The following is a 56,739-nucleotide window of genomic DNA, read 5'->3' as shown; positions in this document are numbered from 1 at the left end:
AATACCTGCTTTATAGTAAGCTTTTAGCATTAGAATATACACTTCATACAACGTTCTTTTATCTCTTTTCTTATACCAGCGATCTATCGCTTTTTGGAAATGATCTCGTTTGATTTCTTTTGTAATTTTAATACCGACAAGTTCAGGATTTAATATTGAATCTTGGTTTCTTTTGCCTACTTTTTCTCCAGGTGTATCACGCGCTATTCCCTTACCGCCACATTTATAGAAATCAGGAAGCAGGGAATTGACCCTCATTCCCCTTTGCCAATACTTCCTTAAATTTATTCGGACTAACGTTTTTGACACTTTGTATTTTTCACTAATTTCATCAATAATAATTCCGCGCAGTCTCTTTTTTAAGATATCAAAAGCATGTTTTCCGGTAACTGCTTCCTCAAGATAGCCCCAAACTTTATCACGTATGAACGTATCTTTTTCATTTAATTTAGAATCGGGAAGCATCATTCTTGGTATTACATATTCAGTGAATTGAATTTTCCCTTCGATGATTTCATTCTCAATTATTTCTCGGTCATTGAACTCCGGTTGAGCTGTCTTATCGAAGATATCGATCGTAACAACAACCTTTTGATTCACCCAAAGTACTCTTAACAGAGTGGGGGATATCTCCTCAATATCATCCTCTTCATCTATTTCCGGCCAAAATTCTAGAATACTATTGGGATAAATTTCAGTTTGCATGTTTTCTACCCACTTCCCTTTTGGACTCAACTAAGTCAAGAATCAACAAAGGTTTATTGGGGTCGAGGGGTTGCTCCATATCAACAATCCATTCTTTAGTAATAATAAGATGCCGAGCTATAGTAAGGCTGTTGCCCGGTAAGAGGCCTAATCTATCATCTGTCTCATTTGTAATATCTGTTAAGATACGCGTTCTCTTAAGTACATTAGGTTCCATAAGCTTTTTTACTCTAGCAACAGTATTATCAGATATTTGATATTTAGAGAGATCGTAAACGCTGTGGACATAATCTATATTTTTTGCATATGCTACAGGAATGTCTTTATCAGTAACCAGTTCCCATTTAACTCCTCTACGTTCCCAGTAAATCCGCTCGATCTCCATTTTCTCTATTTCTCTCACGGTGATTAATTTAAAGGGTTTTATAGAAACCGCGACTACAGATCCATCAAGAAAATAGATCAGGTAATCACTAGTCATTACTTTCAGCTCTTTTGTGTTCGGATTGATCGGATGCTCAACATTCAGCTCTTTCGCAATTTCTATTGTTTCCTCAATATTATCAAGTTGGTTATCAAGCAGTGGATACTGTTCCTTGAAATCGGAAATTAGATTGGACCAGTCTAATAATAAGAAGTAGAAGTACTCCCAGTCAGATAAGAATAAATGTTCACGCCCATTTTTTATTCCCTTGGGCCTATGAGTATTACCCCTAGATGATACTTGCTTGGCTGTATACCAAGGTGTGTAATTTACTCCTTCACCTTGGCCCTTACCTTGTTTAACCCATCGCTTTATCTGATCTTGAACGGTTGAGATTACCATTATGAATCACTCCCTTCAGTTTTACAGATTTCGCTAAATTCTAGTTATTATACGAGATATAATAATACATAATATTTTAATTTCAAACATTTTTTTATATTTTTATTTTATATTTTTAAATTTCTTTTATTATTACCACCTTTCCATTACTTTGCATTACCTTCCACTACTTGCATATTTCATGACAGCGTATAAACATAGATTATTTCCAGCTTAGCATCCATTTTCTTAAATCGATTGAATATATCTCTCCAACTCCTCTTAATAATTCACATATTTACTTCTCAGTTCAATTGACTCACTTGGAATAACACAATTCTTTTTTCTATCCACGACATAAACTGTGTTCATATTATTTGGGTTGTACATTATTACGACTGTCCAATTTGACAGCCATCTAACTTTCTCAAACCAGCCTTCTTTTATTGCTACTCTGTTTGAATAATAGATTCCCCTAAATGAGATACCTAAAGACGTTACTTTTGCGACTCCAATTGAATATTCACCCTGTCTCATCTCTTCAGCTCCTTTAATATTTTTTATTAGTAGTATTATTATTATCCGTTTTCGGATATTTATTCTTATTTATTTGACTTTTCTATTAAAATCAATTCGTTTTTCAACCTTGTATTTCAAGGTACTACACGCCCCTTTATAACTCGAACGCTTCGGACACCCTTATAAAAATCTTAGCCTTACAACAAATAAAGAGCCTGCGCTTAGCGCAAACTCTTTATTCGCCCGTCTATTCTTATTTAGATCCAATCTTCTGTAAGATCCAGCGTTCTATTACAGATATCGCATTGAACTTGAATAACCATACCCAGACCAGATGGGATGAATGTATAGGCAAACTTAGCTCCCCCGACGTCAATCGGTTTACATGAATCCCATTCCTGGATCTTCTTTTCCATTTTATCAGTAATCTCAAATATCATGATCGTTCTCCTTTACGATATATTTGTTCATTATGTTACACCTTTACTTATTTAAATCTCTAATTTCCACAAAGGATTCAATCAGTCCTAGTAAATACCGACTTAACGCAAATCCTATATCACTACAGCATCCCATTATCATGCGTTACATCTTAGATTCAGTATCCGCTGGAGCATCTCTTAAAAAGTATCGATCTGCACAATTAGAGACCAGGATTCCACGTGTTTTCTCATGAATTTTTAAAAGCTGGTTAAGGACAAAAATACGTTGAACATTATCTTCTGCAAACATGAATAGTTGATTCTTATAATAATTTAATTGCTGCTGGCTCTCCCCTGAATATCGTGCATTTTTTTCATAAACACTGAGCAGTTGCAAGTGCAACTTATACACTTCTTCATAATTCATTTAGTATCGGCCCCCTCTCTAAGATACAGTATCTTGGTATACTATTGTCTCCAGCATTATACAAATCATACTATAGAGGATCTAGATTAAGGATAAGGCTTTATCAGCTGCTCGTGCTTGTCCCCTGCCCAGCGGTCATCATTCTTGACAAAAAGACGGTGCTTTTTGCACCGTCTCCTAACGATTATGCTATTTCCAAACTTAAGATAATCTCAGATCTTCTTCAACTTTTACGATTCTCCAACCATGCCTTATTGCATCTTGAATATTTTGATCCGAAATATTTCCCTCATGCATTGCAACACCTGCGAAATAACGCGGCCGGCTTAGCGCAACATACGCCAGTTTTAAAGTGTCTTTCACTAACGATTCTTCAATCAATTCAGGCTGGTGAGTACCGGCAAGAAAGCTGAAAATTTTAGACATGTCTGACTCTCCATCTCGAGTTGATTCCAGGAGTAAAGTAGCAAAATGTGTCTCTCCCTTAACACCATGTATATTGTTCAATTCGAGGTCCATTTCTACAGTAGGTACATTCTCTGCATATTCATGTTGCTGATCCTTGGCTAGAATCTTCACTATACGTGTTCTCAGATCTGTAGTATCTATAAGTTCAATCTCAGTAATATCTGTATTTGAAACAGCACCAAATAGCGCGCCTTGATAGCTTTGAAGAGTTGATATGCTTTTGAGTACCCCTCCAGTGAATCATGATGAGGGCAAACAGCTGTTATTTTTCCTTTGATATCAGCCGTTTATACCGAAGCAGCTTTAAATTCATATCCATTTGATAATAAACGCTTAACAGTCGTTCTCTATTCTCATTATTAAATATAAAAAGATGTGGGTTGGCGGAGCTGATTGCTCCATTCGCTCGTTGGCTGCTATATTCCTCTATACACTTTTGCTACCCTTACCTAATTCCTCTGAGCTTTTTATTGCAGATTCAACTCTGCTTATAATCCATTGTTTAGTTTTGTTTTGTTTTGTTCAAATCCTTCATCAATAGCCGCCTATGTTGTTCCATTTGGTGAGGTTACATGTTTTTTATTTAGTTATGTCTATTGATCGGCACAGTTAAAAACAGCTGTTTCCTTTAATTCCGCTGCCTATATACGCACGCAATGCTTCATCAGGCTGGGGATGATAAATACCACGATTACGATAAGGTCGAGACAATTAATCATGTCTTGTTACATACTTCAACAATAGCCCGCCATCATCCAACTTTTCGACTTCTTTCAAGTTGAAATTTACGGGGTGTTGATTTGTTATAAAAGAGCTCGTTTCAAATAGTGTCACTGAGTTTGATGAGGCTTCTGCAATGGGGGCTACGATCAGGCTCAATTCATCAACTAGTCCTTCATTCAAAAAGGCGCCATTTAAATAGCCCCCACCTTCAAGCATTAATTTATCAATTGAGAATAAGTTTTTTAGCTTTTCCACTACGACAATAAAGTCCAAATTTTCTTTTCCGCCGAAAATATAAGAAATACCGAGATCTTTTAAATAGGTTAGGTAAGAATCAGGGACTTGCTCAGTTAGGATTTCTATTATATGGTCCTCTTTTCTATATTCATTCCACGATGCAATAAAATTCTCCTTCCATCCTAGTTTTCCAGAAGGGTCTACAGCTATGGCATAACTTTGAGCATCCTCGTTTCCGATATAATCCGTTCTAGGGATAGGCGGTATGCCCTCGTATTGTAAATCTAATTGATGTCCAAGAGTAAAATGTTCCTCCATTGTAATCCGGCCGCACATCCATGCATTACATCCGTAACTCTCATGAATTTTTTCGTATTCTTCTGCAAAATATATTGCTCGTTTCATCTTGAGATAATCCCCATTGATTTTACCATCCAAAGAAGTAAGCATGTGGCAGATAACATATGGTCTTTTCAAACTAGCTCCCCCTTTGTTTCAATAGAATAACGTAATGAAGAAGTAACCCATGAGGATTACTTCTTCAAATGTGTAAGTTTATTTAGTTGCATTTCCATAAACTTCGTCCGAAACAGGTTCCAACCATTCCGGCTTACCTGCTGTGATTGCAATATGCTCAAACCAGCTATCTTTTGCGGCTCCATGCCAATGCTTTACTCCATCGTGTGTAACGATCACATCACCGGCTTTCAGGGATTGAGCAGGTTTTCCTTCTTCCTGGTACCAGCCTTCACCTCCAGTGACCAGCAACAACTGAAATCCATCGCGATGAATATGCCAGTTATTTCGGCATCCCGGTTCAAAAGTCACATTGCCTACACCAACATTTACTTTTGGGTCAGCGATTAAGGTTTTGAGATAGCTTTGTCCTACAAAAAATTGTGCATATGCTTCATTTTTCTCTCCCACAGGGAAAATAACGCCATTTTTCACTTCTTCATGTTTTATCATTTTAAGTCCTCCAATAAACCTATTTTTTATTAACCAACTTGAACAGTTGGACGGATAATCATTTCATTAATAGCTACGTCTGCTGGTTGTTCGATTGCAAATGCAATAGCACTGGCAATTCTGTCAGCGCCAATGGCTACTTGGTAAAAGTCCTCCAATCCCGCTTTCATAACGGGGTCAGATATAGTTTCCAAGAGCTCACTAGTAACAGCACCCGGAGAAATATTAGTCACTCGGATATTGTTTCCATTCATTGCCTCTTCTTGCCGCAAGCCTTCGGAAATTGCTTTTACCGCAAACTTTGTACCGCAATAAACAGTGCCACCTGGATAAATATTATGTCCGGCTACCGAAGAAAGGTTAATAACGTGACCAGACTTACGTTCTCTCATAGAAGGAACGATAGCAGCGATTGCATAAAGGACACCTTTGATATTGACGTCAATCATCTTGTCCCATTCATCTACTTTATTCTCAGCAAGAAAAGCTTGCGGCATGATTCCCGCATTGTTTACTAATACATCAATTTGTCCAAACTCGCTAATAGCAAAGGCGGCAAGTTGTTCCATTTGTTCACGGGAAGTCACATCAGTTACCTTATATACTGCTTGTCCGCCACTAGCCTGAATCTCATACTGTAATTGTTTTAATCGGTCTTCACGACGAGCTGATAAGACCACCTTCGCACCCTTTGATGCAAGTTCTTTTGCAGCTGCTTCTCCAATTCCGGAAGAGGCTCCTGTAATAATGACAACTTTATCTTGAATATTCGACATCGTTAAACACCCTTTCTTAATTTTCAGGAATAATTTCATTTATGCATGCTAAAGTATTTAACGTTCTCGGAAACCCCATATACGGAAGGCAGTGGGTGATCGCAGTGATCAGAGTTTCCTTGTCGTTGCCAACATTTTTATTTGCTTGTACGTGAGCTTTAACTTGACCTTCAGCTCCACCCATAGTACTTATGATACAGAGTGTTAACAACTCCCGTGTTTTCAAATCAAGTCCGCCACGGGTGTAGAAATCTCCGAAGCAAAAAGCTGAGAGGTATTCCTGAATATGCTTTTGATTGGAAGGAGTACTCTTCTGCATTTTTTCAATGACATCCCCAAAGATCTCTTTCTGCACTGCAAGACCTTTATCAAAACGAGTATTTTCTGAAACCTGACGTTGGCTTTCAAGGGGCAATGCAATATTATTAGATTTGAAAACCTCATTGACCTCATTGATGGCATTGAGTGTTTTGGGAAATCCAATGTACGGAGCGCACTGATAAACAGCCTCTTTAATTTCGATTGGTGTTAGTCCAATGTTAAGTGCTGCACTGACGTGTGCTTTGAGCTGAGGCAATGTCTGGTTAGTCGTAAAAACAACCAGGGTAATCAACTCACGCTGCTTGTCATCCAGGTTCCCTTGATAGAATACTTCCCCAAATATAAAATGACTTAGAATGTCCTGGAAGTCAGGATCAGTAGAATATGTGGCTGGAATGCCAACGCTAAAAAGCTGCTCAAATTTCTCCTTGCTCTTTTCAATACGATCCATGAGTATATCACCTTTCTGAATTTATTAACCTTTCTATTTTTCCAAAGAACATTGAATTGATGTGTTAAAAAATTACACGTTAATGCGATACCGTACACATGTGTATAATATAAAATGAAATAAGGATATCATCAATAATCAGGTTGTTACTATTTGTGTGTTACTGCACAGAATAATTAAAATTGTACGATAATTTTCAGGAAAGTTCGGTGAATGATACAATGCCACAAGTGGATCGGAGAGTTCGAAAATCTCAAGATGCAATAAAAAATGCTTTGATCGAATTGATGTCAGAGAAAAGTTTCGATCACATTACGGTTCAAGATATTTCCGATAGGGCAAATGTCGGTCGAAGAACTATTTATGATCACTACGTAGACAAATTTGATCTACTAGATAAGCTTATAGGGGAACATATAAATGAGCTCAGGAAGTTGTGTAAATCAGCATCTGAACTGAGCTTTTCCGAGGCAAATCTGATTTGGTTTGAATACTTTGAACAGAATTCTTCATTCTTTTCAACCATGTTAGCTAGTAAAGGAGCCCTTACGTTTCGTAACCATTTCTTGAATTTTGTTATTGAGGAGCTTGAAGGTGAAGTAGAAGTAACCAAAGGAATAAATCAAGGATTAAATAAGGAGTTAGTTCTTAAATTTTTTGGTGCAGCAATAGTAGAAATAGTAGAAGCGTGGTTCACCAAAGGATTATCTGAGCAAACTCAGGTAGTGGCAGAACAAGTGGGAATTTTGTTGGACAGGAACTTTTAGTTATAGGATATTATTTAGATTCAACCAAGAAAAGCCTCGATTAATAGGCGTCGAGGCTCTCCTTATTGGACATGTTTAAAACTCAATTTGGCAGCGGTGTTTGCAGTTAAATGAAATAATTTTAGCTGTACACAATTTCGTGCTCTTCACGTTTTTCGTACAGTTCCCAATATTTATCTGCAATTAAGTCAGGTGCAAAATGAGTACCCTGAGCGACTGTTCCTGCAATTGTAACCGTACCTACAAAAATACCTTGAGGTTTTAGTTCTTCAGCTAAGCTAAATGCTAGGTTGCGCATCGCAGCTTTACCTATACCCAAAGCAGCGTAGTCTGCAGAAGGATACATCGCCAATCCGCCTCCTGTAAAGAGAATTGTTCCTTCTTGTTGTTTTACTTGATCCGGGATAACTTGTAGTGCAGAGTGCAAGGCACCGGCTACGTCCACCTGATAATGAGATACAAGAGATTCAGCCGTCAAAGAAGTTGGTTTTCCGCCTTTCAGAATAGCAGCGTTGTACACCAGCACATCCGTTAAACCGTAAGTTTTCTTGATTTGGTCAAAGGCTTCTGTTAGTGACGCCAGACTTGCTGCATCCGCCGCAACGGCGTACGCCTCGATTCCTTCCGAGCTCAACTCCTTCACATATTGATTAAGTGTATCCTGGTTACGTGATACGAGAACAACTCGGAAATTATTGACACCGAATTTTTTAGCGACATGATTTCCGACACCAGGGCCGGCTCCAACAACAACAATTAGTTTTTTACTCATTTATATCCCCCTAGAAGTATAATTTGAATAATGCAAACAGAGTATAAAGCAGCATTATTTTAAAAACAGAAATTGTTACACGTTGTTCTAATTTCACCACCTTTCAGGTTTCCATATTGGGTTTCTTTATTTGTTATACCGGTTCTCTATTTTTAATGAAAAAGGAGGCGATCAATCCGATTCCTAACACAAGTGCTAACATTTCAAAAGCTAGGAGATAGCTGCTTCCTTTCAATATGCTTGTAGCTACGATTGGGCCAAGAGTTGCACCAAGAAAGAGAATAAAGGAGGACATTGAAATTGCAGCCCCTCTTGCAGCTCCCCCTAATTGTCCAATAAGTGAGATGATATTAGAAACGGTTATGGAGATTCCAGCCACGAAAACAATACTCATCACTACAAGGAAAGCTAAATTAGAGCTAACTCCCATAACAGCAAGACCCACAACGGCCAAGGCTAAGCCAACTCTAATAATAGCGTTCAGACCAAATTTTGCGACCAATTGTCCAGAAAAAGGAGAGACTAACATCCCTAATATTCCGACACATCGGACATACAGAATACCTTGACTATCTAGCCCGAATGATTCACTTAAATAACTCCCTAAAGTTGTATACATCCCGACAAAAGCAAAGAATAACGTGATGGCGATGATGTAACTCAAAAGCAGGGGTTTTTGTGTAAATACTTTTCGAAATTGTTTAAATGAGTCAAGCACGCTTCCATGAGTTGAATTAGCTTTACCCACAGGGACATAATTCATTACTAAAATTGTAGTGATTAGATAAACCGCCCCTAAGAGATAGAACACATAGCTCCAGCCCCAATACTGACTTATTAAGCTGCTCAATACCTGACCTACAATTCCAGACACCAAAAAGCTTGTACTGATATATGCAGTTGTAGTGATCCGCTTTTCTGCAGGAAATGTTTCAACCACATACGAAATTGCAGCTGGTGCAAAGGTTGCCGCTACCAGCCCTTGAATCGCTCGGAGAGCGATCAACCAAGACAGATTAGTAGCTAGTCCGACTAAAGGAGTAACTATGGTTAACACGATTAACCCAAAAATAATAATTTGTTTTCGTCCATAGCGGTCTGACAGCGGACCAAACAACAAAAAACCTAACGCATAACAAAATGAAAAGGCACTGCCAGCCCAGGCTGCTTGCGATATTGATACATTAAAAGCTCCTGTAAACACTGAAATCAAGGGGATCGTAATATATACACCAGATACAATAACTAAACCACACCAGAAAAAAATGGCTGTTATAAGTGAAAATCTTTTTCCTGAATTCTCATGCATCACATTCACATCTGCTTCTTTCACAATAAGGACCTCCTGTACATCTTTTATTAATTCTAATGGTTAGTACCATGAAAACAGACTTTTGCCTTTATCCAGCAGAGCTATTTTCGCCATATCGTCCGCAGATAGCGTAAAATCAAATACATCCATATTCTCAATCATGCGTTCCTTTTGAGTGGATTTCGGAATTACAACAATTTCACGCTGGATTAAATATCGCAGCCCCACCTGTGCGTTCGACTTACCATATTTTTGCCCAATCTCTCTTAATGTTTCATTAGAAAAGAAATGATTCTCTCCCGCTGCAAGCGGTGACCAAGATTCAATTTGAGTGCCATATTGTTTCATCATTTCCTGTGACTGTGTTTGCTGCCGAAACACGTGTGTCTCCACCTGATTAATCATAGGAATGACATTGCAAGACTCCAATAGATCCGCGAACACACCCGGATTAAAATTAGAAACTCCAATGGCTCTGACTTTTCCGCTCTGATAGGCTTCCTCCATAGCACGATAAATCTCATGATAGCCATGAAAGGGCTCGTGCATCAAAAGCAGGTCAAGGTAATCGAGATGCATAGAACGTAAGGAATCCTCAATCGCATTGACAGCTCTACGGTAACCCCCACTTGGTATATATAATTTGGTTGTAATAAACAGTTCATCGCGTTGCACGCCGGATTTTCGGATTGCATATCCGACAGCTTTTTCATTGCCATATACCTGAGCTGTATCAATCGAACGGTACCCGACATTGATTGCATCCAAAACGCAGCGCTCACATTCTCTTGCAGGGATTTGATAAACACCATAACCGAGAATTGGCATTTTAATACCATTATTCAAAGTAACCTTTTGCATTTATAATCCTGTCCTTTTTTATAGATTAGCTGTAACAGTAACTACTTAAGATAAGCATATCAAGAAGAGACACAGGAGTCTTTGTCGTCAAGCTCAATAGTACTTGTTCATTTAGCTCATTCGTTCTATTTTGCTCATTCGTTCTATGCATCTCTTTTGCCAATGTCCCAAAATATAAAGACGCCCCTAAAGGCGTCTTCCAGATTAATTTTATGGCCATTATTAAAAATAATTAATGCATCGACTTTTCCCAGTCTCCACTGATTACAATCCCTGTCTCTTTTGCTGCTGCTTCGAGATCTTGGATTTCCTGTACTGTCAGCGTAATTCCAGCAGCACTTACTGCATCATCAATATGGGAGGTTTTTGTAACACCAATAATTGGAACAGTTCCTTTCGCAATGGCCCAAGCCGTTGCAATTTGTGCAGTAGTCGCGTCGTGCGTATGACCAATTTCCTTCATTACATGGACTAAGCCTTCTAGCTTCGCAAGCACATCTTCATTAAATGCCTCTCCTCTTCTCGTGCCGCTAGGGAGAGGATTTTTCACATTGTACTTGTCGGTTAATGCACCTTGTTCCAAGATCATATAGGAGAAGAAAACAATATTATTTTCATTGCAATAATTAATAATTCCGGCCTCTTCTGATGAACGGTAGAGTAAACTGTAATGATTTTGTACAGCAGAGATTTTCAGGCCTTCTTCAGCCAGAATACTTTGCGCTAGTTTGATCTCCTCTAGATTGTGGTTGGAGACGCCTGCATACTTTACTTTTCCGCTTTTCATCAAAGGAATCAGCTCCGGCGTCCATTTTTTCACATCCATAGGATTATGGATCCAGTAAATATCCGCATGGTCCGAACCGAGCCGGTTAAGGCTACTATTCAAGAGGTCTTCAACTGACCCGCCAAGTTGCGGCGTGAATTTCGTCGAGATTAGCACATCGTCGCGCCCTTTAGTAAACTCACCCAAGATGGTTTCGGAGGCTCCCTGTCCGTATACAGCCGCAGTGTCCCATAAATTGAGTCCAGCTTTCATCGCCGCATCAAAAACCGGTTCTAGGTCTGCCGCTGTAAGATGGTTTCCAAAAACGACATCACCGCCGGCAAACCCCGTACCCCATGACCAGGTGCCAAGTGCGATTGGTGGAATCACTTCATTTTGTAGTTTAACCATTTTCATTTAAACACCCCATTAAAATTTTGATATACCTTTAGACAGCTCTACCTGAATGAGATAAGCATATCAAAGAGAAACATGATATTCTTTGCCGTGAGGCTCATTTGTTATTGTTCATTTAGCTCAGCCTACTGGGATGAATGAGCTGTCCCGAAGCCTGCACCTTCAGTTGCTGCCTAAACTCCGACGGAGGGAGTCCGAACTTTTCTTTAAACACTTTGGAGAAGTGTGCGATATTCTCGAATCCGCTTGAGAAACAGATATCAGTGACAGATAGGTCTGTTTCAGCTAGTAGTTCCTTAGCTTTGATCAGCCTTCTATTGCGAAGCCACTTGAGCGGGGACGTGTTGTATATCGCTTGAAAGTCCCTCTTGAATGTCGCCAGGCTTCTTCCAGACAAATAAGCCAGGTCAGTAAGCGAGACGGGATTCGTGATATTTTCCTCCATGACCTCTGTGATGCTGCCTTTATCCTTGCTGATGGGTTGCATCAGTTGATATATAAAACGTTCGTGCGAATCTGCTACGTGAAATAACAGCTCCATCAACTTCACCCGAATAAGCCCTTCTTTTATTTCATCAGACTTGTTAAAATACGGTTTTAGAGATTCGATATAGCTCCCAATGTAATCGTTAATCGGAAATATTGTTATCGGAGCCACATCAATCACAGGATAAATCGGATTTACCCGGGCAAATTTGAGAAATTCGTTCACAATTTCATCATTAAGAAAGAACATCAAATAATTGAGGATGTAATCTGAATCGGGATCACCTGATTTCTCGAAATCTATACCAATGGATTTATGAAAAAATATCATTTCGTTGCTCCGGACCGTATACTTCTGTTCACCAAACCGGGCGGTATAGACACCGGACTGAACCATCAGTAAAAGATGATCCTTTAGAAAAAAAGACCCCACTCTGCCTTGAGTGAAATAACAGAATTCGACAACGGACATTCCATCTAATTTTAAGCTACCTACTTTTTCCTGATTGTTTATCAATTCTTGAGGTGCCTTAATCATTTTGCCTAATCTCATAGCCATTCCCGCCTTAATTCTTCTTGTAGTTGATTACGGTTGACTCCGAACACACGTATTTGGACTAGAGCAAGAATAGTATCTGTATAAGTTTTCATTTCATCCACCTTTTCTGTTGTGGAGTTTGTGTCCAACTTTAGTTTAACTGAAAACTGGTTAGAACGCTTTGCTGTGAAGCTCAATTTAGTTGTTAATTTAGCTCATATGGAAGAATAAATTGTGTATGTATAATTAGGGAGCTTCTAATTCAGCTTTCATTACCGATTCGGTTGTCGTTTCTAAGAGCTCACTGCTAACAACCTCAGGAGAAATGTTGGCAACTCGAATATTCGTACCACTCATCGCTTGTTCTTGCCACAGTTCTACAGAGATTGCTTTTACTGCAAAATTAGTTTCACAATAAAATGTCCTTTCCAAAAAAAACCAGCCTCTATGAATAGAGACCGGCAAGTGTAGTTGAAAAAGTGAACTTTCATAAACGAAAGAATAATTAATTAATAGTTTGCAATAAAACGTGTTGCACCAGATCTGCGACTTCCTCGGCCGTGCCGAGCTGCAGCGCTTTAGCAGCCATTTCCTTCATTTCTGCAGCGGACAGCTTGGAAATCTGGCTGCGTGCAGGCAGGATGGAAGTGGCGCTCATGCTGAATTCATCAAGACCCAGGCCGAGCAGAAGCGGAATCGCAGTAGAATCGCCGGCCATTTCGCCGCACATGCCGGTCCATTTGCCTTCAGCATGTGCTGCGTCGATCACGATTTTGACCAGACGCAGGATTGCCGGATTATACGGCTGATACAGGTAGGAGACCTGCTCATTCATACGGTCGGCAGCCATTGTATATTGAATAAGGTCATTTGTGCCAATACTAAAGAAATCAACTTCCTTCGCGAACTGGTCAGCCAGCACCGCAGTAGAAGGAATCTCGACCATGATTCCGAGCTGGATGTTGTCCGATACTTCCTTGCCTTCTTCACGCAGCTTCGCTTTCTCCTCAAGCAGAAGATCACGGGCTGCACGGAATTCGCCAAGGGTAGCGATCATGGGGAACATGATCCGTAGGTCTCCGTGTGCACTTGCCCTAAGCAGGGCGCGCAGCTGGGTACGGAAAATATCCTGACGGTCTAGACAGAGACGGATTGCCCGGAAGCCGAGGAACGGATTCATTTCCTTAGGCAGATCCAGATAAGGAAGCTCTTTATCGCCGCCGATATCCAACGTGCGGACAACAACCGGCTTGCCTTTCATATTCTCAAGCACGGTGCGGTAAGCGTTGTACTGTACTTCCTCGGAAGGCAGCCTGTCGCGGCCCATGTAAAGGAATTCGGTACGGTACAGGCCTACGCCCTCGCCGCCGTTCTCAATAACACCGGCAACATCGTTAGGCGTACCAATGTTCGCAGCCAGCTCGACATGCTTGCCGTCAGCAGATACGGTCGCTTCATCGCGGAGCTTTTTCCACTCGGCGATTTGCAGATCGTATGCTTCCTGCTTGGTTTTATACTCAGCTACTTCAGCCTCGCTAGGATTGATCAGCACATCACCGCTCAAACCGTCAACGATGACCAGATCGCCCGCTTTAACCAGGGACAGCACATTTTTGGTGCCGACAACCGCCGGAATTTCCAGGGAACGGGCCATAATCGCCGAGTGCGAAGTACGTCCGCCGATATTGGTGGTGAAGCCCTTAACAAAGTTACGGTTCAGTTGGGCAGTATCCGATGGTGTCAGATCTTGTGCGATTATGATAACTTCTTCGTTGATTTCAGCAGGGCTGATGTAGTGAATGCCAAGCAGGTGCCTTATCACACGCTTCGTTACGTCTAGCATATCAGCCGCTCGCTCTTGTAAGTACTTGCTCTCCATTTTCTCAAACATCTCGACAAAATAGCATGCCACTTCATTCAGTGCATATTCCGCATTTACTGATTCTTCGTTGATTTTCTCTATTATTGGACTGATCAATTCCGGGTCTTCAAGAATCAGCAGATGAGATTCAAAAATCTCTGCTTTCTTCTCCCCAAGTTCAGCAAGCGTACGTTCCTTGATGGCCTGCAGCTCGCCCTTCGATTTCTCCAAGGCGCCCTGCAGTTTAGCCAGTTCGGCTTCCACATCGCTTACCGCAGTCTTCGTAATCGTATAATCTGGATGCTCCAGGATAAATGCACGGGCTACAGCAATTCCTGCTGAGGCGGCAATTCCTGAAATCTTACTCATGAACCTCTCCCAGCCCTTCTTTAACCATAACCTCTTGCAGTACATTCAGCGCTTCGGATTCTTCGCTACCCTCTGCAATTAGCGTTAAGGTATCACCAAAATCAAGCCCCAGTGACAACACACCAAGGATTGACTTAAGTGTTACTTTTTTACCCTTAGCTTCAGCAAAAATCTCAGTATTTTTAAACTTAGTGGCTGTGTTTACTAAAGCTGTCGCAGGGCGTGCATGAATTCCGTCTTCATCAACGATTTTAAATGTTTTTTGCATGTCAGGCTGTTCTCCTATCCATTTCACTCCATACTAGTTCGAATGGAGGCTTTTATTTGTTTATTTTTGCACTCTTTCATACAATGCAATAAATTCTTCCGCGATAATTTTAAAACCCTCTGCACTCATCAACTGGTCTTCTGCGTGCATTAACAGTAATGTAATATTAACAGGTTCATTATTTGCCTCTTGGGTAACTAATTTTTTGTGAGCACGGTGACCTTCCACAAAAACCTTAGCACCTTCAGCAATTAATTCACGAGCCTGTTCGATATTACCAGCTTTAGCTTCTTGAATTGCCTCGATGTACATAGAACGTGCTGTTCCAACGGCTGAGATTATTTGAAAACTAACTAATTCGACTTCTTGCATTGTTATTCCCCCATCATTTTTTACCTGATCTCAAACTTTTTTAATTTAATTTTTCTCCATTAGAAGCTATTACTCTTTTATACCAAAAAAATGACTCCTTCTTACGGCGTGCAAGCGAACCAGTTCCATCGTCATATTTCTCCACATAGATAAAGCCATATCGTTTTGCCATTTCTCCTGACGTAGCACTTACTAAATCAATACACCCCCAAGGGGTATAACCCATTAAATCCACGCCATCCTGAACTGCCTCATACATTTCTTTAATGTGCGTTCTCAAGTAATCAATTCGATAGTAATCCTGAATCATACCATCTTCATCTATTTCGTCGTATGCTCCGAGTCCATTTTCTACAACCATTACCGGAATCTGATATCGTCCATAAATTTCATTTAATGTATAGCGAAGTCCTTTGGGATCAATTTGCCACCCCCAATCTGAAGCCTCTAAATAAGGATTCTTTATTCCTCCAACAATATTTCCTGATGAAGTTGGAAGATTTTTATCTACTGATACACAATTCGTCATATAATAGCTGAAGGTATAAAAATCCACAGTTCCTTTCTTTAAAACCTCCTCATCCCCCGCTTCCATCTTAATATTAATATTATTCTCTTCGAAAAAACGGTCCATGTAAGAAGGATATTCTCCCCTTACCTGAACGTCAGAACAAAACCAATTCTGAATTTGCATCTTCTGCTGAGTTGAAATGATGTCATCCGGATTACAAGTAAATGGATACATTGTAATAAAGACAATCATATTTCCCATCTTAAAATGCGGATAACTGTCGTGTGCGATTTTAATTACCTTTGCACTTGCGATGAATTGATGATGCAACGCCTGAAAACGCGCTTGCAAATTGTCCGGAATTTCTGAAATTGGTCCATTATATCCTTTTACAGTTCCAAGAGATAATAAACTTCCCACTCTAGCTGTACCTGAATTAATTTCATTAAAAGTCAACCAATACTTCACTTTATTTTTATACCGTTCAAAAATCACCTTGCAATAATTCACAAAATAATCAATACACTCTCGACCTTCCCAACCATTGCATTTTTCCACCAACGCGTATGGCATTTCATAATGCGAGATTGTTACTAGTGGTTCAATTCCGTATTTTATACATTCATCAAAAACTTTATCATAGAAGTCAAGTCCTTTTTCATTTGGCTCTGCCTCCATGCCTGTTGGAAAAATCCTTGTCCATGCAATAGACAGGCGGAGCGTTTTAAAGCCCATCTCTGCCATTAATGCAATGTCCTTTTTATAATGATGATAAAAACCAACTGCTTCATGGCTAGGATACAAAGTTCCCGGCTCAAAACTTGTTGTGATCCGCTTTGGCGCTTCATGAGAACCATTCGTACACATATCAGGCACAGAAACTCCTTTTCCATCTAAGTTCCACGCACCCTCGGTTTGGTTCGCTGATATCGCTCCGCCCCAAAGAAAGTCTTCTCTGAATTTCTTCATCTTATTTATACCTCCAAATTAACTCCTAATCCCTCTATATAAATCAAATGAAGATCACACATTTACATACTCATTAAAGTAGAGCATATCCATGTTTGACCAAATGCTTTTCATTTACTGCCCTCCATATTTTGAAACATAGTGATGGTATGCTCCTAGCAAATTGGCATTATTCTGATACTTACACGGAACTACATCCGGTTTTACATTTGTCAGAGCGAAGGGTTCTTCTCTGCGGAATATATCATTCAGGTATTCATCCAATAATTCAAACAAAAGAGGTTGTGCTGAAATCCCTCCACCGATAGCAATACGCTCTGTATCAAAAATGGTTTGCAAATTGTATATTTGTACTGCCAAGTGCCTGCAAAATTCATCAACTGCATCTATAACATCTGTATCACCTTGATTGGCCATGTTGAAAATTTCAATTCCTGAATACCTTTTATCTGTTCCTTTATATTTCTGCACCAAACGCATCAAACCATTACTACCATTTTTCTTTGCCCAAATATAATCTAAGCCATCATCATTACCATTTGTTTTCAACAAGGAAAACTCAGCAGCCGAAAAATGTTTACCTTGATATATTTCTCCATTGTGAATAATTGTCCCACCAATTGCTGAACCCAATATAATTACAATGGCATGAGAAACACCTTGTAAACATCCATAATTCATTTCCGCCATTGCTGCACTATTAGAGTCATTTGCCAGTGTGATTGGTATTGGGCATTTTTCGTTCAATATCTCAACTAAATTTATTTCCTTCATAAAAGTATAGGTACTACTTTGAAAGACATATCCACTTTTAGAATCCAATGTTCCTGCAAGAGCAATTGCTATGCCTGAAATACGGTGTTTAAATTTCTCATACAAGCTTGTGACACAGTTCGTAAATTCTTCCATACCGCTTTTTGGTGCATCCATTACTCCGGATTCAGAGAACTCTTGCCTCACGTTGAGAAGCGCATATTTCAATGCGCTTCCCCCAAAATCTAGTGTTAATATTTCATTCATTAATAAATCCTTTCTCCACATAGCGGTAAACTCTTATATCAGTTTTCCTCGGAATTCTGGAACCTCTTTATTCAGATAGTTACCTAAGGCGTCTATGATTACTTGATGATCCATTCCTTCACGCAACCCTGAGACACAGATAGTAGCAACCAACTCGCTATTAACGTAAATAGGAAATGCTCCTCCAACCGGAATACATTGACTATTTTCGTTAAAAACTTCGTCCAGGCCTCCTATTGACAGTTCCTGGGCTAATGCCCATAAACTACAATGACCAGTCTTTAAAACTGTATTTCGTTTACCTTGTGCAAAATCAATATTCCTCTGGGATCTACTGTCACCCAAATATTGAAAAATCACAATCTGATCCTTTTCTCTTGTGATTTGAACAACAACATCTTCTCCATATTTCTGAGCCATATTCACTATCATTGAACCAAGCTCTAAAGCAATTTCACTACCGAATATATCGAATTCCAGTTCTGCTTCAGTATCTTCTAACTCTTGGGCACAACCCATTGGATACTGACCCGCTAACTGATTTTTCAGTTTTTCCAGCATAGCCTTCCTCCCGATTCTTACTCCCCCTACAAGTAGCAAATAAAATTAGTCATATTCTGAAAATATTGAAACTAGTTTACTTGCTCATCCACTGGGAAAAGGATTCCTGCTTTTAGTCTGGCATTAGTCTGTACTTCACTAACAGCTAGACTACGTTCCAATTTTTCATAACAGAAATCATAATCTTGTTCATTGATTGCCTTAACAAATGCAGTAAACTCTGGAATTAATCGTTCACGGGCAGAGCCATCGTCAAACTTTTCTACTGTGCCATCATTCAATTCTAGGGATACCTCTCCAATCAAGTTCGGTGGATATACATTCTTTATGCAGCCTTTAGTTCCCTGGATGATTCCCCCATAGATTCCTTTGCAATCTTTTGCCGCCGTACATATAGCATAGAAAGAAGGATATCGGAGAATCATCGTTCCACTGGTATCGATATCACGCTCTACATTTGCAAAGTATTCTGCACCTTCCGGTTTTCCGAACATTCCCATTACAAAATGTAAATTATAAAGATTTAAATCCATTAAAGCTCCTCCAGCTTTTTTAGGATCAAATGCCGGAAGAACCTCACCTTTTTGGAAGGCATCATAACGTCGGGAATATTGACTATATTGACTTTGTACGATTTTAATTTCACCAATCTGTGGCAGCCATTCCTGAATTTTTTTGTAATTTCCAAGATAGAGTGTCGTAATCGCTTCAAACAGGAAAAGCCTCTTTTCTTGCGCTAATTTTTTTAGTTCGAGCGCTTCTCTATAATTGCTTGTCATAGGCTTTTCCACAATGACATTAATACCCTTGTCGAGCGCTTTCTTACAATAATCAAAATGAAGAAAATTTGGCACTGCGACATACACAGTATCGATGCCCGTTTCATATAATTCTTCGAATGAAGAAGTAGCGTGAGGAATGTTATGTTCACTAGCCATTTTTTTAACAGCATCAATTTCTGAAGGAATCCCTTGAAGCCCAATGATTTCGATCCCTTTTAATTCTACCAATTTAGGCAGAAACTCCTGCACAATAACTCCTGTTCCAATAATCCCAAGTTTCATATTAGTAATTTCCTTTCAATTGCATTGAATTTTCTGTATACTGCATGATCTCAATCTTATTTCCGTCCGGATCATGAACCCACATTTGATAAGTTTCAGAAGGTCCCTTAGAGATATCATTATCTAGTGAAATCCCAGCTGCCAAAAGCTCTTCTTTCGTTTTAAAAATATCATCTACCAGAAGGCCAAAGTGTGTGTACCCAAGGTTTTGATTCCATTTCCCATGAGGACCCTGATCACCCATTTTAGGGAAAAATTCAATAAACTGACCAGGAGCAATTTCAAAATAAATAATACAGATATCATCCGGATGCGTTTCTGCCTTCTTGCTGAACATAGGGTTATTTGATCCTTTATATGCTCCAAAACGCACGATCATTTTTGGTTTTAACCCTAGCTTATTTTCATAGAAATCACGTACAACCTCCATCTGATCTGTAAAGAATGATACATGCATAATACTTTTAAATTCCATCTGTACGTTCTCCTAATCTGACTAGTATTTTTAAGCTGTTTCTTCTTTCAAAGCCACTTTATCCATCATTTTCACAAACGGATAATAACAAATGATACTAAATATGCTCGCTGCAATCATAAAGAATCCAGCGCCTAATCCACTACCAAATAAGAATCCTCCTATAGGTCCAGGGATGTAATCTGTTAACATTACGACTGGCGTAGTAAACAATCCCGCCTTCAGACAAAAGTAAAGTGCGACCTCAATAATTTGCGGAACAAGAACAAAAGGAATTAACAAAGTAGGATTTAAGACAATTGGTATACCGAAATTTGCCGGTTCTGTGATATTAAATAGTCCGGGAATGAATTGCAATTTGGACTGCACTTTATATCGCTCACTTTTTGTGAAAAGAAGCATACAGATAAATAGGCCGATCAAACATCCTGGCCCTCCTAGATATTGACCAGTTATTTTGAATGTTTCCCAACTAAGCATATGAATGGGTGCCTGACCACTCATAGCTGCATTAATATTCTCTGTCATCGCTGGTAACGTTAGAATATATGCAGATACCATAATCGGCATATTGTGTACTCCAAACCACCATAAGATACTGGATGCCGCAAGAAATACCATGTGGCCAATCAGATTGTTACCAAGCGCTTGTAATGGCAAGGTAATTATTGAGTTTACTAGTCCTGGGAACGTTCCAAAACTAGTATGTTCAAGGATCCCTCTCAAGATGATAAAAGGAATTACTGTTAAAAATGCCGGTGGAACAATATTAAAGGTATTACGCACATATTCCGGTACACTTTCAGGCATACGAAATACAATTTTTTTGTGAATGATGAATGCGAAAATCGTTGTTGCAAGTAGCCCTGTAATCATGGCTGTAAATACACCCTGTGCATTTAGGAACGTTAGTTCAAATGCTTCTGCTCCGCTCCCGGTTGTAGAAATCGGAATCGTTATTAATAAGCACATTATACTAATTATTCCAGATTGAAGCCGGTCAACTCCTTTGAATTTTGCAAGGGCGTATGCAACGTTAAAACACATAATCACTGCGGTAAGCTGAAATATTTTTACCACAGCGGTCAATACCTCATATATTCCGATTGACGTAAGAAGGTCCGACCACCCTGGAATCGGTAAATTAACCAATAAATTTAATACGCTACCTCCAATGAGTATAGATAATGAACCTACCATACCATGTGTAACTGCAGTCACATAGTTATTGGACTGTATTTTCCCTGTTACCTTCATTAAATTTTCTTGCACACGATCTAAGAAGCTTACTTGTTCCCCCATAGTGACACTTCCCTCTACAGATTATATTTTTCAATTACATTCGAAAGGATTTTCTCACCATTCATGCTTCCATAATCCCTCATATCAATAACATCCACCGGTATACCTGGGAATTTTTTTCGCATACTCTCAGCCATATATTTAACTTGCGGACCTAGCAGGAGTACATCAGTGCCTTCAATAAAATCATCAATTGCTGCAGCAGAATACGCATCACACTCTATATCGTATTCACGTTTTTTCGCAGCCTCAATGATTTTACCGGTGAGGATTTTTGTGGATACTCCTCCATTACAAGCCAATGTAATTTTCAACTTTTTCATTCAAACCCCTCCATAATTATGTGTTGATGACTCCAGCATTTCTTGCCTGGTTCTTATTTTTCAAACTTTCTGGAAGCCCTCAGTCCCCCTACACTGCAACTTGAATCGCTTTCATTATTTTGACTTTTAAATTTTCAGTGCCCACCCCCCACAATGTTTATTTCATATTACTAAAGCACATAATGCTAAAACAACGAGTTCGGAAGTAATGGAAAACAAAGTACAGAAATAAAATAACGATTACCCGAACCCATGTACTTTATGTACAGAAACTATATGTTCATTGATCCATTCGTTGCTCCATTTTATTAATGAGTAGTATACTTAAAAAGGACAGTAAGGGGTTTCAAGATTTCGTATATTCGAGTTATCTTTGAAATGGAGTTATCTATGAGTGTGGATTATTGATTGTATTTACAGTTTTGTGATAACTTCTCGCTGTCCAGTAATCTAAAACTAATGGCAGGTGAAAAATGGGCCTAATAAACTCTCTTGAAAACAAACGAGATTTTACTGAAGTGGAGACCCGTTTGGCAGATTATATTCTAGAACATGCTGAGGAAATTTCACATCTGAGTATTACGGAACTGGCAAAACGAACTTATACTTCAAATCCAACTATCATTCGCTTATGTCGAAAAGTTGGAATTGCAGGCTATCGGGAATTTCGTATTGAATTTTCTGCTGAATTAGAGAAACAACGTTATGATAAGAGCACTATAGATTTCAACTATCCATTTGCTGCTCGTGAAAGTACGTCTTCCATTATGAAGAGTGTTGCTACAATTACCAAAGAAAGCATTGATACTTGTTATGCATCACTTTCTATGCAAGCTATGGGGCAAGCTGCCCGATGGCTCTGTGGCGCTTCTCATATTTATATCTTTGCACTGGGTGATACGTACATCAATGCCATTGCTTTTTCCAATATGTTGGTTAAGCTTGGCTTTCACCCTATACTAGTCGATCAATATCACGAAAGTATGACTCTTTCCTTTAATGCTACTCAAAACGATGTTGCATTACTTGTATCCTATAGCGGCTGTGTGTTGGACTCTTATAAAAAAGAATTAAAAGTATTAAAAAAGAATTCCTGCCGCACTATTTTAATTACTTCATTGCAAGAAACTAACCAAGTTGATTTACTCATTAAATTCCCACAAAAAGAACACGAAATGGGTAAAGCTGCTGGATATTATTCGCAGTCGTCTATTCGATATATTTTGAATTGCCTGTACAGCATAATTTATTCTTTTGATTTCACTAAAAACAAAGAACGTAAAGATATAGTTGAGGAAATGGCTCGAAAAAACAGTAAATTGCTCCATTAATGTATATATTTTTATGTATAAGCTAAAAAGCAATATTTATTTTAATCATTCAGGCAAACAGGAGTGAATGTGGGCATTTTCAGCCGTCCACATTCGCTTTTTTTCTACTCTTAATTATTTGTCAAACTACTATGAAATCGGATAATAAAAGGTAAGACCTATTTTGGAGGAATCGTTTTGGAACCACATAAGAGCTTATCCTAAAATCGAATTTTTCACTGAACAATACTCGGATGTCATCAAGGATTATAAAGGACATTTTCTCTTCATGAACGTCGTCTATAATTTCCATATAGCGGATACTAACAGAATTAACAGTTCTTCTAGGACCAATCACAAACCAAACCTTCCTGTTATTGTCTTAGTCTGCAGTGACGCAACAATCCATTCGATTCACGATGAGTGAACCCTGGCCCGATAAGATGTAGCAATACTGCAAATCTGTCGTTCATATGGATTGCAAACTAAAACTGGGCCAAAAAAGCATAAGTAGTCTGAGGAAGATTGAAAATAAAGTGGAGGATGACGATTTGATTGAAAACGAAGGAAATTGGGGTTACTTAACCGCAACTCGCTTCCTTCTTCTGAAGGTCGGAATTCAGATTTATAAGAAAGTGTTTGTTGAAAATAAAGTTTTAGACTGGAGTCTTTGATTTAACGCGATTTTCGAAATAGGGAATCGACAGCTTTTGAATAATAATTTTTAAACTGATCAATTAAAAGAAGCAGTGGCAGACCAAGACTTGTTAATTAAAGTCTTAGACTGCCGCTGTTGTCGTTCAACTAACGTTTCCCGTGAGTTGAATACAAATTCCATCATCAGTGCGAGAAATGGCATGTTTTTACATATAGATAGCGCCCTAAGGGAACATTAGAATGTGACCACCTACGGTAACAACGAAAGGACGACCCGCAACGGTACAGATATTTAATAAAAAAGGTATTGCCTTAAAGTTACTTCAATGTTGTACCATTATATTATTCAACAAAGATAAGGAGGACTAGACATTAAGATTAAAGAAGTTGCCGAATACTTCAAGTTACCGCCAGAAACCATTCGTTACTGGGAAAGTATGAAAATCTTATCGTCTATACAGCGAAATGATTCCGGATATCGCGAATATACTCAACAAGATATTGATTGGATTCGTTATGTAAAATGTATGCGAGAAATGGGAGTGCCTATCGAACGTATCCAAGAATATACGTCACTCTCTGCAGAAGGCGACCATACGTTGGAAAAGAGAAAAAAGATTCTGGAGGAACAAAGAGCGCAATTGATTGAAAAAGCAAAAGAACTCAATCAAGCCTTGGAACTTGCCAATCATAAAATTGAAAACTATGATGCCTTACTATCACCATACAAAAATAAAATTTAGAGAAATATGTAGGAGGAAAAATGATGAGAAAGTTCACTTTCGAACTTCATGAAAAAGTTACAAGAACAGAAATCCGTTTTATGAACCGTTTTGGCATAGAATTAGCCGGTGACTTATATTTACCGAAAGATTTAGATGACAAAAAACTTCCTGCACTTGTAATCGGTGGACCGTTCGGAGCTGTCAAGGAACAAGCATCTGGCCGGTATGCTAATGAAATGGCTTCCCTTGGATTCGCTGCACTAGCTTTTGACGGATCATACACTGGTGAAAGTGGTGGAACACCCCGTAATGTTGCAGCACCTGATATCAACACAGAAGATTTCATGGCAGCTGTTGACGGAATAGGCCTTCAATCCATTATTGATCGTGAACGTATTGGAATGATTGGGATTTGTGGCTGGGGCGGATTTGCATTAAATGCGGCCTCAATTGATAAACGAGTTAAAGCTGTAGCCACTGTTTCAATGTATAACATTTCAGCGATGGGCGACATACCAACGGAGGATAGAACGACTACCTTAACTCAACTAGCAAACCAACGTTGGATCGACGCAGAAAACCAAACCAGTACCTTAGGTCCCGATAGATTCCCTAATGGATACCCAGAAAATGAACCAGATGAAGGTAAAGACGTGTATGATTACTATCGCACAGAACGAGGATTCCACGAGAATTCCATTTTATCAAATGGAGCATGGAATGCTACAATGCCCTTATCTTTTATGACAACAAAAATCATGCAATATATTGACGAAATTTCACCTAGACCAATATTAATAATTGCAGGAGACAAGGCACTCACAAAACCACATAGCGATTGGGCATATGAACAAGCTAAAGAGCCTAAAGAATTATATATCGTTAAAGAAGCAGGACACTGTACTCTGTATGACCAAATGGAGAAAATACCGTTTTCTAAATTAAAGGACTTTTTTGTGGAGAACTTTAAAGGGATATCATCACTATGACGAATGTATTGATATTAGGAGCGGCCGGCGAAATATCCCAATATCTCACTGACATGCTACTCAAACAGACAAGCGCTCACCTAACCCTGTACGCTCGTCAAGCTACCCAGCGCTTGCGAGGCAAAGAATCTAACCGGGTGATTCTGGTCGACGGTGATTTTCAAGATACGGATCGCCTTGTACAGGCCATGAAGGGGATCGATATCGTCTACGTGAACGACATGTATGAAGAAACAGCAACGAACTCTATTGTGGAGGCTATGGAACGTGCTGGAGTGAAACGCATTATCGCCGCTTCGTCTCTGGGCATCTACGATGAGGTTGGTGGCGAGTTTGGGAAGTGGCTCATTCCTATGTCTCAGGGTGCACTTCCTAAATTCGCTGCGTCGGCCGCTGTGCTTGAACAGTCTACTCTTGATTACACTTTGCTACGGATCACTTGGATGTATAACGAGGATGGCAACACGAACTACATGCTCACTAACAAAGGCGAACCCTTTATAGGTGCGCAGGTAACTCGGCAAGCAGTAGCTCAACTGGTTGTTGACATTATCCAAGACAACAGCCGTTTTATCCGCTCAAGCCTTGGAGTCAGTGAACCTGGGACTGACTGGGCAAAACCTTCTTTTTATTAGGAATGATCACAATCCTCAATATATAATGAAATGAGTAAGTGATTAAAGAAAACTCAGAACACCTACGCCAAGCGAAGAAGCAGGACATTGTACTCTGTATGATCAAATGGAGAAAATACCGTTTTCTAAATTAAGCGATTTTTTAGTGGGAAATTTATAATATTGTTGAGCAAAACCGGCTTAACAGCAGCCGGTCTTTTTTTTCTTACATCCGGTTAGTTGAACAAAGCAGGGCATTCTTTAAAGAATTCGCTGAAAAACTCCCTACTTAGCTTTTCAACTATCCTGCCCATTAGCTTAATGAAGTGTCCATCAGTCTGATATTTTTATTATTAAATATTAGTATTCATTATTCTTCTTATTCGTCGAATAACCAATTCAAATCGACATTGAATTCTTTTCTCAATCCTCTTAAGGTCTCAGCTGAAGGCTTCGTCTTTCCTTGCTCAATCTCACTTAATCTCCCCTGAGATATTCCTAATTTCTCAGCAAAAGTAACCTGATTAAATTCATTTTGTAAGCGAATAGCCTTTACTTTATCTCCTAGTTTATTCATTTTCATCTCCCCAACAAAAAATAATAAAGCCGCCCTAAATTCTTAGGACGGCTCATGTTGATTTATAAAGATTTTAGAATTCTTTTTCAGAACAACACACTAATGCAAATAATTCTTACAGAACAACACTTTAATGGTTAGAACAATACACTAATGTAATTAATCAGTATTATATTAACCGAATCATTTCTACTCTACCGTTACACTCTTCGCCAGATTCCGTGGCTTATCAACATCATGACCCAGGGCCAGCGAAGCATAGTATGCCAGCAGTTGAGTTACAACTACAGACAGTGCGGAAGTCAGCAGCGGCAGGGTCTTAGGAATAACGAACGCCTGGTCAACGGATTTCAGCAGGTCTGTTACATGCTCCTGGTGAGTGATGGCCAGTACGTCTGCGCCGCGGGCTTTCACTTCTTTGATGTTGCTGACGGTCTTTTCGAGTACGGATTCCTGGGTTGCCAGGGCAATTACCGGAACGCCTTCCTCGATCAGAGCCAGTGTACCGTGCTTCAGCTCACCTGCAGCATATGCTTCAGAGTGAATGTAGGAGATTTCTTTCAGCTTCAGCGAGCCTTCTTGAGCTACAGCGTAGTCTACGCCGCGGCCGATGAAGAACAGGTGCTTGTGGCTGGAGATTTGCTCTGCATAGGTCTTGATGGCATCCTTCTGAGCCAGGATTTCTTCTACCTGCTCAGGCAGGGTGTTCATAGCTGCCAGAATTTCAGCAACCTGTGCATCCGTTTGAGTTCCGCGTACTTCAGCCATGTACAGGCCGAGCAATGTGAACGCAATGATCTGCGAAGTGTAAGCTTTAGTCGATGCTACCGCGATTTCCGGTCCAGCCAGAGTAACCAGTACATCGTTAGCTTCACGGGCAATGGAGCTGCCTACAACGTTAGTGATTGCCAGAACGTGTGCACCGTTAGCCTGACCTTCACGCAGGGCAGCCAGGGTATCAGCCGTTTCACCGGATTGGCTGACTACAATGACCAGTGTTTCCGGGGTTACGATTGGCGCACGGTAACGGTATTCGGAAGCAATATCGTTCTCAACCGGAATACGAACCAGGGATTCGATCAGGTTACGTCCAACCAGACCGGCATTGTATGCAGTACCGCAGGCAACGATCTGGATGTTGCGGATGTTCTTGATCTGCTCAGGAGTCAGGTTGAGCTCTGGCAGAATTACTTTAGTGCCTTCAGCATTAATGCGTCCGCGCATAGTGTCACGGTAAGCCTTAGGCTGTTCGTGGATTTCTTTCAGCATGAAGTGCTCGTATCCGCCTTTTTCTGCGGTAACAGCATCCCAATCGACAGTAATCATTTCCCGAGAAATAAAATTGCCTTCAATCGTCATCAGTTCGACAGCATCTCTTGTCAGTACAGCCATTTCGCCGTCGTTCAAAATATATACGTTGCGGGTGTATTCCAGCAGTGCAGGAATGTCTGACCCGATAAAGTTTTCGCCTTCGCCAAGACCGATAATCAGCGGGCTCGCCTGACGCACAGCAACCAGTTTATCCGGTTCGTGTTCAGTCAGAACGCCCAGGGCAAACGCACCGCGCATATGGGTGATTGCCTTTTGAACAGCCTTAACGATATCTCCTTCATATTCACGGGCGATCAGGTGGGAAATAACCTCTGTATCCGTCTCGGAAGTAAAGTGGCATCCGCCGGCGATCAGTTCTTCTTTGAGTTCCAGGTAGTTTTCGACGATCCCGTTGTGTACAACCGAGAATTTCTGGCTGTCATCTGTATGCGGGTGAGAGTTCTCGTCGGATGGTTTACCGTGGGTTGCCCAACGGGTATGCCCGATTCCGGCACTTCCGGTCAGCGGAGTAGCTTCAAGTCTGGACTCCAGGTTAGCCATACGGCCCTGTGCCTTAACAACCTGCAGACCTTCCTTCGTGAAAACAGCAATCCCTGCTGAATCATAACCGCGATACTCCAGCTTCTTCAAGCCCTCTACCAGGATCCCCTGCGAATTCTGATTACCAATATATCCTACAATACCACACATTATAAATTCCTCCGTCCAATGATTGTAATGTGGGCGGCATAAGGAAAGAAACGTGCCGTGCGGCATGTGTAGAGAAAAAGCCTTATTCTGTTGTATGGTCTGTCACCTGTAAACAGGTTATTCATGACATGCACAGTCTTCTTCTCTGCCGCAGCAGGACTTGCGTATCTTGCTTAAGCGCATACCCATGAATGGTTTAATTCCTCGTACACCCATAAAAGCGTTGTGTGAAAGGTCGCCCTGACATTTTCCGCTTCCATTTACGGCTCTGGTGCATCACCGGGAGGTCCCCGCCGAACATTTCGAACACCTCCACCTCGTCAGCTTACATCTGCCGTGATCCGTTCCAGCCTAAACTTAAGCTGTCCCTTCTCCCCCGCGCAAGATCAAGCTCTGGCGCTTGTTATTGCTGATACCTCACTATCCCCGCTTTCCTTCTTGAATGACACTTCATCATTATATGCACCTTACATCACTTTTGGCAATGAAATAATGGTTGAAACGACTGGAATTTGTTGAAAAAACTTTCAAAACAGCCGCAGTGCCGGCAGTTGAAGCACAAAAAATCTTCATCCGCCGGCTCTGCCTGCCAGTGGTATTACACGTATATTAAACCAATTCGCGTTCTACAACTTCAACAATCTGTCCAACAAACAGATCGAGTTCTGCTTTATCCGGGCCTTCGGCCATTACACGGATCAGCGGCTCAGTCCCGGAAGGACGTACAAGCACACGGCCGTTATCCCCAAGCTTGCCTTCTACCTCTTTAATCGCTGCCTCAATCGACGGATTGTTCGGATAATTCGTCTTATCCTGCACCCGCACATTAACAAGCACCTGAGGATATTTGGTCATCATCGACTTCAGTACACTCAGTTTCTTACCATCAGCCTTCATGGTATCAACGAGCTGGATTGCAGTAAGGATGCCGTCGCCCGTTGTGTTGTAATCCAGAAAAATAACATGACCGGACTGTTCCCCGCCCAGATTATAGCCGCCGCGGCGCATTTCTTCCATCACATAACGGTCGCCTACAGCCGTTTTGGCTGTATTCAGCGCCAATTTTTCAGTTGCCTTGTAGAAGCCGATGTTACTCATGACAGTCGAAACAATGGTTGCATCCTTAAGCTTGCCGGAGCGGTTCATTGCATCTCCGCAAATGCAGAGAATGAAATCGCCGTCCACCTCTTCACCTGTCTCATCAATGGCAATCAGGCGGTCTGCATCGCCGTCAAAAGCCAGTCCCAGATCAGCACCGTGACGAAGCACCTCTTCCCGCAGCTTCTCCGGATGTGTCGAGCCATATCCGTCGTTGATGTTAAGGCCGTCAGGCTCGGCTCCAATAGCGATTACTTCGGCACCCAGCTCTCTGAACAAACGCGGAGCCAGCTCATAAGCCGCACCATGCGCGCAGTCCAGTACAACCTTAATCCCGTCAAAACGGTTGGAAATCGTTGTCTTCAGGTATTCCAGATATAGATATTTGGCATCGTTGTCTACGGTTAGCTTGCCAAGACCTGCGCCAACCGGACGCGGAAGCTCATCCTTCTCAGCATCCATCAGCTCTTCAATGCGCAGCTCAGTCTCGTCGGTAAGCTTAAAGCCGTCTCCGCCGAAAAACTTAATTCCGTTGTCTTCAACCGGATTGTGGGATGCGGAGATCATTACACCGGCATCCGCTTTGAGCAATCTGGTTATATATGCTACGGCTGGAGTGCTGACAACTCCAATACGGATTACTTCAGCCCCGATGGACAACAGTCCGGCTACAAGTGCTGATTCCAGCAGCGGTCCAGAGATCCGTGTATCCATGCCGATAACCACTTTTGGCTTTTCTACGTTTCCAGCCAGTACATATCCGCCGCAGCGGCCAATGCTATAGGCCATTTCTGCTGTTAACTCCTGGTTAGCGACTCCGCGCACACCGTCTGTACCAAAATACTTACCCATCTCTTTTCTCCTTTTAATACGCTACATGTACAATGTAAACTTTAGAAGTGAGGTATAAAGCCCATTCGTAAGTCCATCTTACATAGCTTAATGAATTATTGTATGAATGAATTCTGATTCTTGTAACTAAAGGGCTCTACACATAGACGCTTTCCTGCACAAAAAGTTACGTACCGCCATTGCCCCCGGTATTCGTCGTATTCCCGCTTCCTGCGGGAGTACTGCTGCTCTCCGGCACATCCTCCGCCGGCTCCGGTGTGGCGGTGCCTGATGGCTCTGGGCTATGGGTCGGCTCCACACTGGTTTCCCCGCCGGAAACAGCTTCCGAGCTCGGCTCAGGGGTCGGCGCAATACCGGTGTCCGGACTTACTGTTGCCGCAGGTGTTGCAGGCGCCTGCAGATCAATGGTAACTATCTTCGGCTGTGAGGAATTGACCATTGAAATGAACCTCGGCATTGAGATCTGCAGTGAGACCTGATGAACCCCTGCTGACAGTCCGCCGACATCGGCAACAACACTGATATTATCCTGATCTAGCTGATCCAGCAGTGTAGGAGCGCCCGCCAGAGTCAGAGAAATCGCTTTGGCAGCCGGATCCGTAACCACGGCTGTAAGCCCGCTGGCCACACCTTCAAGCTTGATCGGGATATTATCCATCGTCCGTTCAGCAATTTCAGCTGCAGAAACGGAAACATTCATTGCGGTAGGCTCAATCTTTGCTATTCCTTCAGGCGGAGCAAGCTCCAGCTTCACCTGCTGTGTTCCTGCAGACTGAACCGTGCTCAGATCAAGAACTGCATCATAGGAGGATAACCCGGCCAGCGCTTCCTCGCTGCCGTATACCGTAACTGTATCCATCTCCGGAGTGACTCTGGACAGTACCAGTGAGCCTGGAAGCTGCCCTGTGAAGCTCACATCCAGCGGTAGCGTTTTGTACGGTAGCGTAATCGGCAGCTCAACAGCAACTGTAGCGGGCTCAATAACAGCACCGCTAATCTCATTTCCGCTGCTGTCGTAGGCAGCCAGCCGCATTCTTTTTTCCGTAAAGGTCTCATTCTCCCCATCCAGCTCAATCGTCCCCTGAACAGTGGTTACTTTACTCAGTTCACTGGCTGGCAGGGTAACTTCAACATCAGCAGGGTTAATAACGGCCGTGCCGAGCTTATACCCTTCTGCCGGAGCACCGCTTGTAATCAGGGTAACAGGGAACGTCCTCGTGTTGCGCAGTTCGACATGCACATTCACTTCTGACGGGTCCATCGATTCAAACTTCACGCCCTTAGGCAGGGTATAATTCAGCGGAAGCGTTGTATCCCCCGGTTCTACATCGCTTAAATCGAGGGTTACCTTATAATCGTCGGAAAACTTGAAATTGAGATCGGAATTTTTACCCGATACTTCAAGCCTCACACTCTCGGCATCGAAGCTGTATACATACTTTTCCTCATCAAGGCCGGTCTGCTCTATTTTAACATTTTCAATAATCTTCGTCTGTGTGTTAACTGTAGTCTGGTTCGTAGGCTCGGTATCCACATGTACAATCGTCCATAGGATAATACCGAAGACAAGTGCAAGAATCTTGTTGAAGTTGTTATTCTTCATCCACTTATCCATTATTTTTGCCCCCTCTCCGTTTCCAGAAAGCAGAGCTCTTCTCCTTCAGCGTTGAAGATGCGCTCAGCTCCTGATGAAGCTTCGAGATCAGCGATTCTTCCTTAATATCGCGCACAATCTGCCCGTTAATGGCCAGCGATATTTGACCTGTCTCCTCAGAGACTACAACAGATACCGAGTCCGCAACCTCACTGATCCCGATCGCCGCACGGTGGCGTGTCCCCAGCTCTTTGCTGATGAACGGATTCTCTGAGAGAGGAAGATAACAGGCGGCCGCGGCAATCTGTCCGTCCTGCATAATCAGTGCACCGTCATGCAGCGGAGTATTGGGAATAAAAATATTAATCAGCAGCTCCGAGCTTACCACAGAACGCATTGGAATCCCCGATTCCGTGTATTCATTCAGACCAGTCGCCCGCTCAAATACGATAAGTGCCCCGATCTTTCGCTTGGACAGGTAATTCACGGCTTTAATCACTTCACCGACCAGCCGGCTGATCTCTTCATCATTCTCCGAAGCCCGGCCAAAAAACTTGCCCCGGCCAAGCTGCTCCAGCCCCCTGCGCAGCTCAGGCTGAAAAATAATAAAGATCGCAAATATCCCGAACGTATAGATCTGGTTCATCAGCCATTTCAGCGTGTAGAGATCCAGAACCGTACTTAGCGCCCAGATAATAACCAGCACAAGAATCCCCTTAAGCAGCTGGACTGCCCGTGTGCCGCGCACCATATTGAGAACCTTGTAGATAATGTAGCTGACGATCAGAACATCGATTATATCTTTAATGGATTCTTTCCATGTTAAGTCGGTAAAATAGCTCATTGCCCAAAACCCCCGTCATTTCATATTAGCTGGGTTTATGTAAATTGTCTGTAAGATCTGTTTCATATCTAGGTTATAACGTTCACGCCCAGGTTGCAAGTTTCACATGCCGGGGAATGCTGAGAATGTCTTTCCGGGCAACAAAAAAGCGCCATCTTTCCGGAAAAAGAGGCGCAATACTATTTCTGCATAAAGGCCATGCGGGTTAACGGTAGGCAACTTCAGAGAACATGTTCGTCACTTTATACCAGAGCCAGCTTACCGCTTGGTCTATGCTTTTGACTTGCCCGGAGATGTGGGCTGTAGATGCTTTGTACAGAGTACCGTCGATCACCGTCAAGTTGCCGTTGACTTCCCCGTACACCTGAGTTTTGCCGTTCTCCACCGTGAGGTTGCCGGATATTGTCTTGCCGGACGGTACAATGACAGTATCGCCCTGAATCACAACCTGGTCGAGGTCACTGCCTCTGACGACAAGCTGCTGATCCTGATTCCAGAAAGTCACCGAGCTCATCAGCATCACCAGAAGAAATACGGATGCCGCCGTAAGGGCCGGATGTCTTTTGATCCAGGTAATAAAAGCTCTTTCCTTCTTCGGCTTCGGTAGCGAATCCATTATCCGGCTTACCAGATCGTCTGAGGCCACCGCATTCTGGTGCATCAGGGAGAACATCAGCATATCAGTTTGTTCCAATTCTTTGAACTTTGCACGGCAATCCGGACAGGATAGAAGATGCTCCTTCAATTCCCTCTGCTGCAGCTCGGGCAAGTCGTCATCCAGGTAATCATGCATCAAAGAGACGGCCAGTTTGCATTCCATAGGAGCCAATCCTTTCATGAGTGCTATTTAATTATTTCAAGGCAAAGGGACAGTGCATAAGACTTGCTTAACTTACATACGGCACTGCCAGTCAGACGTTTCATAAAAAAACATCTATTTTTACATTTTCGGGCCTAATTTTTTACGTAAAACTCACGTCCGCGGTGTACCCGGGTTTTGATTGTCGTTACCGGCATATCCAGCACATCGCTGATCTCCTGAAGCGACAGATCCTGCAGATACCGCAGTATCATTACGGACCGGTATTTCACGGGCAGACTGTCAATGGCCTCGTAGATCACCCTCTGCGTCTCTGAGAGCAGCAGTTCCGTCTCCGGGGTGACATTGTCACTCGGAATCATTGAATAGCCGTCAATGCCTTCCTGATCGTTCATCTCCGCATCCAGCGAATAAGTAGGCTTGCGCTTGCGCAGCCTGTCGATACAGAGGTTCGTACCAATCCTGTAAATCCAGGTTGAGAACTTCTGTTTGTCATCATAACGGTCCAAATTCCGGTATACACGCAAAAAAGTCTCCTGAACAATATCCTCCGCCTCATGACGGTTGTTCAGCATGCGGTAAGCCAGATGATATATTTTGTCTTTATATAGTTCCACAAGCTCGGCAAATGCTCTTTGGTCGCCCTTCAAGGCGAGCTTTGTCAATCTGCCTTCCAAATTCTCCACCTGTTAACTCCCCCAGACTTGCCGCCCCTGGTCTTTCATCTCAACTGAATGTCCACGGTACAAGCATATAAATCGTAAATCAAGTTTGGTCAAAAATCAAGGATTGTATTGTTACCTTCGTGGGATGCAAACGTTCGAATCACTGCTAAAAGCCTGCTGCTTAACAGTGGCTCCGAGAAAGCTTTGGACTTCCAGCCGCTGTTATGCTCAGATTCCTTCAATTATACCGCTGTCCGAATTAGGAATCCGACCATAAAGGCGGACGCTAACGCTCTTACAGTTCCAAACTCTCTCTCCGCCGCTTTATCAGCTGTGAGCAAAGCTCGCTTCTGCCCGCCCAAATCCCCTCAGTAACAATGGGCAGGGCAAGCAGCAGCTTTCCTTACAGCTCATTTACTGAGGTGTAAATGAATGACGGGAAGCTGTAGGGCTGCTTCCTTCTTACACTCCAGAATTCAATAGAACCCAAATACAAACAAAAAAAAAGGAGATCTGCCGCACTAAGTGCAGCAAATCTCCTTTATGATATTCCCGGTACTTCAATGACAGAACCCCAGGCATCAGCCCGTATTCCGCAGTCCAGCAGCAATACCGTTAATAGTAAGCAATACTTCACGCAGCAGCTCGGCGTCGTCGCCCTCGGCATCCCGCAGCGCTCTTAGCTCGGACAGAAGCTGTACCTGAAGGTAGCTGAGCGGATCAACATAAGGATTGCGCAGACGGATCGATTCCTGAATAACCGGAACATTGTCCAGAATGTCATGCTGGCCGGTGATCTTGAGGATCAGCTCCGAGGTCAGCTTGAATTCCGATTCAATCAGGCCGAAGATCCGCTGGCGGGCTTCATCATTTTTGCCCATGGAGGCGTACTCCTTGGCAATAACAAGGTCTGCCTTGGCGATTGCCATCTGCAGCGTATCAATCAGCGTGGTAAAGAAGGAGAAGTTAGCATACATAGTCTGCATAATCTTCAGGTTCTCTTCTTTGCCTTCATAGAAGCTCTGCAGCCCTGTTCCGGCAGCATACCAGGCCGGCAGCAGGTAACGGCTCTGCGTCCAGGCAAATACCCACGGGATCGCACGCAGATCCTCAAAGCGGTCGCTGTTCTTGCGTTTGGATGGACGTGAACCGATGTTTAGCTCGCCCACCTCAGGCAGAGGTGTCGACTCTTTGAAGAAGGTCAGGAAGTCCGGATCACGGAAAATCAGGTCCTGATATTTGGTCAGGGAAACTTCCGAGATACGGGCTACAATTTCATCCCACTTGGCTTCGTACAGATCTGCCTGCGGCGTTCTGGCGTGAATGGCTGCCGTCACCAGTGCTGATGTAGCCTGCTCCAGACTCCGGTAAGCAATGCCCTGCATTGAATAACGGGAAGAGATTACTTCACCCTGCTCCGTAATCTTGATTCCGCCGCCGATTGTGGAGGCCGGCTGGGCAAGAATACTGCGGTTCAGCGGCATGCCTCCGCGTCCAAGCGCCCCTCCGCGCCCGTGGAAGAACTTCAGCTTGATGCCGAATTCATCCGCTGTAGCCGTAATCTGCTTCAGCGCAACACGCAGCTCCCAGTTCGCAGTAACCACACCGCCGTCCTTATTGCTGTCGGAATAGCCGAGCATAATCTCCTGCAGGTCGTTCATGGCCCGCACCGCTTCACGATAGATCGGCATGCTGAGCAGCCGCTTCATAATCTGCGGTGCGTTGTGAAGGTCATCAATGGTCTCAAAGAGCGGCACAGCCTGCAGCGTGCAGACTACAGTACCATCGTTATCCTTGCGGAACAAGCCCACTTCTTTGGAGAATACCATAACTTCCAGAATGTCGCTTGCCGCTTCTGCCATACTGATCAGATAACTGGTGATACACTGCTTGCCGTATTCCTCCTGGGCCAGATAAATCGTGCGGTATACCGCAAGACATTCCTCTGTACTTTCACTGTACGACTGGTACGGGGAGGTTAGCGGCCGCGGATCGTTGAGCAAAGACTCAAGCAGCTTTACCTTCTCGTCTTCCGGCATATTGGCGTAATCCTGGGTAATGTTCATCTTGGCCAGGATTTCGGCCATTGCATTTTCGTGCTCCTGGCTATGCTGGCGGACATCCAGTGCCGCAGTGTGGAAGCCGAACAGCTCCACCTGGCGGATGAGTTTCTTAATGTAAGTATCCGCTACATAGTCGGCATAGTGATGCCGCAGACTGCGGTCAATCACATTCAGGTCATCTATGAACTGCTGCGGGGTCGCGTAGCGCTCCGGCGTTCCTTTTTTCTCATCGTCCAGCACGTTCTGTGTCTTCGAGATCATATAGCTGAGCTTAATCCGGTAAGGCTCATTGTCATTGCGCCAGGCATCAACCCGGTTCAGTTTAATGATCTTGCGGTCTTCTTCTATCGAATCCAGCAGTTCTTCAGTAACGCTGACGATGCTTGTACTAAAGCTCAGATACTGCATGAGTTCACGCATAATGCGCTGATATTCCCGGATGGCCAGCTTGCGCTGCAGACGAAGAGTCTGTAATGTCACCGCCGCCGTTACGGACGGATTGCCGTCACGGTCTCCGCCGATCCATGATCCAAAACGCAGGTACGTCGGCACATGCCAGTTCTGTCCAGGATAGTATTTGCTCAAACATCGTTCAAGTTCCTGGTATACATCCGGCAGCACCTGGAAAATCGTCTCGTGGAAGTAATACATCCCGTTCCGCACTTCATCCAGTACTGTCGGTTTGCGGTCACGCAATTCATCTGTCTGCCACAGAGTAATAACTTCATTCAGCAGCTTCTCGCGGAGCTGTTCGCGTTCACGGAATGTCAGTGTCGGATTGTCGAGCCCCATTACATCATCTGATATCCGCTTGTGAATATCGAGAATGGCCCGCCGCATTGCTTCCGTAGGGTGAGCGGTCATGACCAGCTCCAATGACAGGTTGTTCATAATGTCATGAACATCCTCTTGGGAGAAATCACGTTCACGGAGTTCCTGAATCGCACTTTCGATAGATCCCGGCTGTACCGTGTCCCCTGCAGAACGCTCATAGTCCCGCTTACGGCGGATCCGGTGATTCTGCTCAGCGATGTTTACCAATTGAAAGTAAATGGCAAATGCCCGTATTACCTGGTGTCGATTCTCAGGATCCAGTGAGCCAATCAGCTCTTTAAATTCATTGTGCAGTTCAGGCAAAAATAATGAGCGAAGCGATTTACTGGTCTCACGGATTTTCTCCACGACCTCCAGCAGTTCGTTACCGCCTTGGTGAACCAAGACTTCGCCCAAAATGTTCCCCAGGAACCGTACGTCACGCCGCAGCAGATTGTTGGAATTGCTTTTGCTGACAGCTGTCGTAAGTTCGGTCATGCTGCTCCCCCCATCCTCTTCCGGATCAATGTCCTAACATTGTCTATTTGAAGCTTTCCTCATATCATACATTAACACCTATCGGAAATCTCCAACTTATTACGCTGTAAAGCGATGCAGTAATTACGATTATACACCAAATTCATTCATTATACAGTCATAAAATATTTATGTATTTTATTTCATTATAATGGCTGCCCTTTGGAGTATTTATGTGCAAGGTTTACACGGCATGTAGGTATTGATTGCATTATACACGGATTGCGGAAGAATGGAAATTGGGGTTATCGAAAATATATCCGTTATGTAAACAAAGGCCCGCTCAAACGAGCAGGCCCTTCTGGGAAATCCAACCTATGCTTTAGTACCGCCCGGCCTGTTGTTAAAAGCCAGTTCAAACAACCCAGTTGCAGATAAGCCGGCCAGTCCGCCTGCCCAGAGTCTGAGGATGGTGTCTAGATCAGTAAATGGATAAGCGGCAGCCCCTGTCAGCAAGCCAATGGCAAGGCCCACTATGGGGATGGTCTTACGCGGTAGATTCACATTATTTTTAATCAGCTGTACCAGCGCAAGTACAAAGACGGCGAGTACAGAGGCAAAGGCCATTACATGATCTAAAATATCACTGTGCACCATAATTTCATTCCTTCCATATAAAATGTTTCCACTAATTCAGCAATTCGCTTTTTGTCCTCTAGCCGCTCGCCTACCGGCTGCTTGTAATTTCAACCGTCCGGGTTGCAGCATTAAAACCTACACTGGCCCCTAACGCCTCCGCTACAGCACGTACCGGCACATAGGTTAACCCTTCTTTTATATATCCCTCGGCAATTTTGCACCCGTTGAGGTTTACAACAGCTGATACAGTATTTGTCATCGTTTGACTCTCCTCTCTATTGATTAGCATGTAGGCTGCTTCAACAGCAGACGGAGCGGGCCTGGTCCCTGCCAGCAGGTTCGCAATCGTCAGGTCAAAGCTCAGCTGAAAATGAGGATAATCCTTGAAGCTGGTCCAGTCTCCTCCCCATTCGAAGCCGAGAGCTTTAGCCTGCTGTACAACCTCGTGCCAATCTGACGTCCCGTCACGGTCGCCATCGCTCTTCATATCCCAGGATACACCGGATCCATCCGGCAGAAGCAGTGCAAAATCAACTGCCAGCCCGTAGTTATGATAGCTGTATCCGCCCTTTGCATTGGTAACAATGCCCCCAGCTGCAGTACGTCCTTGAGCGAACAGCCTGTCCTGTTCAGCGAAGGTGCGAAGTCCCTGGGTAATCAGAATCGGAATACCGCATGTGTAACAGCGCTCAATCAGCTTATCCGCAGCGGCGGATACAACAGGGTGAAGACCTTTTAGACGGGCAGCTGATTTAGCTTTGATCTGAGCCAGCGTCAGCATGATTAGAACCTCCATTCTTAGAAATTCTTCTTATACACAAAAATAGTCCGTATTCTTCTGAGTAGGTAAGTTTAGTAAGAACAATAAGACTGATGGTAGTTCCACAATGCGCAATTAACCAGCATAATTTAAGCCAGTTTGGCCGAATTGATGGATACAAATCTATAGAAGTTGCTAATAAAAACACCATTTCAAAAGTATAGGCGATAATAAATAAAAGCATGGCCAGCATAAAAACACTGACCACGCCTTTTTGAAAACGTTCATAATAATAATTCAAATGGAAATATACGATTATTACCGCACATGCTGCCTCGATACAATATAATACTAATAAAATAATATCAGTCAGGCTCATGATGATCCCCTCGATCATAAACTAAATATTTTGCAAATCTATTACGTTCTATCTCTCCTTGGATTTCTTTCGAAACGTTCTTATAATGATTAATTGTTATTGTTACGCTGGTTGAGGCTCTGCGCAGTTCTCTCGCTTTCGCTGCTTGGCGGGGGAGAAATAGACGCCATATCCACTGTAGTAGCAACATTAACTCCCCCTGTCTTCCGTATGATCAATCTTCAGTTTTTTTAAAACATCCAGAGTGGGCTGCATAAATTCTGAACGTTCCTTGTCTAAAATGGCCTGCAACCGGTCACGGTCCTCCTCTGAACGATCAAGCAGTTCACGTGGTACTAGCTTACCCTTCACAATGGAACGCAGCAGCACTACGATTATAAGCATTAATAGAAACGCCGTTATATACGCAAGTCCATACTTATCTGCCAGTGGAAGCAGCTTTTCAAGCTGTGCGATATTACCTTGATCCATCCTCTTGCCCCCTTCTGTATGAGTATGCCCCGTTAACAAACCACGGAGGACTAATGTTAGTAACAAAATATACCGCCACTTACGTCTATTCTTATACCAGCATCCACATCAACTCCCAGTGTCCAGGGCGCTTCTAAATTGATATTGGCAGGAATAGTATAACCGTCTGATATAAGGTACCAGTTCTCCGAATTCCCTCCCGACGAATTTGTGCTTTGTGCATAATACCAGAGTCTTCTGTTAGCTTTATCAAACCATATCCCGGTAATACTAGTTAAAACCTGAGTATCATTTTTCTGAAAACAATAGACCGTGCTACCGTTAGAATCTCTTATATAGAGAGAATGTAATCCCCAGCTGAATAAAGTTATATTAAACAGGCTAATAGAATTATAATTATTATGATTAGGTTGATTTACTACAGATTTGAATGTTTTGGTTCCATTCGGAGTAGTAAAAATGTCCTTCTTTGTTCTAGTTGTAACTGACTGGGACATATTAAATACATATTCCCCTCCTGTACTGACAACAATCCTTGAGATCTTTGCCGCTAACGTCCCAAAATCATCGCTTCCTGATGCTGCAACTCCCTTGCCGCTAATGGCGGAGGCGATACTGCTTTTCCCATTAGCGACAGATTGAAAAAGGTCTGCGCTCCAAGCTCCCCAAACGTTATTCTCTTTGGTTCGCATGAAGAACGAATTAACTCCTCCGTTAAGACGGTGTGCTTTTTGAAGTACGTAACCACTTCCGTTTGAGTGGCATTGAACCTCAATGTAAAACCAGCTTGCAGTACCATCTGGAGAATTTGATAAAGTATCCCCGTTGTAAAAACCGTTGGCTGTTATATTATTGAGATCTGTGCCGCTAATAACAAGGGACTTACCGTCATCTCCTGTAAGTCTATACTTTTGCCACGCTTTAGCATCCGTATATACCTTGGCATTACTCTCAGCCGTATTCGCTTTTGTCTGGGCACCTGCCGGCGTTTCTTTTGCATTAAGCTGAGTCTGAATGGCGCTGGTTACACCGTCCAAATACGCAAACTCCGCGTTGGAAACAACTCCTGTCCCAATCTTTGAAGCATCAATTGCTGCTGATGCATTAACGTCTGCGTTGACGATAGCGCCAGCGGTAATCACAGCTGTACCTGCCCCGGCTGCCATGGTAATGTCTCCGGAAATTGCCGGAAGCCTTGCCGCAGCGAGCGTTCCGCTGCTTAGATCTCCAGCAGATCTTGTTGCCAGATCAGCGAGGGATGAGCCGGTCTTACTGATCTTCCCCCAGCCGATAGCAGCAGCACTGTTTACGTCAGCGTCTACAATAACCCCAGCCGCAATAGCCGTTACCCCGTCACTAGTGCTCGTAACATCCCCGGTATGATTCGGGTGGGTGTAATTATTGGCTCCTGCAGCCACACCGTCCAGCTTCGCTTTGTCAGCTGCTGCCATGAGCCCCGCTGCACTGGCGGTTGCCGCCACTGTAGATGCTTTAGCATTCCAGGCGGTGCGTTCAGCAGCAGTAATATGCTTTACTGTATCAGCTGCATGATCCTGTGCCCCCTTCACCGCAGTATCCAAAATATCCATATTGCCGTTGATATCCGCAATATCAACAATGTCTGTACCATCCGGCTTTTTCAGCCCCAGATTGCCTGTAGTTTTCATGATTCACGCTCCTATTCGTATACTCTTAATTCATTCCAGGTCCGCTCATGCGCACCTCTCCAGGTGAGTGCCTTGACTGAATCCCACCAGGTATAGCTGTACACAAACTCGTAGGCCAGATGCGCCGGCTTAATCTCTTCAATGATCTGGATTAGCCCGGACATATTAGCGGGGATACCCAGGGTACCTACGAACCGAACCTGGAAGCTGTACTCTCCCGGCACATCTACAACCTCCACATCCCCGCCTGAAAAAGCGGACGCCGTCCGCCGGATCATCTCCGGTGTAGTCGTTCCGCTTCCGCGCAGCTTCGCCTTGATCATCTCCCGGCGGGTCGCATAGGATTTAGTATTATCCGTAGTCAAGGCCAATACATTCTCCCAGCGAGCCAGCCCCCAGGTTGCCGATTCTACGTCCGTCTGTAATGCGGAATCTTCTATTGAATAGCGAAGCTGTCCGCATTCTATGGCATTGCTGGCCTGAATCTCTTCCATTTCAATGACGCCCTGGTAAAAATCAGGCAGGTATTTCATCAGATCCGGCCGGGTGAACCCGGGTCCCTCTTGTAAAGAATGATCGGATGAATAACTTAATGTCCCGTATAAAGACTCGCCAAAGGCCATTTCTATACCCCCTTGAGCTGATTCCAGCTAATTGGGCCGCTAGACATATAATCCAGATATTGAAAAACTGTAGCAGCTTCCGGATGACAGAAAAAAACCTCACTAAGACCAAACCTGCGATTACCGTTTGCATCAGCTGTTCCAACACTGCTGTCATAAATGGTAATCCTGATTTTGGTGAACTGTCCCTGGAAATTGGGATACAGCGGGATCATAAGTTCCTTAGCAGGAGCATCTACCACACTTTGATCTTTGAGCACACGCCACCCGGTGGCGTTATAGGTATCGTATACTTCAATTTTGTATTTAGAGGGATACCAGTATCGGCAGGTCCACCCGATTACGCCGCCAGTTTGGGTATGCGCCTCCGGCAATCCTTCAATGGTTATAACAGTTGGAGTCCCAGCTGGTATACCCAGGGAAGAATAAGTCGGTGTGAGTCTGCCGTCAAAGAGCGAATCGGTATCAATTTTGGCCGTACCTGTCTGGGTTATGGTTATTTCCTTACGCTTATGTGCATTCAAAAGGATGTTGTACTCGTTCCCCAGCATCGTACTCGAGGTGGAAGGGAATAATCCATACACTGCACCATTAGTCAGCACCGGATATCTGTCATCATGCGTATGCCCCGCCGCCGGAAACACCTCCGGCTTGCCGGCTATGCCGGACCAGGCTACACTGTCTGCTGTCTGCGCATAATCGACCTTACCGTTGTTGTTGGTGTCATAGATGCTTTTCAGCATGTCACCGGTGCTCTGCGATGCCACCAGCAGCATGTTCACGCTGCCTGTTCCGATATACAGCTTGCCTGTATCGGTGCAGTAGCCCAGCTCACCAGCCGCAAGAACACCAAGTGCACTCTCCAGCCCGCGGCGGATCTGTATCAATGTCTTCAGTGCCATCTCTGCCGCCTCCTAGAATGTGCCGCCGTCTATGCTGGCTACCGTCAGCTTGTTGCCGTTAGCTGTGTCATACACAATACTGCTTCCATCGATATTGGCCGCTACGCCGTTTGCATCTACAGTAATCCCTTTGCCTGCGGTAACTGCAATGGCATCGGCTGTGACTGTGATGCCGTTACCGGCACCGATGTTTAGGGTCACTGAATCAGCCTGTCCTCCGCCGGTTAAACCGTTGCCGGCAGTAATGGTCTGAAGTGCGCCGCCGGTGCGTACCCAGGTGCTGCCGTTCCAGCTGTAGATTTTCTGTTCATCGTCCACATAGGCGGTCCAGCCTACAGCCGGAGGATAGTACACCCAGGCTGCAGATTGATACTCGGCTATCTGGCTGCCTTTGCCCGTCCATACGCCGGTAGCGGCGGCCGGAATGATGTAACGGTCCCCTTCTGCAGGAGAAGCAGGCGGAACCGTCAGATTCTGATCTTTAACAGAGCTCTGCGGCTCGATATTATGCTTGGCCAGCTCAATCTCGTTTCTGATCTTTTGCGCTGACCACAGGTCTGTAATGGCTGTACCCGAATCATTAATTATACGATGCTTTGTGGCATCATCGAGATGGGTCTTAATCTCTGCCGCTGTTTTGACATTCGTCCCGTCAGAGACTTTATTAACATGCCCTGCGGTGATATCTGCCTTGAGCACTTTCGCATAGGTTGTGCCGTCGGCAATATCATCTGCTGTTCCCGTCAAATCAGTCAGCTTCTGGGCATTAATGCGGCGCCAGGCTGTCCCGTCGTCAAAATACAAATAGCCGCTGTTCGTCCCGCTCGTTACATAATATAAGCGCCCCACGGAAGCAGCCGCCGGACGTGAAGCTTCGGGGCCGGATAGTGCCCGTCCGACCATCGAATTGGAAGTGCCGTCGCCGATATAGACTTCTTTTGTATCTGTACAGAACCCCATCTCCCCGGCTTTAAGCACACCATAGGTGGACAGCTCTGCTTTTGTGCCGCGTTTTACTTGAATCGTCTGTGCCATATTACACCTCTCTTTTAAAAGATCCGCCGTCGATCAATCCCGCACTTTTATAACGTTCAATCTCGCGCTGGGCGGCAGTCAGCCCTGTTTGCAGAACGTTGATATCATCCGCCTCCACGGTATCGCCCGGGGTTTCATAGGTCACATATACCTCTGGAACCTCAGCAAAAATTTTAATGATCCGCCGCCAGGGCGCTTCATCCGGAAAAGAAACCGAAAAATTACGCAGCTCAGTCCCGCTGAAGCGTGATCCGGTATATACCGTTATACTCTGGTTATTAATGTTGTCGTGGGTAAGCTGTCCACTGTAAATCCCATTTGTGAGCATGAGCTTTTCTTCCACGACGTAGCTGCCGCCGCTGGCTTTTTTGTTCAGCTTTTCTTTGAACACATCCACCTGTTCCGGGTACCCCATCCGCTACACCTCCAGCACAGCATTAGCGAATAAGGGTACTTCGTTCTCTGCCAGCGTAATATTGCCGGATCCGCCGTTCAGCTTCAGTCCGCTGTAATCCAGAACGCCCTCAGTATCCAGCAGCAAAGCGCCGACGACAGACTGGCTGATGTACGAAGCTTCAAAGGCCTTTTCCTTACGGTATTTCTCCAGCATAACCTGAAAAGCATTGATCACCGCCTGCAGCGTATAGCCTGAAGCCAGAGTAACCGCTGCACTGACTGTGATGGTTTTACCGGCGGCTGAAGCAACTGTCACCACGGCACCTACAGGAGCCTGTCCTTCCCCTAGACCCGGCGCAGGATCAATATGCTGTTGTACCAAGGATACCAGCACAGCTGAGGCCGGCTTCTTGTCGGCATCGACAATGATTACCTTAACCGTCTTGGGTCCGTTCCACAGCGGGAAGACCCGTGCGCCGCCCACGCCTTCAATCTGTGATGCCCAGTCCATGTAATGATATTTGTTCCCGCTGGTGGACGGGCGTCTGGCCGAATCAAAATACCGCCGGCGCAGCGCTTCGTCATCTTCTGCTTCCTCGCCCGGTATCAGTAGCGAAATAATCACCCCGCGTGCAAGCCCCGGAATATAATTCACCGGCAGCAGGCTGCCGGAATACTGATTACCGGCTGCTCCGGCGGTCTCACTCTCCAGCCGGAACGCTCCCGGGGAGAGCCTTTCAGCCGCTGTGTAATTATAGAGCCCCGCCGAGAACCTGCTGCCCAAGGGGATATCCAGCAGCTCATCTGCGCTATCATAGAATTCTCCGCGCAGCTGTGCCTTGGTTGCCGGCTCCCTGGTAATGCCGGTCCAGGAAATGCTGCGCTCCAAATACTCACCGGCTGCAGTGTCGGCAAAGTGCAGATTAATGTTCACATCCAGCTCAATATACATCTGCGCCATTTCCGCTGCAGCCGGGGCAAGCGCATCATAAATAATGCTGCCTTCCCGCTTGTCCATTCCTTCCGGGACCCTGTCCAGCATGCGTTCAAGCAGCATTTCATACGTCTGATCCTCATACACTGCTTATCAGCTCCTTTCTGAGCTCAAAATTGCCGTAATACGTGACTACAGTGCAATTGAAGCTCACCTGATCGCCATTAAAAGTAATCTCTGCCTGCTCCAGCCCGCGGATCCGTTCGTCCTGAAGCAGTGCTTCACTGACAATCCGCAACAGCTCCGCCCGGACCAGCAGCCTATCCTTTCCGAGCAGCAGATTCCATTCTGTCCCGTAATCTGCACTATAGATTAGAAAATCGTAACGTTCCGTCTGCAGCACCTTGATGGCAGCCTGTCTGACGGCTTCCAAGGCATCAACAGTGCCGGTAATCCGCTTCAGCCCCCAGTCCATCCGGTAGGTAAGACTGGGGCTCATCACATTCTGTCCCGGTGCATCCTCTTCCAGCAGCCCCTTGATCGGTCCTGACCTGCCTACAGCCGGAATCATAGGTCCACCAGCCGATCCAGCACAACATAGCTCTGTCCGCCCTGCATCCGCAGGAGCAGCACACGGTCTCCCGGCTCAAGCCCCCGCCGGATCAGCAGCTGCCTTCCGTCCAGCTCAATCCGGCACTCTGTAACAGCTTCCGGCAGCACCAGTGCGGGGCCTGACAGCACAAACCGCTGATCCACCTGAATCTGCAATGGCTCCGCCCCCGTCACCTGCCCATAAGAAAAAGCCACAGGATTCGTATTGGATACGGCTCCGAGGCTCGCTTTTTTAATAATATCCAGCATCTGTTCCTACACCACCTTTATCGTGAGCGACATTGTGTGTTCCCCGCCTGAAATTTTATGGCTGCATTCATCCACTAGAAACAGCTGAGTCTCAAATTCATCCAGCAGCACATAAATGAAGTTTCCGGCTCTTACGCGCATATCCCCGATTGCCTGAACAGTCAGACTGAGCTTTTCCCGGTTATGCAGCTTAAGCAGGTTGTCCGCCTTCTCCCGGATTTGCGCCGCAGCCGCCTTGTCGTCGGCCTGCTGATACAGCTGCAATATCCCCCAGCGTGCTACATTCTCCTTATCCGTAACCGGATAGAATTCACGTTTGCCTGTCTCCTTATTATCCCTATACAAAAAAATAGTATTGTACGTGTCCTCATCGATGCTCCGCTTAAGCGAGTAGTCATAGAGGTAACGGCCTGCTCCCAAAACGACGTTAAGCAGCATACTCTGCATATTTCGCAGTGCCAGCTTCCCGAAATCATCATAAAAAGCCAGCAGCTGCCCGCTGTTCTGCAGCTCACTGCCCACGGCTCCCATAATGATATCGAGCAGCTTTTTATTATCCTCTATAAGCGAAGGTATCCTGTACTGCGCCTCATCAAGCACACCGGTCTGCAAACCGTAATCCTTCGCTATTTTTGCGACGAGCTCATTTGCAGTCACATTCTGCAGCACATAGCTTCCGTTGCCCAGCAGATAACGGATCTGGTCGTACGCCGTCAATTTGATCTCCCTGTCTGCACCGGTTGCTATCGAAAACACAAATCCGTAAAAGGCATCCCTGCCATCCTTGCTGAACTGTACAATATCCCCGTTCCCGATGTTGAACCTGGGATGCTGATAAATCCCGCTGTCCACAAGCGTTATCTCAAGTGTCGCAGGTTTGCCCGAACGCGAGGTCTTCCAGGAGATGTCGGCCGCTATAGCGGAGATATCCCAGAGCAGACCGTCTTTATTTTTCACCAGCAGCTTCATGCTTCCTCCCCCTATGCCAGCTTGATGACTCTGCCGATTTGCAGCTTCTTAAGCTCACTGTCGGAAATGCCGTTAAGCTTCTGGAGGGCTTTATATTTGCTTCCGCTGCCAAGCTTTTTCTGGGCAATACTCCAGAGCGAGTCTCCGGCTTGAATCGTATAGGTGGCTGCCGCCGTTTTTTCACTGGCCCGCTGCTGCTGTTTCTTTACCACATTCCCGGCAGCCTTTACTGCGAGCGCCTGATAGAACACATATTTTTTGAGCGCCAGCGTGTATTCGATATCCCCGGAATTTCCGGCACTCAGCTTCCAGGTGAAATTTTCGATGCTGACCGGCATGTTGATGCCCATATCGCCTGTGAAGGTCTGGGCGGCCCGGTCTGCAGCCTCCTTAAGCCAGTCAGCCATAGTCCCAGTCTGATCCGAAGCATTACTCTCCAACTGTTTAAGCCCGGTAAAAACAAACCGGACAGGCCTGCGGCTGACCATCCACCGTTTGATCATCGCCACATATTCGTAGGGCTTAAGCAGCCGGCTTTCTTTTTCCTGAACCTCACTTGCCGGATATACGACAAACGGATACCACTGGGCCGGAAACATGCTTTCTATGGACAGCTCGGTCAGCTTCGGATAAGCAATCGCATTAATTTCTCCAAGCTCGATAATCGAATAGCTTTTTCCGTCTCCCGACTCTTTGATTTCCAGCATCTCCGGATTAACCGGCAGCCGGATGACCTCTTCATAATTATTGAAGCTTAAGAAAAAACCGTATTCCTCCACGTTACGTATACACCCCCTGGGCTGTTGAAACAAATTCCTCCTGCAGCACCTGCCCGATCTTGGTAATGATGGAGTCGATGTCTCCGGCATTATTGATGTTACCGGTTGTAACCTGTACCGTCGGTGTCAGCTCCACAAAATTCTGAATCGCCTGAAGCTCCGCCAGCTCCCTCAGCATTTTCAGATCATCGCTGGAGATGTCTACGGTATCGTTAATTGAGCCGACTTCATTGACGCGGTTAACGTTGCTTGGCAGGCCTGAGCCTCCGGCAGCTGATTTCGAAGCTTCGGCCGGGGCAAATTTCACCTTCGTGTCGAAATTGCTCACCAGCTCTTTGCCCATTTGACTGGCATCCTTAACAGCCTTATCATAATCCACATAATCCTTCTTCTCTGAGTCGTATACCGCTTTGTCTGAAGTGGGCTTGGGAATCATATCTTTGGCTTTCAGAATCATGTCACTGAATACATGCTTATTCTCCGTGTCGAGATAATTAGGCTCAAAATCCGCTAAAAAACTGAAGCCCGGCAGCTTGCTGAGACTGTCCGCCATCCCTTTAACCTTTTTCAAAACCAGGTTGATAGCATCCACCATTGCCCCCACAAAGCCGCCTGCAAAATTCTCGACCCCGAACGCCATCTGATAAATAAAGCCGAGAAAATTCATCGCCAGATCATAGAACAGCTTACTTACAGCAAACTTGGGATCAATGAACAGATTCCGGAAAAAATCGGCAAAGGCAATAAAGGTGTTGTAGAGCGCTATTACGATATTTTCGATAAAAGCCTTAAGCCAGCCGAAAGCTCCTGCAATAAATTCCACCACCTGGCCTACAGAAACACCTGACTGCTGCAGGCAGTAGATAAGTAAGCCAATAGCCGCAACAATAAGCAGAATGGGCCAGTTAGCCACCAGCCAGGCAGCAGCAAGCGCATATACCTGAATAATCATGGCAGCCAGCAGCACGAAGGCAATCGCAGCCAAAATCGGGGCAACAACATCCCAGTTCTGCTGTATGGCATCAATCATGTAGAAAATCCAGTCCACCACAGCCCCGATAACCGTAGCAATTACCATAAACCCGTTGGCTACCATAGTAAGCATTGAGACCATCTGTTCTGACTGAAAAAACTTATTCAGCGTATCAAGCACCGGACGGAGGGCGACAATGGCTTTTTCCCCCATTGATTTTACGGCTCCATCCATATTTCTTTGCAGGAGATCCCACTTTTTCGTATCTTCCTCAGATGCGTTTGCAGTAATAGCCTTAACACCAAGCGACTTCACCTTATCGAAAATACCGCTAAGATCTATAGCCGCAAGTGAATCCTTTGCCTTGGACAGAAAGCCCGGCTTATCTTGCTTGGCTGATTCTCCGGCTTCATCAGCGACAGGTTGAGGTCCAGCATCATTTGCGGTTCCTGCTCCTGCTGCTGCCCCGGCAGCTGCCGTATCCTGTCTGTTCATCAGGTAGCTTACGGCCTTCTCACCGACATAGGTAATCAGCTCAAAGCCGCTTACATCCAGGGCTTTCATCATTTTTTGGATTTTCCCCATAAATCCGGTTTTCTCATTTGCCGGATCGGCATTATCTGCCTGATCTGCACTGTCCGTAGGGTTAGCCCGCTCTGCTTCGTTATTGAGCCGGGAAGCCGCCTCCTGCGCCTGCATAAAGCCTTCCATAAAGGATTTATTTTTCTCCTCATAGATCCGCTGCAGGATAATCTGCAGATCATTAAGCGAATATGATGCGCGGTTAAAGTTCTGGTTAAGCCGCTCCCACTGGGCATTCACATTTTGCCAGACTGTTAATGCGGTTACCGGAACCAGCGCATTACTCATGGACCCGTTTGAATTATTCTCCATTCCTTCACCCCCTTCATCGCTTCTTTCCCTTACTCCGTGCACGCTCGCGTTTTTCCTTATCCACCCGCACAGCAATCATCGCATACACCGCCGCCCGCTCACGCGCAGACAGCCTCATCAGCTCGTGCGGCAAAATATGAAGCTCATGGAGAGCGTAGTAGGCCAGATTTGCCTCACTGTCGCCCCCGTTAATCAGTTTTTTACTTCGTCCACCAGCTCGTTCATATCTGTGCCAAAACCGTTCAGCGCCTGCACCCGTTCACCGAGCGCAGCGAACTCACCGGGAAGCAGCATTTTCCGCAGGAGCGCCTCCGCGCCCATCACCCCGTAGGAGCGCTGGAGCTCGGCATTTTTCAGATCAGGATGTACGACACTGGCTGTCATAAGCTTGGCCATGTAATCGTTAGGGTCGATTTCAGAGGTGTAGGCGCCGTTTTTCCCCTTCACCTTACGGGTGGCGGCTTTACGGCAATCCTGGTTCTCATCCTCGGTCATGCTGCGAAGCTTCCAGGCTACAGCTGTCCCCTCTTTATCCTTGAAACGCTGGGACACCACAAACTCCTCAGTTGTATCACATGCCGCATTTTGTGCAAAAAACATACTCAATTCGCTCATTGTCTTTCCTCCTAATGAAATGTGCAGACGAAGCAAAGACCCGCCGCCAGCTCTTGCGTCCGGGCCTGTTCGTGCTTACATCTGATTAAACTCTGTTCCTGGCTGTCTCTTACAGGCTGGAGCCCGCCGGAGCGCTAAAAGACTGTGCCAGCTCTACATCCTCAAAAGTGAAGCTGACCTCCTCCTCAAGCGCATCCGACTCTGTATCCAGGGAAGCCATAATTACACTGTCCAGATTAACGCCCTTCAGAATAATCCGTTGGGCCCCTACGCTGGATGACGGGTCCTCATTCGTGACTTCAATATCGAAATACTGGTCCACCCCTGTTTTCATATATTCCAGCATCATCTGCCGGAAACGGCTGGTCATATAAAAAATCGTCATGGTCCCGCTTCCCGACCATCCGGTTGCTTTATGCTGCACCCCGCGGCGGCCCAGCGTCTTCACCTCAGCCTTCTGCTTTTCCACAGTTGCTTCGAGTGTCTTCACATAGAACATTTCCTCCACCTGGGAGCCGATCTTGGCATATGCGCGGCCTTCCTGGCCGGAGAGGGTATCACTAGCTTTTAGAAACGCCATCTTAAACCACCTTCACTTTCATATATACTTTTTCCACGGAATCCACCGGCTTCACAGCAACCTCCAGAACAACACTGTCACTGTCGGCACTCGCAGATACCACAATATCACTCTGCGAATTGAAGCTGTCGATAGCACCCAGTGCCTGCAGATCATTCATATAGGTGACACACTGGGCCCAGAACAGTGCCCGTCCATCCTCATTGTTGGCAACCTTGCCAATAAAGTTTTGTTCGAAAATACGCTTCAAGTCACCGGCAATCCCGTCAAGCACGCGCACAACACGGTTTTTGGAGAAAACCTTCCCCTTATCCGGTGAAAAAGAAGTGAAGCTGTTGATGTCCTGCTCGACCACCGCACGGCCGCTGCTGTACGTAAAGAGCATTTGTCCTTCTGTCAGCGCCGCTACTGTTCCGGAATGGCTGAGCCTTACATCGGCATCAACCGCATCATCGTAAGACTGATAGGTCAGCGATTCATTAACTGCAGCACCAGCCGCAGCACCTGCTACCCAGGCTACCGCTGTGGTTTTATCAATCACTGTACCGTCGGCCAGCACGACACCATTGGCCAAACTGATTATGCCTTCATGGTCAGCCGCAGGATAGTCAGACAGCACGGCCTGCACCTTCTTGCCCTCTGTATCCCGAAGACGTTTTACATAAGAGGTATACAGTGCCTTCAGCGTGTTATCCTGTGACAGCAGCCCGACGGTCTGGAAATCCTGAACCTCAAGCGCAGCCAGAAAATCACTGTGCTGTGCGCCATTTACTGTACCATTCTCACCGCCAGTCAGAGGCATTCCGGCTGACAGGGTCAGCGTCCCCGGACCGTTGGCCTTAAACAGCAAATACTCATTTTCTATAAGATCAGCTGCACCAGCCACTGTCTGCTTATCCACTTCAGCCCTGCCAAGCAGTGTTTTCACATCAAAAAGTGCATTATCTTCAATGTTCTTCTCAATCACCACTGTCAGGTCATTTCCGCGCTCCCCGCCGAACTTGGCTGTTGCCTGCAGCCCGTTACTGCTCACTCCTGCCTTAACCCCTTCATTCAGGCGGTAGAGCAGCAGGGTGCCTGCACGCTTCAACGCTTCCCTTACAGGAAGCAGCACTGGTTCTGTCAGGTCATAGCCCAGCAGACGGCTGAAATTATCCTGCGGGGTGAGCTTTACAATAGCTCCGGATTCCCCCCAAGGCAGCGTAAGCGCCAGGGCTGTAATGCCGCGGTCCCCCATCTTACCTGTAATGCTTCCGTTTGAGGCTACATTTACGTATACTCCGGGCCGTACCTTATTTTGTGTTGTCCATGTTCCGCCAGCCATTAGAAAACCTCCTTAGTTAAAAAAAGCTTAATACCTTCCTTTGCCTCATCCAGCGTGTATCCATTGCCATCCTGCAGTACTACATCCATCACATCTTTTTCTTGCGGTGAAAATAGGGACGAGCTCATAATCTGTTTTTTGCCGAACCTGCCCAGTTCCGCTTCATCTGTATTCATTTCACATATGCTCCTTCCATTATCTGCCCCATCAGCACGGCATCTGTTTGTCCCTGCCCCTGCTCCTGTTTCTGCAAATACAGCATGTAGTCGACTGTGAACACAGGCCCGCTGCCGTCTTTTCCCGCTTCCCAGGCCTGCCTCATTACACGGAAGGCAGGGTCAGCATGGCTCTGAACAGCCAGCGCTTCACAGAGACCGTCAGCCAGCTCCTCAGAGTCCAGCAGACCTCCTTGTTCATAGCGGATGCCAAACTTGTAGACTGCCATATATCTGCCTTCCCGCTGCCTGTCGTAGACAGCCGAGATCAGCTCCAGCCTGAAGTAGGCTGACTGCGGCTTCTCCCCGTCCACATCCAGAGGCAGCTCCGGATAAGCTGACTTCAGCGCTGCCGTAATATGCTCGCGCAGCCGTTGTACCATTTTCATCTTCGTCACCCTTTTCTGTTAAGCATTGCCTGTGTGCTCATTCCTCCTGTCTGCTGAAATAAAAACGATATTATCCGGTAATGGATAATATCCGCTGCAAGATATGGCCTCTGATCAAAAGAGCTTTCACCGCTTCAGTTCCCTTAAGCCGCTAACCGGTAAGGATTATAGCAGAGCATTCATGCTCCTGCGGTGTCTTTTTGCTTCATTTGCCATGTTATAATCATACTCCCTTTATTTCCGCATGAAGCCGGTATTCCACCTGATTTCAGGATAGCTTTTGGCTGCCGCGGGGAGGTTTCAGGGAGGTTAAAAGCATGCAGCAATATTCTCAGCTTTAGTCTGAAGCATGCTATCTGACTGCACAAAAAAAGCACCGTCTCTAGAGACGATGCAATTTACATATTTGCTGTAGGCTTACCGGGAGGTCAGCTCTGCATGCTCCGCCGGTCCACTGTTAACTGCTGCACCAGACTTGAGCATTGAGCCCAATGAGAGCAGCTCAAGGTCTGCTAATGCAAGTGCCATCTTATAGAAAGCTTTGGACCTTATCTTTACGTAAGTGTCCTTACTGACCGGTGGATCAAACACATGGTTATATATAGTGTAATCGTACACCTCATCCCTTCTCATATAACGCTCACGTACAAGCTGCTGCTCCCTGGGCGCTAGCCTGTCTACTACACTGTCCAATGCAGCACAGTAGGCTCTTCGGGCAGCTGGCACATCAACGTTGTGTGCTGCAATTGCTGCGGTCTGGTCAGTAATCTTATTAGTCGCGCCATGGAATCTCTCTGTGTATGAATAAGTAATTCCTGCTTCTTTCGCTTCAAAAGTGACCGTTTTAAATATCCGGTACTTCTCCAGCATATTTTCTATAGTAATCTGTGTCCGGCGGCGATCCAATTCAGGTAGCGTAGAAAGGTTCATTGTTGTATGCACTCCTTTGGGGGTAAATGATTTTTCAGTTAGCGGCAGCAATTTTCCGGGAAGTATGCTAAAATTCTACTTGTTCGTATTCTGTTCGTATTTTCCTATAATATACCATCTTCGGATTCAAACGTAAAATCCCGTTTTTGTTCATTTTCGGGCAAATAAAGAAGTCATACTCTCTCTTTCTTGCTTTTTGGCAATATAATAGACATTGTTGTTTATCTTTTGGCAATGTTGGTTTATATTATTAGCAACAGGCTTGTGTATTTAGGCGATAAGGAGTGGTTTACGATGACTGATACATTCGGAGGATATTTGAAGCAAATCCGTGAGGCGAAGGGATTGAGTATTAATCAGCTGGCTGCCTTAGCCGGCATAAGCGGCTCGCAGATTTCACGGATTGAAAATGGATTACGGGGTGTTCCCAAGCCCGCTACACTTCGCAAGATTGCAGAAGCAACAGGCGCATCCTATGATCAGCTAATGGGTCAGGCAGGCTATTTGCCGGAGCAGGGCACCAGCAGCAATGACAACCCGGTTCCCGATTGGGCAACAAGCAGGGATAAGCGGGATTTCCGCAAAATGCTCGAGGATGACGGGGAGTTGATGTTTGACGGGATTCCGCTCAACAAGGAAGACAAACAGCGGATCAAGGATGTGCTGACCGGCCTGTTCTGGGAAGCCAAGCAGATGAACAAACGAAAGAAACCCGAACACCTTTCGGATAATCCGAATAGTCCGGATTATCGGGAGTGAACAACTAATCAGGGCTATAACTTACTTTTACATGCTGCGGGTGAACAATATGGATGAGCTAATTAATAATCTGATTACAAAGTATAAGACCAACAATCCGTTCGAACTTGCCCGGGCACTGGGTATTCATATCCGGTTCATGGATCTGGGAACGGGTACAAAGGGATTATATTACCGTAAGCTGAGAAGAAGATTTATCGTCATTCATAACGGGCTTCCTGCGGAGTGGCAGCGGTTTGTTTGTGCGCATGAACTGGGACATGACCGTCTTCATAAAGGTATAAACCGTTTTTTTCTGGAGGAGCATTCTTTTTTCAGCCCGGGCAAGCTTGAACGCCAGGCCAATCTTTTTGCTGTAAAGCTGCTTTCATCCGGTACTTTGCCGGATCAGGATGAAGCTGTAAAAAGCTATTACTTGCGAATCGGGATTCCGCCCGAGGTTCGCTTTTTTTTAGAGGATTAACAGAACATATGTTCCATCATAGTCATTTCTCTTAATTGAAGGACATTTGAACATAACAAAAAACCCCTACCGAAGTAGGAGTTTCTGTCAGCCTAAGCTGTAGTATCGGGATGACACGATTTGAACATGCGACCCCCTGGTCCCAAACCAGGTGCTCTACCAAGCTGAGCTACATCCCGAAACAATATAAAATTATGGAGCGGGTGATGGGAATCGAACCCACGCTATTAGCTTGGAAGGCTAAAGTTCTACCATTGAACTACACCCGCAAAGATGAAAATCGGGATGACACGATTTGAACATGCGACCCCCTGGTCCCAAACCAGGTGCTCTACCAAGCTGAGCTACATCCCGAAAAAATGGCGCGCCCTAAGAGATTCGAACTCCTGACCTTTTGATTCGTAGTCAAACGCTCTATCCAGCTGAGCTAAGGGCGCAAAATTATGGAGCGGACGACGGGAATCGAACCCGCGACCCTCGCCTTGGCAAGGCGATGCTCTACCGCTGAGCCACGTCCGCATATTAAGTGGTGCGCGTGAAGGGACTTGAACCCCCACGTCTTACGACGCCAGATCCTAAGTCTGGTGCGTCTGCCATTCCGCCACACGCGCAGAGTACTTTTTAATCAAGTGAGCCATGAAGGACTCGAACCTTCGACACCCTGATTAAAAGTCAGGTGCTCTACCAACTGAGCTAATGGCTCGCAATTGGCAGGGGATATAGGATTCGAACCTATGATGACGGAGTCAGAGTCCGTTGCCTTACCACTTGGCGAATCCCCTATAATGTAACATATCTCCCATAAGCGTTTCAATAGGAAAACGATTATGGTGGAGGCTGAGGGGATCGAACCCCCGACCCTCTGCTTGTAAGGCAGATGCTCTCCCAGCTGAGCTAAGCCTCCGTATGTATAACCAAAAGCATTAAATAAATGGTGACCCGTAGGGGATTCGAACCCCTGTTACCTCCGTGAAAGGGAGGTGTCTTAACCCCTTGACCAACGGGCCTAAAAAAATTTGTGGAGCTCTCAACCGGATTCGAACCGGTGACCTCTTCCTTACCATGGAAGCACTCTACCTGCTGAGCTATGAGAGCATGGCTCCCCGAACAGGACTCGAACCTGTGACAACTCGATTAACAGTCGAGTGCTCTACCAACTGAGCTATCAGGGAATATTATCCGCTTGGCGGCGTCCTACTCTCCCAGGACCCTTCGGTCCAAGTAC

The 56,739-nt window shown here is 44.8% G+C and carries 62 protein-coding genes and 12 tRNA genes (1 of these 74 only partly in view); 7 read left to right on the top strand and 67 right to left on the bottom strand.

Annotated features, from left to right (window positions below; translation table 11 throughout):
• The 10 genes from AWJ19_RS02980 to AWJ19_RS02935 form a co-directional block, all read right to left on the bottom strand.
• Nucleotides 1-705 carry the start of a Mu transposase C-terminal domain-containing protein gene (locus AWJ19_RS02980; protein ID WP_068721403.1) on the bottom strand. It extends 1,491 nt beyond the left edge of the window, so the window shows 705 of its 2,196 coding nt (coding positions 1-705); its start codon is at nt 703-705; its stop codon lies beyond the left edge, outside the window.
• Complete coding sequence (locus AWJ19_RS02975) at nt 695-1,531, bottom strand: heteromeric transposase endonuclease subunit TnsA (protein ID WP_068721401.1); 837 nt, start codon at nt 1,529-1,531, stop codon at nt 695-697. Before AWJ19_RS02975 ends, AWJ19_RS02980 begins: the two co-directional genes overlap by 11 nt.
• Nucleotides 1,532-1,792: 261 nt before the next feature.
• Entirely contained in the window at nt 1,793-2,047 is a 255-nt protein-coding gene (locus tag AWJ19_RS02970; protein WP_068721398.1) for a Mu transposase C-terminal domain-containing protein, read from the bottom strand.
• 239 nt (nt 2,048-2,286) lie between these two features.
• Entirely contained in the window at nt 2,287-2,469 is a 183-nt protein-coding gene (locus AWJ19_RS02965; protein ID WP_068721396.1) for a hypothetical protein, read from the bottom strand.
• A gap of 145 nt (nt 2,470-2,614) precedes the next feature.
• Complete coding sequence (locus AWJ19_RS02960; protein ID WP_068721394.1) at nt 2,615-2,878, bottom strand: hypothetical protein; 264 nt, start codon at nt 2,876-2,878, stop codon at nt 2,615-2,617.
• A 201-nt stretch (nt 2,879-3,079) separates the two neighbouring features.
• Nucleotides 3,080-3,457: a hypothetical protein gene (locus AWJ19_RS02955; RefSeq protein ID WP_068721392.1), complete on the bottom strand. Its 378-nt coding sequence runs from the start codon at nt 3,455-3,457 to the stop codon at nt 3,080-3,082.
• A gap of 600 nt (nt 3,458-4,057) precedes the next feature.
• Complete coding sequence (locus AWJ19_RS02950) at nt 4,058-4,783, bottom strand: RibD family protein (RefSeq protein WP_068721390.1); 726 nt, start codon at nt 4,781-4,783, stop codon at nt 4,058-4,060.
• Between the two features lie 78 nt (nt 4,784-4,861).
• Complete coding sequence (locus AWJ19_RS02945; RefSeq protein ID WP_068721388.1) at nt 4,862-5,275, bottom strand: cupin domain-containing protein; 414 nt, start codon at nt 5,273-5,275, stop codon at nt 4,862-4,864.
• Nucleotides 5,276-5,304: 29 nt separating this feature from the next.
• Entirely contained in the window at nt 5,305-6,051 is a 747-nt protein-coding gene (locus AWJ19_RS02940) for an SDR family oxidoreductase (RefSeq protein ID WP_068721386.1), read from the bottom strand.
• A gap of 16 nt (nt 6,052-6,067) precedes the next feature.
• Nucleotides 6,068-6,823: a carboxymuconolactone decarboxylase family protein gene (locus tag AWJ19_RS02935; protein ID WP_068721383.1), complete on the bottom strand. Its 756-nt coding sequence runs from the start codon at nt 6,821-6,823 to the stop codon at nt 6,068-6,070.
• Nucleotides 6,824-7,044: 221 nt separating this feature from the next.
• Between AWJ19_RS02935 and AWJ19_RS02930 the strand changes: the two genes are divergently transcribed.
• Nucleotides 7,045-7,590 carry a TetR/AcrR family transcriptional regulator gene (locus AWJ19_RS02930; protein WP_068721381.1) on the top strand — a complete coding sequence of 182 codons (546 nt, stop codon included), beginning with the start codon at nt 7,045-7,047 and terminating at the stop codon, nt 7,588-7,590.
• Nucleotides 7,591-7,711: 121 nt separating this feature from the next.
• On the opposite strand, the gene AWJ19_RS02925 is transcribed toward AWJ19_RS02930, so the two are convergent.
• The 16 genes from AWJ19_RS02925 to AWJ19_RS02855 all read right to left on the bottom strand — a co-directional run bounded on the left by AWJ19_RS02925 (nt 7,712) and on the right by AWJ19_RS02855 (nt 21,837).
• Nucleotides 7,712-8,362 carry an SDR family NAD(P)-dependent oxidoreductase gene (locus AWJ19_RS02925; RefSeq protein WP_068721379.1) on the bottom strand — a complete coding sequence of 217 codons (651 nt, stop codon included), beginning with the start codon at nt 8,360-8,362 and terminating at the stop codon, nt 7,712-7,714.
• Between the two features lie 133 nt (nt 8,363-8,495).
• A complete protein-coding gene (locus AWJ19_RS02920; protein WP_198536454.1) occupies nt 8,496-9,695 on the bottom strand; it encodes an MFS transporter in 1,200 nt (399 codons plus the stop codon).
• 39 nt (nt 9,696-9,734) lie between these two features.
• Complete coding sequence (locus AWJ19_RS02915) at nt 9,735-10,535, bottom strand: aldo/keto reductase (protein WP_068721378.1); 801 nt, start codon at nt 10,533-10,535, stop codon at nt 9,735-9,737.
• A 232-nt stretch (nt 10,536-10,767) separates the two neighbouring features.
• Entirely contained in the window at nt 10,768-11,718 is a 951-nt protein-coding gene (locus tag AWJ19_RS02910; RefSeq protein ID WP_068721376.1) for an aldo/keto reductase, read from the bottom strand.
• Between the two features lie 115 nt (nt 11,719-11,833).
• Entirely contained in the window at nt 11,834-12,757 is a 924-nt protein-coding gene (locus AWJ19_RS02905) for an AraC family transcriptional regulator (protein ID WP_241781571.1), read from the bottom strand.
• A gap of 231 nt (nt 12,758-12,988) precedes the next feature.
• Nucleotides 12,989-13,174 carry a hypothetical protein gene (locus AWJ19_RS34540; protein WP_128083484.1) on the bottom strand — a complete coding sequence of 62 codons (186 nt, stop codon included), beginning with the start codon at nt 13,172-13,174 and terminating at the stop codon, nt 12,989-12,991.
• Between the two features lie 73 nt (nt 13,175-13,247).
• Entirely contained in the window at nt 13,248-14,972 is a 1,725-nt protein-coding gene (gene ptsP / locus AWJ19_RS02900; RefSeq protein ID WP_068721372.1) for a phosphoenolpyruvate--protein phosphotransferase, read from the bottom strand.
• Nucleotides 14,965-15,240 (bottom strand): HPr family phosphocarrier protein, encoded by a 276-nt coding sequence (locus AWJ19_RS02895; RefSeq protein ID WP_068721370.1) that lies wholly within the window; start codon nt 15,238-15,240, stop codon nt 14,965-14,967. Before AWJ19_RS02895 ends, ptsP begins: the two co-directional genes overlap by 8 nt.
• Before the next feature lie 60 nt (nt 15,241-15,300).
• Entirely contained in the window at nt 15,301-15,612 is a 312-nt protein-coding gene (locus AWJ19_RS02890) for a PTS lactose/cellobiose transporter subunit IIA (protein WP_068721368.1), read from the bottom strand.
• 40 nt (nt 15,613-15,652) lie between these two features.
• Complete coding sequence (locus AWJ19_RS02885; RefSeq protein WP_068721366.1) at nt 15,653-17,092, bottom strand: glycoside hydrolase family 1 protein; 1,440 nt, start codon at nt 17,090-17,092, stop codon at nt 15,653-15,655.
• A gap of 114 nt (nt 17,093-17,206) precedes the next feature.
• Nucleotides 17,207-18,133 carry an ROK family protein gene (locus AWJ19_RS02880; protein WP_082707668.1) on the bottom strand — a complete coding sequence of 309 codons (927 nt, stop codon included), beginning with the start codon at nt 18,131-18,133 and terminating at the stop codon, nt 17,207-17,209.
• A gap of 12 nt (nt 18,134-18,145) precedes the next feature.
• Complete coding sequence (locus AWJ19_RS02875) at nt 18,146-18,673, bottom strand: heme-binding protein (protein WP_068721365.1); 528 nt, start codon at nt 18,671-18,673, stop codon at nt 18,146-18,148.
• Between the two features lie 71 nt (nt 18,674-18,744).
• Complete coding sequence (locus AWJ19_RS02870; protein WP_068721364.1) at nt 18,745-19,737, bottom strand: Gfo/Idh/MocA family oxidoreductase; 993 nt, start codon at nt 19,735-19,737, stop codon at nt 18,745-18,747.
• A 1-nt stretch (nt 19,738) separates the two neighbouring features.
• Nucleotides 19,739-20,212, bottom strand: a complete 474-nt coding sequence (locus AWJ19_RS02865) for a VOC family protein (protein ID WP_068721362.1) — start codon at nt 20,210-20,212, stop codon at nt 19,739-19,741.
• A 30-nt stretch (nt 20,213-20,242) separates the two neighbouring features.
• On the bottom strand, nt 20,243-21,514 hold the full coding sequence (locus AWJ19_RS02860; protein WP_068721360.1) for a PTS transporter subunit EIIC: 1,272 nt from the start codon (nt 21,512-21,514) through the stop codon (nt 20,243-20,245).
• Nucleotides 21,515-21,528: 14 nt separating this feature from the next.
• Entirely contained in the window at nt 21,529-21,837 is a 309-nt protein-coding gene (locus tag AWJ19_RS02855) for a PTS sugar transporter subunit IIB (protein WP_068721358.1), read from the bottom strand.
• Between the two features lie 473 nt (nt 21,838-22,310).
• Here AWJ19_RS02855 and AWJ19_RS02850 point away from each other — a divergent pair, with 473 nt between their 5' ends.
• From AWJ19_RS02850 to AWJ19_RS02825, 4 genes are all read left to right on the top strand, one after another.
• The gene (locus tag AWJ19_RS02850) at nt 22,311-23,168 is read left to right on the top strand and encodes a MurR/RpiR family transcriptional regulator (RefSeq protein ID WP_068721357.1); all 858 of its coding nucleotides are present in this window, start codon (nt 22,311-22,313) and stop codon (nt 23,166-23,168) included.
• A gap of 1,007 nt (nt 23,169-24,175) precedes the next feature.
• Nucleotides 24,176-24,547: a MerR family transcriptional regulator gene (locus AWJ19_RS02835; protein ID WP_068721353.1), complete on the top strand. Its 372-nt coding sequence runs from the start codon at nt 24,176-24,178 to the stop codon at nt 24,545-24,547.
• A gap of 23 nt (nt 24,548-24,570) precedes the next feature.
• Nucleotides 24,571-25,518: an alpha/beta hydrolase gene (locus AWJ19_RS02830; protein WP_068721351.1), complete on the top strand. Its 948-nt coding sequence runs from the start codon at nt 24,571-24,573 to the stop codon at nt 25,516-25,518.
• Nucleotides 25,515-26,153 (top strand): NAD(P)H-binding protein, encoded by a 639-nt coding sequence (locus AWJ19_RS02825; protein WP_068721349.1) that lies wholly within the window; start codon nt 25,515-25,517, stop codon nt 26,151-26,153. Before AWJ19_RS02830 ends, AWJ19_RS02825 begins: the two co-directional genes overlap by 4 nt.
• Nucleotides 26,154-26,511: 358 nt before the next feature.
• Here AWJ19_RS02825 and AWJ19_RS02820 read toward each other — a convergent pair whose 3' ends face one another.
• The 29 genes from AWJ19_RS02820 to AWJ19_RS02685 all read right to left on the bottom strand — a co-directional run bounded on the left by AWJ19_RS02820 (nt 26,512) and on the right by AWJ19_RS02685 (nt 54,292).
• On the bottom strand, nt 26,512-26,709 hold the full coding sequence (locus AWJ19_RS02820) for a helix-turn-helix transcriptional regulator (protein WP_068721347.1): 198 nt from the start codon (nt 26,707-26,709) through the stop codon (nt 26,512-26,514).
• A 189-nt stretch (nt 26,710-26,898) separates the two neighbouring features.
• Nucleotides 26,899-28,731 carry a glutamine--fructose-6-phosphate transaminase (isomerizing) gene (gene glmS / locus AWJ19_RS02815; RefSeq protein ID WP_068721345.1) on the bottom strand — a complete coding sequence of 611 codons (1,833 nt, stop codon included), beginning with the start codon at nt 28,729-28,731 and terminating at the stop codon, nt 26,899-26,901.
• A gap of 609 nt (nt 28,732-29,340) precedes the next feature.
• Nucleotides 29,341-30,681, bottom strand: coding sequence for a phosphoglucosamine mutase (gene glmM, locus AWJ19_RS02810; RefSeq protein WP_068721342.1), 1,341 nt, complete (start codon nt 30,679-30,681; stop codon nt 29,341-29,343).
• Nucleotides 30,682-30,847: 166 nt separating this feature from the next.
• A complete protein-coding gene (locus AWJ19_RS02805) occupies nt 30,848-32,296 on the bottom strand; it encodes a CdaR family protein (protein WP_068721340.1) in 1,449 nt (482 codons plus the stop codon).
• Nucleotides 32,289-33,119, bottom strand: a complete 831-nt coding sequence (gene cdaA / locus AWJ19_RS02800; RefSeq protein WP_068721339.1) for a diadenylate cyclase CdaA — start codon at nt 33,117-33,119, stop codon at nt 32,289-32,291. Before cdaA ends, AWJ19_RS02805 begins: the two co-directional genes overlap by 8 nt.
• 205 nt (nt 33,120-33,324) lie before the next feature.
• Nucleotides 33,325-33,939 (bottom strand): zf-HC2 domain-containing protein, encoded by a 615-nt coding sequence (locus tag AWJ19_RS02795; protein WP_068721337.1) that lies wholly within the window; start codon nt 33,937-33,939, stop codon nt 33,325-33,327.
• Nucleotides 33,940-34,073: 134 nt separating this feature from the next.
• Nucleotides 34,074-34,625, bottom strand: coding sequence for an RNA polymerase sigma factor SigW (sigW, locus tag AWJ19_RS02790; RefSeq protein WP_068721335.1), 552 nt, complete (start codon nt 34,623-34,625; stop codon nt 34,074-34,076).
• A gap of 560 nt (nt 34,626-35,185) precedes the next feature.
• A complete protein-coding gene (ppc, locus tag AWJ19_RS02785) occupies nt 35,186-37,978 on the bottom strand; it encodes a phosphoenolpyruvate carboxylase (RefSeq protein WP_068721333.1) in 2,793 nt (930 codons plus the stop codon).
• 354 nt (nt 37,979-38,332) lie between these two features.
• Entirely contained in the window at nt 38,333-38,614 is a 282-nt protein-coding gene (locus AWJ19_RS02780; protein ID WP_068721330.1) for a holin, read from the bottom strand.
• Nucleotides 38,615-38,684: 70 nt separating this feature from the next.
• Nucleotides 38,685-39,377: a M15 family metallopeptidase gene (locus tag AWJ19_RS02775; RefSeq protein ID WP_068721328.1), complete on the bottom strand. Its 693-nt coding sequence runs from the start codon at nt 39,375-39,377 to the stop codon at nt 38,685-38,687.
• Nucleotides 39,349-39,735 carry a hypothetical protein gene (locus AWJ19_RS34535; protein WP_128083483.1) on the bottom strand — a complete coding sequence of 129 codons (387 nt, stop codon included), beginning with the start codon at nt 39,733-39,735 and terminating at the stop codon, nt 39,349-39,351. The genes AWJ19_RS02775 and AWJ19_RS34535 overlap by 29 nt, the downstream gene beginning before the upstream one ends.
• Nucleotides 39,736-39,924: 189 nt before the next feature.
• Entirely contained in the window at nt 39,925-40,206 is a 282-nt protein-coding gene (locus AWJ19_RS02765; protein WP_068721326.1) for a hypothetical protein, read from the bottom strand.
• Nucleotides 40,207-40,262: 56 nt separating this feature from the next.
• Nucleotides 40,263-41,873 (bottom strand): pyocin knob domain-containing protein, encoded by a 1,611-nt coding sequence (locus AWJ19_RS02760; protein WP_068721324.1) that lies wholly within the window; start codon nt 41,871-41,873, stop codon nt 40,263-40,265.
• An 11-nt stretch (nt 41,874-41,884) separates the two neighbouring features.
• Nucleotides 41,885-42,496: a putative phage tail protein gene (locus tag AWJ19_RS02755; protein ID WP_068721323.1), complete on the bottom strand. Its 612-nt coding sequence runs from the start codon at nt 42,494-42,496 to the stop codon at nt 41,885-41,887.
• A 2-nt stretch (nt 42,497-42,498) separates the two neighbouring features.
• Nucleotides 42,499-43,398, bottom strand: coding sequence for a hypothetical protein (locus AWJ19_RS35055; protein WP_157889927.1), 900 nt, complete (start codon nt 43,396-43,398; stop codon nt 42,499-42,501).
• A gap of 12 nt (nt 43,399-43,410) precedes the next feature.
• Nucleotides 43,411-44,433: a DUF2793 domain-containing protein gene (locus AWJ19_RS02745; protein ID WP_068721322.1), complete on the bottom strand. Its 1,023-nt coding sequence runs from the start codon at nt 44,431-44,433 to the stop codon at nt 43,411-43,413.
• A 1-nt stretch (nt 44,434) separates the two neighbouring features.
• A complete protein-coding gene (locus AWJ19_RS02740) occupies nt 44,435-44,848 on the bottom strand; it encodes a phosphoglucomutase (protein ID WP_068721318.1) in 414 nt (137 codons plus the stop codon).
• Nucleotides 44,849-44,851: 3 nt separating this feature from the next.
• Nucleotides 44,852-45,910: a baseplate J/gp47 family protein gene (locus tag AWJ19_RS02735; RefSeq protein WP_068721316.1), complete on the bottom strand. Its 1,059-nt coding sequence runs from the start codon at nt 45,908-45,910 to the stop codon at nt 44,852-44,854.
• Complete coding sequence (locus tag AWJ19_RS02730) at nt 45,903-46,334, bottom strand: DUF2634 domain-containing protein (protein WP_082707665.1); 432 nt, start codon at nt 46,332-46,334, stop codon at nt 45,903-45,905. Before AWJ19_RS02730 ends, AWJ19_RS02735 begins: the two co-directional genes overlap by 8 nt.
• On the bottom strand, nt 46,331-46,624 hold the full coding sequence (locus AWJ19_RS02725; protein WP_068721314.1) for a DUF2577 domain-containing protein: 294 nt from the start codon (nt 46,622-46,624) through the stop codon (nt 46,331-46,333). The genes AWJ19_RS02730 and AWJ19_RS02725 overlap by 4 nt, the downstream gene beginning before the upstream one ends.
• Nucleotides 46,625-46,630: 6 nt before the next feature.
• A complete protein-coding gene (locus AWJ19_RS02720) occupies nt 46,631-47,593 on the bottom strand; it encodes a hypothetical protein (protein ID WP_068721312.1) in 963 nt (320 codons plus the stop codon).
• A gap of 11 nt (nt 47,594-47,604) precedes the next feature.
• Nucleotides 47,605-48,372 carry a LysM peptidoglycan-binding domain-containing protein gene (locus AWJ19_RS02715; RefSeq protein WP_068721310.1) on the bottom strand — a complete coding sequence of 256 codons (768 nt, stop codon included), beginning with the start codon at nt 48,370-48,372 and terminating at the stop codon, nt 47,605-47,607.
• 1 nt (nt 48,373) lies between these two features.
• On the bottom strand, nt 48,374-50,239 hold the full coding sequence (locus AWJ19_RS02710; RefSeq protein WP_068721308.1) for a hypothetical protein: 1,866 nt from the start codon (nt 50,237-50,239) through the stop codon (nt 48,374-48,376).
• Nucleotides 50,240-50,431: 192 nt separating this feature from the next.
• Nucleotides 50,432-50,854 (bottom strand): phage portal protein, encoded by a 423-nt coding sequence (locus tag AWJ19_RS02705; protein ID WP_039877364.1) that lies wholly within the window; start codon nt 50,852-50,854, stop codon nt 50,432-50,434.
• A gap of 109 nt (nt 50,855-50,963) precedes the next feature.
• The gene (locus AWJ19_RS02700) at nt 50,964-51,434 is read right to left on the bottom strand and encodes a phage tail tube protein (RefSeq protein ID WP_068721306.1); all 471 of its coding nucleotides are present in this window, start codon (nt 51,432-51,434) and stop codon (nt 50,964-50,966) included.
• A 1-nt stretch (nt 51,435) separates the two neighbouring features.
• The gene (locus AWJ19_RS02695; RefSeq protein WP_068721304.1) at nt 51,436-52,758 is read right to left on the bottom strand and encodes a phage tail sheath family protein; all 1,323 of its coding nucleotides are present in this window, start codon (nt 52,756-52,758) and stop codon (nt 51,436-51,438) included.
• Nucleotides 52,758-52,934, bottom strand: coding sequence for a hypothetical protein (locus tag AWJ19_RS35050; protein WP_157889926.1), 177 nt, complete (start codon nt 52,932-52,934; stop codon nt 52,758-52,760). The genes AWJ19_RS02695 and AWJ19_RS35050 overlap by 1 nt, the downstream gene beginning before the upstream one ends.
• The gene (locus tag AWJ19_RS02690; protein WP_128083481.1) at nt 52,931-53,362 is read right to left on the bottom strand and encodes a DUF6838 family protein; all 432 of its coding nucleotides are present in this window, start codon (nt 53,360-53,362) and stop codon (nt 52,931-52,933) included. Before AWJ19_RS02690 ends, AWJ19_RS35050 begins: the two co-directional genes overlap by 4 nt.
• A gap of 417 nt (nt 53,363-53,779) precedes the next feature.
• The gene (locus tag AWJ19_RS02685; protein ID WP_068721300.1) at nt 53,780-54,292 is read right to left on the bottom strand and encodes an ArpU family phage packaging/lysis transcriptional regulator; all 513 of its coding nucleotides are present in this window, start codon (nt 54,290-54,292) and stop codon (nt 53,780-53,782) included.
• Between the two features lie 294 nt (nt 54,293-54,586).
• Here AWJ19_RS02685 and AWJ19_RS02680 point away from each other — a divergent pair, with 294 nt between their 5' ends.
• Together AWJ19_RS02680 and AWJ19_RS02675 are read left to right on the top strand one after the other, a co-directional pair.
• A complete protein-coding gene (locus AWJ19_RS02680) occupies nt 54,587-55,051 on the top strand; it encodes a transcriptional regulator (RefSeq protein WP_068721298.1) in 465 nt (154 codons plus the stop codon).
• Nucleotides 55,052-55,100: 49 nt separating this feature from the next.
• Nucleotides 55,101-55,514 (top strand): ImmA/IrrE family metallo-endopeptidase, encoded by a 414-nt coding sequence (locus AWJ19_RS02675; protein WP_068721417.1) that lies wholly within the window; start codon nt 55,101-55,103, stop codon nt 55,512-55,514.
• Nucleotides 55,515-55,619: 105 nt separating this feature from the next.
• Here the strand turns inward: AWJ19_RS02675 and AWJ19_RS02670 are convergent.
• The 12 genes from AWJ19_RS02670 to AWJ19_RS02615 all read right to left on the bottom strand — a co-directional run bounded on the left by AWJ19_RS02670 (nt 55,620) and on the right by AWJ19_RS02615 (nt 56,686).
• A tRNA-Pro gene (locus AWJ19_RS02670) sits at nt 55,620-55,693 on the bottom strand.
• Between the two features lie 16 nt (nt 55,694-55,709).
• Nucleotides 55,710-55,783: transfer RNA gene (locus AWJ19_RS02665), tRNA-Gly, on the bottom strand.
• Between the two features lie 11 nt (nt 55,784-55,794).
• A tRNA-Pro gene (locus tag AWJ19_RS02660) sits at nt 55,795-55,868 on the bottom strand.
• A 6-nt stretch (nt 55,869-55,874) separates the two neighbouring features.
• Nucleotides 55,875-55,951: transfer RNA gene (locus AWJ19_RS02655), tRNA-Arg, on the bottom strand.
• 7 nt (nt 55,952-55,958) lie between these two features.
• Nucleotides 55,959-56,033, bottom strand: a tRNA-Gly gene (locus AWJ19_RS02650).
• Nucleotides 56,034-56,041: 8 nt separating this feature from the next.
• Nucleotides 56,042-56,125, bottom strand: a tRNA-Leu gene (locus AWJ19_RS02645).
• Nucleotides 56,126-56,144: 19 nt separating this feature from the next.
• Nucleotides 56,145-56,217, bottom strand: a tRNA-Lys gene (locus AWJ19_RS02640).
• 5 nt (nt 56,218-56,222) lie between these two features.
• Nucleotides 56,223-56,296, bottom strand: a tRNA-Gln gene (locus tag AWJ19_RS02635).
• A 46-nt stretch (nt 56,297-56,342) separates the two neighbouring features.
• A tRNA-Val gene (locus AWJ19_RS02630) sits at nt 56,343-56,418 on the bottom strand.
• Between the two features lie 28 nt (nt 56,419-56,446).
• A tRNA-Glu gene (locus AWJ19_RS02625) sits at nt 56,447-56,521 on the bottom strand.
• Nucleotides 56,522-56,533: 12 nt separating this feature from the next.
• A tRNA-Thr gene (locus tag AWJ19_RS02620) sits at nt 56,534-56,609 on the bottom strand.
• A 1-nt stretch (nt 56,610) separates the two neighbouring features.
• Nucleotides 56,611-56,686 (bottom strand) — tRNA-Asn (locus tag AWJ19_RS02615).
• Between the last annotated feature and the right edge of the window lie 53 nt (nt 56,687-56,739).

Source organism: Paenibacillus sp. DMB5, assembly GCF_001517085.1.
Lineage (GTDB): Bacteria > Bacillota > Bacilli > Paenibacillales > Paenibacillaceae > Paenibacillus_AQ.
Note: the sequence above shows the minus strand (reverse complement) of the source record. Positions and strands in the feature narration are given on the sequence as shown.

Bases quoted from the DNA above. Each gene is read 5' to 3' on its own strand.
- AWJ19_RS02975 (WP_068721401.1), bottom strand. From the start codon at position 1,531: ATGGTAATCTCAACCGTTCAAGATCAGATAAAGCGATGGGTTAAACAA.
- AWJ19_RS02970 (WP_068721398.1), bottom strand. From the start codon at position 2,047: ATGAGACAGGGTGAATATTCAATTGGAGTCGCAAAAGTAACGTCTTTA.
- AWJ19_RS02965 (WP_068721396.1), bottom strand. From the start codon at position 2,469: ATGATATTTGAGATTACTGATAAAATGGAAAAGAAGATCCAGGAATGG.
- AWJ19_RS02960 (WP_068721394.1), bottom strand. From the start codon at position 2,878: ATGAATTATGAAGAAGTGTATAAGTTGCACTTGCAACTGCTCAGTGTT.
- AWJ19_RS02945 (WP_068721388.1), bottom strand. From the start codon at position 5,275: ATGATAAAACATGAAGAAGTGAAAAATGGCGTTATTTTCCCTGTGGGA.
- AWJ19_RS02940 (WP_068721386.1), bottom strand. From the start codon at position 6,051: ATGTCGAATATTCAAGATAAAGTTGTCATTATTACAGGAGCCTCTTCC.
- AWJ19_RS02935 (WP_068721383.1), bottom strand. From the start codon at position 6,823: ATGGATCGTATTGAAAAGAGCAAGGAGAAATTTGAGCAGCTTTTTAGC.
- AWJ19_RS02930 (WP_068721381.1), top strand. From the start codon at position 7,045: ATGCCACAAGTGGATCGGAGAGTTCGAAAATCTCAAGATGCAATAAAA.
- AWJ19_RS02925 (WP_068721379.1), bottom strand. From the start codon at position 8,362: ATGAGTAAAAAACTAATTGTTGTTGTTGGAGCCGGCCCTGGTGTCGGA.
- AWJ19_RS02915 (WP_068721378.1), bottom strand. From the start codon at position 10,535: ATGCAAAAGGTTACTTTGAATAATGGTATTAAAATGCCAATTCTCGGT.
- AWJ19_RS02910 (WP_068721376.1), bottom strand. From the start codon at position 11,718: ATGAAAATGGTTAAACTACAAAATGAAGTGATTCCACCAATCGCACTT.
- AWJ19_RS02905 (WP_241781571.1), bottom strand. From the start codon at position 12,757: ATGAGATTAGGCAAAATGATTAAGGCACCTCAAGAATTGATAAACAAT.
- ptsP (WP_068721372.1), bottom strand. From the start codon at position 14,972: ATGAGTAAGATTTCAGGAATTGCCGCCTCAGCAGGAATTGCTGTAGCC.
- AWJ19_RS02895 (WP_068721370.1), bottom strand. From the start codon at position 15,240: ATGCAAAAAACATTTAAAATCGTTGATGAAGACGGAATTCATGCACGC.
- AWJ19_RS02890 (WP_068721368.1), bottom strand. From the start codon at position 15,612: ATGCAAGAAGTCGAATTAGTTAGTTTTCAAATAATCTCAGCCGTTGGA.
- AWJ19_RS02885 (WP_068721366.1), bottom strand. From the start codon at position 17,092: ATGAAGAAATTCAGAGAAGACTTTCTTTGGGGCGGAGCGATATCAGCG.
- AWJ19_RS02880 (WP_082707668.1), bottom strand. From the start codon at position 18,133: ATGTGGAGAAAGGATTTATTAATGAATGAAATATTAACACTAGATTTT.
- AWJ19_RS02875 (WP_068721365.1), bottom strand. From the start codon at position 18,673: ATGCTGGAAAAACTGAAAAATCAGTTAGCGGGTCAGTATCCAATGGGT.
- AWJ19_RS02870 (WP_068721364.1), bottom strand. From the start codon at position 19,737: ATGAAACTTGGGATTATTGGAACAGGAGTTATTGTGCAGGAGTTTCTG.
- AWJ19_RS02865 (WP_068721362.1), bottom strand. From the start codon at position 20,212: ATGGAATTTAAAAGTATTATGCATGTATCATTCTTTACAGATCAGATG.
- AWJ19_RS02860 (WP_068721360.1), bottom strand. From the start codon at position 21,514: ATGGGGGAACAAGTAAGCTTCTTAGATCGTGTGCAAGAAAATTTAATG.
- AWJ19_RS02855 (WP_068721358.1), bottom strand. From the start codon at position 21,837: ATGAAAAAGTTGAAAATTACATTGGCTTGTAATGGAGGAGTATCCACA.
- AWJ19_RS02850 (WP_068721357.1), top strand. From the start codon at position 22,311: ATGGGCCTAATAAACTCTCTTGAAAACAAACGAGATTTTACTGAAGTG.
- AWJ19_RS02830 (WP_068721351.1), top strand. From the start codon at position 24,571: ATGAGAAAGTTCACTTTCGAACTTCATGAAAAAGTTACAAGAACAGAA.
- AWJ19_RS02825 (WP_068721349.1), top strand. From the start codon at position 25,515: ATGACGAATGTATTGATATTAGGAGCGGCCGGCGAAATATCCCAATAT.
- AWJ19_RS02820 (WP_068721347.1), bottom strand. From the start codon at position 26,709: ATGAATAAACTAGGAGATAAAGTAAAGGCTATTCGCTTACAAAATGAA.
- glmS (WP_068721345.1), bottom strand. From the start codon at position 28,731: ATGTGTGGTATTGTAGGATATATTGGTAATCAGAATTCGCAGGGGATC.
- glmM (WP_068721342.1), bottom strand. From the start codon at position 30,681: ATGGGTAAGTATTTTGGTACAGACGGTGTGCGCGGAGTCGCTAACCAG.
- AWJ19_RS02805 (WP_068721340.1), bottom strand. From the start codon at position 32,296: ATGGATAAGTGGATGAAGAATAACAACTTCAACAAGATTCTTGCACTT.
- cdaA (WP_068721339.1), bottom strand. From the start codon at position 33,119: ATGAGCTATTTTACCGACTTAACATGGAAAGAATCCATTAAAGATATA.
- AWJ19_RS02795 (WP_068721337.1), bottom strand. From the start codon at position 33,939: ATGGAATGCAAACTGGCCGTCTCTTTGATGCATGATTACCTGGATGAC.
- ppc (WP_068721333.1), bottom strand. From the start codon at position 37,978: ATGACCGAACTTACGACAGCTGTCAGCAAAAGCAATTCCAACAATCTG.
- AWJ19_RS02780 (WP_068721330.1), bottom strand. From the start codon at position 38,614: ATGGTGCACAGTGATATTTTAGATCATGTAATGGCCTTTGCCTCTGTA.
- AWJ19_RS02775 (WP_068721328.1), bottom strand. From the start codon at position 39,377: ATGCTGACGCTGGCTCAGATCAAAGCTAAATCAGCTGCCCGTCTAAAA.
- AWJ19_RS34535 (WP_128083483.1), bottom strand. From the start codon at position 39,735: ATGAGCCTGACTGATATTATTTTATTAGTATTATATTGTATCGAGGCA.
- AWJ19_RS02765 (WP_068721326.1), bottom strand. From the start codon at position 40,206: ATGGATCAAGGTAATATCGCACAGCTTGAAAAGCTGCTTCCACTGGCA.
- AWJ19_RS02760 (WP_068721324.1), bottom strand. From the start codon at position 41,873: ATGAAAACTACAGGCAATCTGGGGCTGAAAAAGCCGGATGGTACAGAC.
- AWJ19_RS02755 (WP_068721323.1), bottom strand. From the start codon at position 42,496: ATGGCCTTTGGCGAGTCTTTATACGGGACATTAAGTTATTCATCCGAT.
- AWJ19_RS35055 (WP_157889927.1), bottom strand. From the start codon at position 43,398: ATGGCACTGAAGACATTGATACAGATCCGCCGCGGGCTGGAGAGTGCA.
- AWJ19_RS02745 (WP_068721322.1), bottom strand. From the start codon at position 44,433: ATGGCACAGACGATTCAAGTAAAACGCGGCACAAAAGCAGAGCTGTCC.
- AWJ19_RS02740 (WP_068721318.1), bottom strand. From the start codon at position 44,848: ATGGGGTACCCGGAACAGGTGGATGTGTTCAAAGAAAAGCTGAACAAA.
- AWJ19_RS02730 (WP_082707665.1), bottom strand. From the start codon at position 46,334: ATGATTCCGGCTGTAGGCAGGTCAGGACCGATCAAGGGGCTGCTGGAA.
- AWJ19_RS02725 (WP_068721314.1), bottom strand. From the start codon at position 46,624: ATGCTGGATATTATTAAAAAAGCGAGCCTCGGAGCCGTATCCAATACG.
- AWJ19_RS02720 (WP_068721312.1), bottom strand. From the start codon at position 47,593: ATGAAGCTGCTGGTGAAAAATAAAGACGGTCTGCTCTGGGATATCTCC.
- AWJ19_RS02710 (WP_068721308.1), bottom strand. From the start codon at position 50,239: ATGGAGAATAATTCAAACGGGTCCATGAGTAATGCGCTGGTTCCGGTA.
- AWJ19_RS02705 (WP_039877364.1), bottom strand. From the start codon at position 50,854: ATGAGCGAATTGAGTATGTTTTTTGCACAAAATGCGGCATGTGATACA.
- AWJ19_RS02700 (WP_068721306.1), bottom strand. From the start codon at position 51,434: ATGGCGTTTCTAAAAGCTAGTGATACCCTCTCCGGCCAGGAAGGCCGC.
- AWJ19_RS02695 (WP_068721304.1), bottom strand. From the start codon at position 52,758: ATGGCTGGCGGAACATGGACAACACAAAATAAGGTACGGCCCGGAGTA.
- AWJ19_RS35050 (WP_157889926.1), bottom strand. From the start codon at position 52,934: ATGAATACAGATGAAGCGGAACTGGGCAGGTTCGGCAAAAAACAGATT.
- AWJ19_RS02690 (WP_128083481.1), bottom strand. From the start codon at position 53,362: ATGAAAATGGTACAACGGCTGCGCGAGCATATTACGGCAGCGCTGAAG.
- AWJ19_RS02685 (WP_068721300.1), bottom strand. From the start codon at position 54,292: ATGAACCTTTCTACGCTACCTGAATTGGATCGCCGCCGGACACAGATT.
- AWJ19_RS02680 (WP_068721298.1), top strand. From the start codon at position 54,587: ATGACTGATACATTCGGAGGATATTTGAAGCAAATCCGTGAGGCGAAG.
- AWJ19_RS02675 (WP_068721417.1), top strand. From the start codon at position 55,101: ATGGATGAGCTAATTAATAATCTGATTACAAAGTATAAGACCAACAAT.